Raw genomic sequence first — 53,718 nt, 5'->3', positions numbered from 1 at the left:
CATATTCTTTGAGCTCTTCTGCAGCTTCATCAACGGATTTATCAACATGACCAGCACCTTCTATTTCAGGTGCATTTTCCTTCTTATTTCGGCCGGATAAGAACCATCCACCGATAGCGAGTGTAAGAAGAACACCCCAGAAAGTAAGCTTCCACCCGGTACTGTGCGTGAAGTGCTCATCAAGAATTCCTACCTGGCCTAGTGTGTGTACTCCTAATTTCACCCCGACCCAGAACACAATTGAATATGCGGTAGTTTCGAGTCCCGGACGCTCGTTCAGGAGTTTCACAAATATTCCGGCTGCATAACGGATTAGGATTAACCCGGCAATTGCTGCAAGAATAACAACAATAAACTGTCCACCATCAAGTCCGCCAACCTCAGGAAGCCCTGTTGGTGGCAATGCAACGGCAATTGCTACCGCAGCAAGAATCGAGTCAACCGCAAACGCCACATCGGCAAGCCCAATTTGCAGAACTGTCGCTTTAAACCCACGTTGCTTAGTCTTGGGTGCGTGTTCAGTATCTCCTTTGGAAGAATACCTTTTAACAATATGCTTAACACCCAGATACATTAGGTATAATGCACCAATTGCCTGGATCTGCCATACATTAACGAGAAATGAAACCGTAAATAATGCGGCAAACCTGAAGATAAACGCACCCCATATTCCGTATGAGAGTGCTTTTTTCTGCTGTTCTGCCGGAAGGTGTTTTGCCATAACGGCTAATACAAGCGCGTTATCCGCAGAAAGCAGACCCTCTAGACCAATTAATATTAGTAATGCCCAACCATATTCCAATAATAGTGCTGTGTCCAAACCATATCTCTCCCTCTGTCGTTATAACACGGTTAGCACCAGCCTTCTTGGCAATAACCATAGTTACATTCATGCTTACAGACTGTCCTGTCTGCCATAAAAAAATGAAGGCATGCACATACGCCTCCATGGTAAACTACTTATAAAAATAAATAAGCAAGACCTTTACCATGGCGGCAAAGGTCTTGCTAACAACACGTTAAGGTTGCCAGAGAAGCCGAGCATATTAACCAGATTACTGCACAACCGAAATTGAACAATTTTCCTGCAATACGCTGTAATGACGACTTCCCTGTAAAAGCTACTCCCCTTTGAATTCCTTCTAAGCATACAGAAAATAAGAATATTAGTCAAGCGGCATTCAACTATATAAAACTTCTGTTATTCCTCATACCCATCAATAACCAGGTCCAGTTTTCCTGTTTCCGGACTGATTACGAGTCCATGAACGGGAACATCACTTGGTAATAATGGATGGTTCCTTATAACCGAGGTACTACTCATAACGCTGTCCTCCACATTATCAAAACCCTGAAGAAATTTCCCGAAATCTACACCGGAGTATTCCAGTGTATTCAGCGTTTCCTGACTGACACCTCGTTCCTTCATCTGGTCCAACATAGTATCCGCATCTAACTTAGTCATTCCGCAATCACGATGACCAATTACGCATACTTCATCGGCCTTTAATGCATAAACTGCCACCAGGATGCTTTTCATTATACTCCCAAACGGATGGGCAACAATGGCACCTGCATTTTTAACGATCTTCACGTCACCATTACGAAGGTTCATCGACTTCGGAAGCAATTCAACTAATCGTGTGTCCATGCACGAAAGAATGACAAGCTTCTTATTCGGAAATTTGCTACGTTCGTACTTCTCATATTCCTTGTTTTTCACAAACTGTTCATTGAAAGATAAAATTTCATCCAGTAATCTCATCGAAATTCACCTCTTATATTTACTTAACTCTACTATATTTTTTTTTGAGATCATTTACAACTATGTCGACTTTTGTAACGTTTTGACTTGTTTTGCAAAAACTATTGAAACTTCATAAGAATGTTGTCATAATAGCATTCGTGCGCGTCAGGACTAATGGCCCAGCACAGTTTAATCAGGAAAGGAATTATGAAAATGAATAGGCAAAATTATACAATCCAAAATGATGATTTGCTGATAGCAATAACCATTAAGAAAAAAGAGATGATTGAGTTAGGAATGAAATATGGCCTTACTGACCGACGAACAGTAGCCTGTAGTCAGCAGTTGGACAATCTATTGAATACAGCATGCGAAATTTGTGAACCAACTGATGGAATACTAAATTCCTCGCCTGTTTTGAAAAAAGTTATGTAATAAAATGTTTTTATTATTTTTTTGCCCGCAGTAAAGAGAGATCTAGTTCCTGAACGGATTTTCTGCCGGCGAGCGCCATGGTTAAATCCATGTCAGCAATCATGTTACGCAATACTTCCTTGACTCCTTTAGTGCCGGCTACAGCCAACCCATACATACATGATCTGCCAATCAGAACAGCACATGCTTCAAGAGAGATCGCCTTCAGAATATCCGAACCTCGACGAATTCCACTGTCCATCAGTACGGATTTCACCGTCAATAACTTCAGCAACATGCGGCAGGACCTCAAGGGCTCCAATCTCACCATCAACCTGACGTCCTCCATGATTGGAAACAATAATCCCATCTACTTTGTATTTTAAAGCCAGCCGGGCATCATCAGGATTTAAAATTCCCTTTAATATGACATTACTAACTTTCCCTTATGTATGGTAATGTTGTTATTATATTGTAAATAATCTGTATTTTCAAATGATAACTATATCGAAATGTGAAAACTCTCTACAGGAAGCACTTTCCAATATACTAAAAAGCATTGGCAGATACCAATGCTTCTCCAGATTAATAGAGTATTAAGTTACCTGCTCAATTCAGGAATTCTACGATTTAGCATAGTCCCCTTTAATAACTTTACCGGGATTGAGGATTCCGTCAGGGTCAAGTGCTTCTTTGATTCGCTGCATAACTCCAAGCGCGTCTCCATGTTCTTTTTCCTGGTACTTCTGTTTACCAATACCTACTCCGTGTTCGCCGGTACAGGTGCCGCCTCGCTCCAGTGCATAACCAACAATCCGCTCATTGACCTTGTTGGCGCGTTCGATATCTTGTGGATTATTAACATCGATCATTAACAGAATATGATAATTGCCATCACCGACATGGCCGACAATTCCACCTTCAAGTCCTGATTCTTCCACTGCCTCGCGCGCATCCTTGATGGCTCCAGCCAGTTCGGAAATCGGAACACATACATCTGTAACCATCTGCTTTTTCCCAGGATGCCCATGAATATAAGCATAGGCTGCATTATGGCGTGATTCCCATAGACGGTTACGTGCAGCTGTATCTGTCTCAAACTCTACTTTTTGACAATCTAAATCATCAACGATTTCCTTCATGAACTCTACATCCTGCTGAAGTCCGGCTTCATTTCCGTGAAACTCCAGGAATAATGTGGGAACTTCATTATAGTTCGTGTCGCTGAATAAGTTTATTTGTTTGATAGATTGTTCATCTACCAATTCCACGCGGGCAATTGGAATTCCAGCCTGCAGAATTGCAATAACAGCGTTAACGGCGTCATCCACGTTGGCGAATTCAGCACGACCAGCCATAATGTGTTCTGGAATACCGATTACCTTCAATGTAAGTTCGGTGAAACACCCAAGTGTTCCTTCCGACCCAACAAAAAGTCCATTTAGATGATAGCCAGATGAAGACTTAGCAGCCATATTTCCGGTATGAATTACGGAACCATCAGCTAACACAACTTCGAGGTCACGGACCTGGTCGCGCATAATCCCATAGCGTACAGCAGTGGTTCCACTCGCATTGGTTGCTGCCATCCCGCCCAAAGTTGCATCGGCACCCGGATCAACTGTGAAAAACAAGCCATATTTTTTAAGCTCTTTATCAAGCTGGGATCGTGTGACCCCCGGTTGAACTTTCACGAGAAAATCATTCTCACGTACTTCCAGAACCTTGTTCATCAGTGAAAAATCAATTACGATTCCACCATCATACGGAATAACATTTCCTTCCAGGCTGGAACCGAATCCAAATGGTACTACCACAGTATTATATTGTTTTGCCAGTTTCATAATTTCGCTGACTTCACGGGTGTTTTCTGGATATACTACAATATCTGGGATATGTGGAGTATGATAGGATTCGTCCTTGCTGTGCTGTTCGAGAATAGTCTCGTTCTCAGATACGCGGTCACCACCAAGTAATTGCTGCAAATCTTCCAATAACGTCATAAAAAAACTCCTTTAGGTAAAATTTATTTTGCCTGTGAAACCTGAATCAGATTACCGCATGTATCATCAAATATCGCATAGGTGACCGGCCCTACGTCGGTTGGTTCAACAGTGAATGAAACTCCGCGTTCCTTCAGCCGTGTATATTCCTCTTTGATATCGTCAACCACAAAGGAGATAGCTGGAGTACCCTGTTCATAAATTTCCTTCTGATATTTTTCTGCTGCGGGATTTTCGTTTGGTTCAAGGAGCAGTTCAACCCCTTCCGGCTCTTCAGGTGAGACAACCGTTACCCACTTGAAGTCTCCGGCTGGCATATCGGTCTTTTTTACAAAGCCAAGAACTTCTGTGTAGAAATTAAGCGCTTTATCCTGGTTGTCTACAAACACACTGGTTATATTGATTCTCATATAGATCCTCCAAGTAATAAATTATTATTTTAATTATAACAGTAATTTACTGATATTTTAATTCACTAGGTAAAAAATAGCTGGCTGCCTCTCTTATTGAGAAATTCGTCAGTTGTGATTGCTTTCCCAAGGGAGGTAAAACAGAACCCGGAGAACATGATAAATGATCGCAAAGAGCCGGAGATAACGCAGAATTCTACAGCGAAAGAATAAATACCCATCATTAAAAACAAGACTCCTATCACCACACTCAGTTTTCCAAACAATGTAAGACCTTGCATTTTAACCTCTCCCTGAACAAATAATTCTTACTACTCATTCTACATAAATGCAGAAAACTCCTCTTTCTTCTTTACGATAAAAAAAGTAACCTGGGAGCGTTTAACAGCCCGCGGTTACTTTCTCGTATCCCTTATTTATTTAGATTCACATTTTGAAAGACGTTAACCATGAACAGAACTGCACCTACGACCACCATAATCGACCCAACTATTGTCAGACCAACAATTGTATGGCTAGAAGTCAAAAGCATTATAAACAACGTCCCTTGCATGAGGGGCAATCCCAGATTGTGCAGCCAGAAATGCACAGTTGCCAGCTTAGACTCCCCGGCTACCGGAAAAAGTAGATAAATAACTCCAAACAGCGCCATCGATACCCACCCTAGTAAATTCAGATGGGCATGAACTGAGGTAAAACTGAAATTCTGGGTGATTCCCATCGTAAGTCCCAGCAATACACCGAACACAAAGTAAACCGCCGCTACCTTTAAAAAGCGCACCCCCATGTGTTCACCTCCTTCTGATGTATACTCTATTTCTGAATGCAAGAACAATGCATGATTCCTATTTAAATATATGCTGGGTAAAAAGAGTGATTCTTTATTTTTTTGCTTGTCTGCCCCTTCACTTTCCCTGTTCCCTGTTATACCATAATAAATAATTGATTAATCAATCACTTAAAAAGGAGCTATCATTCATGGCTAAACCTCGTTCCACCGAAAAACGCGAGAGAATATTCCAAGCCGGATTGCGCTTGTTTTCCCACAACGGTTATACCAAAACAACCATCAAGGACATAGCAAATGAAGCGGGTGTCAGCTTTGGAACGGTATTTACCTATTTTCAAAATAAAGAAGAACTCTTCAATTCCTGTGTGACCGAACCGCTCGAAGAATTCAGGGATCACATCCTCACTACGCATGAAACACTCGATAGCATGACGTATGAAATGTTTGTCCAATTAGTCGGTCGTCATGTTGATTTTTTTCTGGAAAAAGAACACTATCTTCGCGTTGTTCAGTATGTGATTGGACAGCCAGAGCGCTTTCCCGAAATGGAAGTACTCGACCAATTTGCTGATGACTTCATGGATTTTATTCAATCAGTAGCAAAGGTTGGGATGAAAAAGGGTTTTTTGCCTGAAGGGAACCCGGAAGAGATTGGTTACGGCTATCTAGCTTTTCTGATGGGTGCACGTCTTACATTTACCGATCATGCAAATGTGCAGCTTACCAATGCGTTCAAGAATCAGGCATTACGCCTCTTTGGGGCAGGAATAACGGAGGGATAAAAATGGCGAGGTTTAATCAGCTTCATCCATCAATCCGAATACGGCTTTATCTGCAGTTTTCTACCCAGATCGCCAGCATGACAATCATGCCCTACATCGCGATTTACTTTACTGGAATGCTTGGTGCAAAAATAACCGGTATGCTGGTTATACTGGTTATTTGCTCTGGAATTGCCGGTGGATTCATCGGCGGGTACTGGTCCGATCAGATAGGGCGGAGAAAGCTCATGATCGCAGGTGAATTGGGTATCGGTATCTCATTCCTGGCGCTTGCTTTCGTGAACTCACCTTGGATGGTTTTACCATATGTAAGTTTTGTTCTGTTCCTCGTAAACATGTTTTGCAATGGTATCTACATTCCTGTCTCTACTTCCATGATCCACGACCTCGTAAAAAAAGATGAGCGGAATTTTGTGTTTACCGCCGTTTACTGGATTGCTAACCTGGCAACTGCTTTAGGAACGATTACAGGTCTTTCCTGTTTGAGAAACACCACTTTTATTTATTCCTGGTTGTCGCCATTGTCACCTTGCTTTCTTCCATTGTTACGTATCTATTTATCGGGAAACATTTCATAAAAGAAGGAACTCTGTCCAAACGACGGAACCTGCACCTTCCATTTGGTCAAATTACCTCATTGTCTTGAAAGACCGGATCTACCTGCTTTTTCTGATTGGTACGCTGTTTGTAGTTTCACTTGAAAGCCACCTGACTAACTATATAGCCGTTTATCTGGAGAAGAATGTGGAAAGTGCTTCCTTATTTGGATTGTTTACCGTAGACGGAGTTAATATGATAGGTATTCTGCATGCGGAAAATACTCTGCTTGTTGTATTAGCAGTCGGGTTGGTGAGCTGGATGGTCAAAAAAATACCAGATAACAGAAGGCTGGTATCCGGCATGACGCTTTACGTTTGTAGTTACTCACTTTTAAGTTTCACGACTGCCCCGGCAGCCCTAGTCATTTTAATGATTTTTATATCAATCGGTGAATTAATGTATATTCCCGTCCGTCAAAGCATGCTCGCTGAAATGGCTAAGGATTCTTACCGGAGCTCGTACCTCGCCTTGAACAGCTTCATGGGGCAAGGCACCATGATTGTTGCCGGCGCCACCATAACGCTTGGAGGAATTCTGCCAAGCTATTTAATCAGCATTGGCCTTTTTGTATTAGGAATCACCGGAGTGTTCCTTATACGGGTGGTCTTAAAGCGTATTGTGCGGGCTATAGAAGCAGATTCCAAAAAAAGTGTTTAGGAAACAGAAGTGATATCAATCCAGGCTTCTTTGCTAAAGTTCACAAGAACTCCAATTTATTTTACTTCCTGATACCACTTTACTGCTGCTTCCTCAAGGGTTAAGACAAGATGATTTTTTCCAATAATGTAAGATTCCATGTCAGATGGATATCTTTTGGCTAACTCTCGCTTCAGGTCACTGTATTCTTTGGCAGCGTTCGGATGTTTACGTAAATAATCGCGGAAAGCCAGATGCCGTTCCACATGCCGAATACCTTCTTCAAAAACATGTACATGATGGGTACGGTTTTCCCCACCCTTTTGGAAATACCGTCTGCCTGGAATGCCGTTTTCCCCCTTCGCCTCATAGCCGATTTCTTCCATTTCACCGTTATAAAAGTCCACCTGCTCGATTACTCTAACCACAGGCATAATATCGATAACGGGTTTGGCAGCAAGACCTATTACAGAAGTACTTCCAATATGGTGAATCGCCACGAGTTCATTTCCAAATACCGCTCGTAATTTCGTTGCTTCTTTTTCAAACATGGCAGGCCACTGATAGTTGTATGATTCAACTTCTACTCTTCGCATTCTATGATATCCTGGTGCCATTTTCTACAGGCTCATCCGGACTTAGCAAAACAACATCTCCTGCTTCCGGTACCCCACCAATTACAAGAACCTCTGATTTGAACCCTGCTACACGCATTGGCGGGAAATTCACAACCCCAACAACCTGCCGTCCAACTAATTGCTCTGGGTCATATCGTTTCGTGATTTGTGCGGATGACTGTTTGATTCCAACCTCCCCAAAGTCTATTTCCATCTTGATTGCTGGCTTCCTTGCCTCCGGGAAGGGTTCTGCCTTCAATATGGTTCCAATTCTGATATCCAGCTCCATAAAATCATTAATAGTTGCCATTCTAATAACCTCCACATTATGTATATCTTAAGTTTAGCCAATCACCTTAATCGCTAACAGCTATAACTTCACCTTTCTTGTTCAGACCGCGGAAGACAAAATTCCCCACTGCGGAATAAGGTAAAGTATCGTAATGTGCAGCATATCCATTGGTTACATCCATTTCTACATGAATAGTTGACTGCTCTTTCACTTCCTCAAGTGATGTTCCTTTATTATTCAGATCAGCATTCGTAACGATAACCGTAACGATATTTTCATTGGTTACTTCGACTGAGAAGACTGTTTTATAATGTTGCTTTTTTTCCTGTTGGGTAGCTGACCAGTTTGTCTTCATACCATCTTCCGCAAAAGGGTTTATCCCATCAATATTTGTAACACGGTGGAGTATTCCCCAATTGTCAATAACCTTTAAAAACTTTTGCTTTCCAGTGTCCCAAATGATAACCTTCTTATCACCAAACTTCTTTTCATATACTACTTCACCTTCCGAATTTGGAGCAGAATACCTGGCCGCAGCATGTTCAGTGAGAGCAAACCCACCATTTATAGTTGGTCCGAAATAAAAAATGCCAACAATAATCAATAAAGCCCCATAACGCTTTCTTATCAATCTTTTCTTTCTTTTTCCAAACATAAATTGTACCCCTCATTAATCTCAGTGATGCTTCATATTTTTTCATTGATTGTTCTTTACTTCAACATCCGGCCTTGGGATTCCTGCCCTGATTTGTAAAAATGGAAATAATGAGCCGTATCTGTGACAGATGCGTTGGCGAGTAGTATACTCTAATTATATAGGTAGTTTTCTAAGGAGATGATTTGTTGTTTAATAATAATACAATGGAAAATATGCCTTCATTTATCGAAAGAGAACTCGAAACGATTACCGAGTTAGTGAAGCCAAGGATAAAGAAAAGTTCCAAATATATGATGATTGCAATACCGCTATTAGGTATTTCCATAGTTAACCTGTTTTTACTGTTTGTCACTACCGGCTGGAGTCTGGATACCATGATTGCACCCGGAATATACGCACTTGTCGGAGCTATTGGAGCCGCATTATTTCGAGAGTCCAAGCTTACCAACAAGGAAATCAGAAAGATAGGCATGAAACATATTATAGAACGAATCAATAAAAGTGAACATGTCGATGACGATGCCAAGAAAAAATATATTAAAAATATTAAATCACAGCCTAAATTCGGGCTGCAAACATTCATTAACTTTTTAACCGAAGAACATCAAAGTCTCATGGACAGCTAATGCTCAATTATAAAAAAAGCTCAAATTAATTTTTGAGCTTTTTTTAATACATTTTAGTTCGGCAAACACAGACAACTAGCTATGGTATTATTCTGTTAAAAATTAATATTGTCGAGAAGGTGCCTCTCCATCGTTTGGTTGCAAAGTCATTTCTTTTATAGCGAGGATCTCCTTTGCTACTTGGGCGGATCCTCATTCCATTATTCTTATATAGTTGAATCTCCCAGAGTAGTTATCTAGTTTATCTTTACTAGCTCTGTTTCCGGCCTTTTAGATTTTTGAAAAAGAACTACGGCAACCGCCAGCATTATAAAGGTCCCAATCATAACAACCGGACGTATTGTGGTCAATTGGGCAGCTACCCCCATTCCGGAAACCATTATAATTACGATTACAGCTTCAACTAACCCGTATATACTTCCAATTCGACCCATTACCTCAACCGGGATATTGTTTTGATAAAAAGTTTGAAACCCTGTATTTGCAAAAGCAAGTGAAAAGGAAAGCACAAAAAAACCAATTGCTGCTCCCTGAAATCCATCCGAAAATGCATATACGATATAGCCTACGGAAACGGCGAATGACCCCCCACTCATTAGGAGTGCAACAGATATCTTTTTGACCAGAACAGAATTACATACAGCACCCACAACAATTCCAGCTCCAGCGATACTTACAAGGAAACCATATTTGGCGTCTGACAGACCAAGGACCTCCTTTGAAAAGGCTGCCTCCAGTGAATCAATCGCAGCTGCCATTACCATCATACAACTGAACAGAAAATAGATTAGCATGACATGACTGTTCTTACGACTGAATTGTTTAACAGCACGCCAGTCTTGCTTTAATAATTCTAATGAAAGCTTTTGCTGCGTGAGTGTATGATTCTTTTCCAAATCAGGCATCAGCAAAGTTACCAGTCCGGAAATGAACATTGCGCTTGCATTTATATAAATAGCCATAACCGGGGTCCCCACGATAAACAGTATACCGGCAATCGCTGGTCCAATTAAAAATCCTCCTGAATCAATCAGGCTTCGGAGTGAATTGAATCGTTTACGCTGCTCCGTCGGGATTAGCCGTGTAATGTAGGACATCGAGGTCGGTTCAAACATAGCATTTGCCATGCTGATAAAAAACACAAGAAGATAAATTGGCCAGATAGACGTGAAAAGTGGTAACATCACGATCAAACCTGCACGGATGATATCAAGTAAGACCATCATCCTCCGCTTATTCATTCGGTCAATCAGACTCCCTGCCCAAAAATTCGTGCAAACTACTGCCAGCGGCTTAATCATATACAGGGCGGCAACCGCAAGCGGGGACCCTGTCATTTTAAGAATCATAAGGTTGAGCGCAATCAGATAAATCCACGCACCCACACTTGAGACTCCCATTCCCAGTAATAAAATCGCCACATACTTCCCTGTTTCTTTTCCCATAAAAAAACCCGCCCCCAAGAAATTAATCTTGAGGGCGAGTTCACGCAGACCGCGGTGCCACCTCAGTTCATTAATATGTCACCATATTAATCTCAGCGGGTACGATGATAACTATACCCCGGCTCTGTAACAGGAGCACCTGTCACACCATCCCTGATAAAAGTTCCGGTGTGAAAGCTCAGAGGTTTGGTTCGATATGCGTCTTCCTGCTCTTTTTCAGCAACCAGAGCTCTCTTTTAGGAATACGGTATATCTACTCTTCTCATCAACGCTTTTTCCGATTTAGTTAAGGAATAGAATAACAGAACCGGCCAAGGCTGTAAAGCTAAAATTTCAGCGCATCAAGCGGCTCACCAGTTTCCAGCAAGGTTTTCAGATTGCTCAGAATGGCAGGCCAGCCATTGTTGAGTCCATAAAATGTGTCTTCCCGCTCAGTTATATCTGTCGGCACCAGACTTTTATGCCACAATGTCAGTTTTACTTCAGACTTGACTTGTTTAAGTTTGAATATTACATAGGTGGGATTCTCACGAGGTGTATCGTCCCCCGGTACAGTCCAGGTATAAGAGAGATGTTCAGGCCGGTTAACTTCAAGAACTTTACCCACTACCGCTGTATCACCATCACCCATCGTGAATGTCACCGTTGACCCTCGCTCCCAGTCAGAGTTTATATTCTGTCCGAAAAAATATTGCTTCGTGAATTCCCTTTGGGTGAGCACATCCCATACCTTTTCTGGTGTCGCTTTTATGTATGTTGTATAAACAAATTCCATTAAAACTACTCCTTTTCATCTTGATATTCCATTTTAACAAACTCGTATGTACTTCCATTAGTAGCCTGTGAAAATGTACTGGTTATTTCGAATCCTGCCCGCTCGTACACTTTGATTGCGCGCTTATTGAATGCCGCAACAGCGAGCGTGATTTTCTGCGGGTTTAGGCTTTCTTTTGCAAATTCTAACCCGGCTTGGACGAATTCCAACCCTGCACCTTTACCGGTCAGGTCCGGGGACATTCCCAGTCCAATATCCAGCGTATGGTCATTAGTTCTTGCAAAGCTGAAAAAGCCAATTAACCTGTTTCCATCGAGAACACTGTAAACCAGATCACCACGTGCCTCGGGGTCCACGAATTCTGCAAGGTCCTCCTCATCCGCTTCCATATCATAAAAAGCATATTCTCCGTCGTAATGCCAGGTGTACGCGATAGTTTCTGCCTGCTTTTGTGTTATTTGCTGAAATGTATAGTTCATCGTTTCACCTCATAATTTTAAAAACAATAAATTTATGTTATCGGGTAAGATAATCAATCGGTATTATCTTAATCCTCAAAAACAACTTACACTTATCACATACACTACATTTAGGATGTGATGATTACAATGTCAATTAATTTTCATGATGACCACCATAAGGAAAGTTACACTAGCCGAACAGCAAGCACGGAATGGAGAATCGAAGTCGACAAGTTCCTAGAAGGAAAAAATATATTTCATGCTGCTGATATTGGCTGTGGCGGTGGAATTTATTCAAAAGCTCTTTCTGACATGGGAATTTCTGTGGTGACAGCCATAGATTTTTCTGAAACAATTATCAATGGTGCTAAAATGAATTGTGATAATTACTCAAGCATCAACTTTCACCTTGGAAACGCCTATCAAACAGGTTTACCTGACAGTACGTTTGATTTAGTATTAGAGCGGGCATTGATCCACCACCTAAACGACTTGGAAGCGAGCTTTTCAGAAGCATTTCGCGTATTAAACCCTGACGGAACCTTCATTATCCAGGATAGAACCCCTGACGATTGTTTCCTGGAAGGGTCCAGCAGTCATATACGAGGATTTATCTTTTCTGCATTTCCTAAACTCAAAGAAGTCGAATTAAAACGACGCTATTCCAGCGAAAAAGTATTTAAAGCATTAAAAATAGCAGGATTTACTGATATAGCAGAAACCAAGCTTTGGGAAACGCGGAAAAAATACATTTCGAAAGAAGCGCTGCTTAATGATCTGAGTTCCAGAAAGGGCCGCTCCATACTGTATGAACTGGATGATTCCCAGTTGGAACGGCTAGTAAAGCATGTTGATATGCAACTGGACCAGGATGAGATTATTGAACAAGATCGCTGGACAATATGGACAGCGACTAAGAAATGATGGTGATATATATGAAAATAGTACCCGAAATCAAATTTACCAAAGTAACTGAGCAACAACAAGACGAAGCCAAAGCACTTATTCTTGAAGGGTTTAAAGAACGGTTTGGTTTTATTGATCCTACGTTAAATCCAGATTTGTCAAATATATATAAACATTTCAACTTGGAAGGCAATGCTTTTTTTGTTGGTTTCCAAATGGGTCAGATAATCTGTACTGGAGCCATTGCAAACGAAACTAATAACACCGCCAGAATTGAGCGCATGTCAGTAAAAAAAGACTTCAGAAGACAAGGAATAGCCCGTGCAATGCTTTACCATCTTGAAGATTACGCAAAAGATATTGGCTACTCTAAGGCAATTCTTGAAACCAACATAAAATGGCCCAGTGCTATCAATCTATACCAAAATAATGGTTATGATGAATATACACGAGATGAACAACGCGTTCACATGGTCAAATACTTATAAAATTTTTCATCACCACATATTAAGACTCTCGTTAATTTCAATCAGGTTCCCGGCCGGATCGCGAAAATGAGCTACCTTTATTCCCCAATCACGCTGCTCGGTCGGTTGGGTTATGAATTCCACCTGATTCTTCATTTCCTGATACGTCTGCTCGACACTCTCCACTCTAAAAATCAGCGCGGCTGTATCCGGGCTTTTTTTCAAAGGTTCAAATGTTTTACCAACCGATTCAACCATCTGTCTCCGGTCAAAAATAGCCAGACTGAAATCCTCAGTTGCTTTAAAATCGGCATAATTTGACGTTTCATCTCCCCATGTCACTTCAAACCCCAGGACATTTCTGTAAAACAAAAAACAGTCCTTATAATTGTCGACCAGTAGTCTTGTATGTGTCAGTTTCATATGTGATTCCTCCCTACTCAAAAAATTCCATGTGTGGTTTGGTCTCTTTATAATATTCGATTCTATCCTGCAGATTTCCTGTATGGAACTCAAAATGTCCATCCGGATCGGTAAAATAAATCGACTTTTTATCCCTTTCATGCCGTGGTCGGCCAGTAAGAATATCAACTCCTAACCGCTCCAGTTTCACATACATCGCATCAAACTCTTTTTTCCTCAATGGTGAATGCCATATGCGTATATGACTGATGGATTTCGTTTCTTGGGATATTTTTCTCTTCATTCAGGGCTAGCCAAAGTCCGTCCAAATCAAAGTATGCAGTTGACCGACCTTTCACAAGCAGTTTTGCCCCAAAGACCTGCTCGTAGAAACGGATCGAGGTATCGAGATTGGAAACCGAAAATAACAAATGATTGATTCTCACTTTTCTTCCCCTTTCTGGTAATAAAGTTGACACCGTGTTCTACTTTCAATCGTATGGTAAGATGGAAGAAATAGAAAGGAGAAACGTTATGAAAAAAATATTGCTTATGATTGTCGCCATTGCAACACTAAGTGGATGCTCCATGTTGGAAGAAGCGAACGACTCACTGAACTATGTTAACGAAGCAACTGAATATATAAATGAATTAAGTACCTTTGCTGAAGAAGCAACCTCTTTAAATGCTGCCGAACTGGAAAGTCGGCTCGTGTCGTTGAAGTCAGAGATTGAAGAATTCATGGCACTAGAAGCGCCCACAGTTGCAGAGGATTTGCATGCTGAACTGGAAAATAAAAGTCAGGTACTGCTGGAAGAAATTAATACTGCAATGGAAAATGGGGAAATAGCGGTTGAGCAGCTGGAACAATCCGAAATATACCAGACAATAAACAACATCACGGACCTGATGAAGCAGGTTGAGAACCTGGGCATCTAATATTATGATGAACACTAAAGGGCCCAATTTCCAGGCTATAGTGAATAGCAACACAAAACAGGTGTCATCCATTTAATGGACGGCACCTGTTTTTTGATAGAAAAACGATTATAATCGAAAAAAATTGTTCTTAATTCAGCAATATTCAATAAGACTGTCACCTTTCCTAACGCTAAACTATTAATTGAGGTGACCATTATGTTTAAAATTACACTGCAAAATAAAAATATCCGATATTATTTAATCGGTGGCGGCGTTTCAAGGTTGGGGGATGTTCTCTCCGCAATGGGCTTTTTGTTTTTGGCCTATGACCTGACCGGTTCTTCGGTCCTCACTACCGGAATGGCGATCGCTGAAACAGCCCCCTACCTACTGTTCGGCCTGATAGGTGGCGTGATAGCCGACTGGCTGCCACGGAAAAGGCTACTAATCATCCTTGATTTAATTCGCATTCCATTGATTCTTTCAGTATTTCTGTTACATCAATTTCACATGTTAAGCTATGTCTATCTTCTTATTATCAGCTTTCTCATCCAGACAGTTGGCTGTTTTTTCAATCCCGCACATCGGGCAATCCTGCCGATTATTACGGATTCGGAAAATCGTTCTGTGACAAACAGCTTAAATGACACGGTCGGTCGTGGTGTTACAGTACTCAGTCCACTTTTATCCGTGTGGCTGCTCTCTTTTGGGGCAATCTATTTTTTTCTTATTGATGCGCTGACATACCTAATTAGCGTTGTTTGTCTGCTGCAGCTTAATTTTCGTGAACAGACCCATGCTATGACCAAATCTATCCGAGGATTATTCCTATCGATTTGGGATTTTTTCATATGGGCCAAACAGCAGGTAACAATACGCCAACTCTTCCTTATCACTTTCCTGATAGTCTTCTTTAATACCTGGGTGTGGGAAGTAGGACTGTTGCTTGCACTCGTTGAAATGAGTGCTAAAAGCGAGGAAATCTATGCGGTACTACAGGGTGTCTTCGGGGGTATTGTAATTCTAACGAACCTTGTAATTCCTTTTTTCCTAAAAAAAATGACAATCACACATTACCTGTGCGGGGCAGTGATCTGGGGAGCGGGGATTACATACTACGGAATATTTTATCAGGTTGAGCACTTCTTCATTGGAGCAATTCTGGTAGGTGTAGGGCTGCCAATTGCAAGCCTGGCAAGGGTGTACCTCATCCAGACTATCGTTCCTGTGAACAAACACGGCAGAGCGTTCAGTTCCAATGCATTCCTGCTCTATCTAGCGAATACTGTCTCACTTATTCTGTATGGCATTCTGGTAAAATTCTTATCAATCCGGTGGCTTATGATTAGCAGTGGCACCGTTATCCTAGTCATCAGTATCATAGGTTTAACTGTTTTTTTGATAAAAAGAACGAAATTCCGTAGGCGTCTTCCCATACACTTTTTTGAATAAGTGATTATACGAGGAGATACTTTTAAATCCTGCGTTAAGGGCAATTGAAAGTACCGAAGCCTTTGTACGCATCAAGAGCTGCTGGCTTTTAATGAGACGGTATAGTTGCAGCCAGGAATACGGGGATAGTCCGGTTTCACCCTTGAACACATGGGCGAACCTGTACTTGCTTAGACCTGCAAGCGAGGCCATTTGTTCCAATGACCAATCTTCCGAATAATTTTCCCGTAAGGCATCTGTCACTCGAACAAGATTTTCAGTTACAACAGAGAGTTCTTCTGAATGAGAACCCGGCCCATTTTCGAGCATCAATATAGCAAGCTGCACAAGGTTATTTTCCATGAACATCTCATTTGGGAAGTCAGCAATATAGTTACGAGTGAAGGACAGCCATTGTACAATATGATGGTTTTTATGTGGCATAAGCACAAATTCAGGTTGCTTAACCTTGATATTCAGCTGTTCCGCTACATCGCTTAAAAGCGACTGCTCTACCTCCACCAGAAATTTTTCTTTAGTAGCTTGTAATTGTCTGTGTTCTTCAAGCGGATTCAAGATAAGAAAATTCCCGGCTGCTATTTCAACATCCTGGCTTTTGGTCTGGTACTTCCCGGTGCCAAGGGGTGAGTAGATCATTTTATAGCAGCCGTCATTCCGCCAGTTTCGCTCCCCTAATAAATCATCCCGCCTTAGAAACAAGCCGTTCTCGTGAGCCAATATCATATCAACTATCCCCTTAAGAATTTAATTCCTCTCTTAATTCAACAATTGCTTTCATTACCTCTTCCATGTTAACCGCGTTATCCATACGCTCTCGGGCATGGACTAACACAGGTCTAAGCGATTCGACCGACCAAATTCATACATCCATCGGATAAGCGATATGGATTTTTCCTCTTCATCTTTCTTCACTATAACACAAAAACCTTAGCGGCCATTGTCCACTAAGGCTTTCATTCGTTCATTATTTTTTTATGAACATTTGTGTCCAGTAGTTCCCGTAGCTTCCACCTTCCGCATAACCGACACCGATATGTGTGACGTTCGCATCGAGAATGTTTCTTCTATGTCCCGAACTGTTCATCCATGCATCCACAACGGCTTTGGCAGTTGGCTGTCCAGCTGCAATGTTCTCCGATGCTCTTGTATAGTGGATGTTGAAGTCACGCATCATCTTAAACGGTGAACCATATGTTGGTGAGTTGTGGGAAAAATACCCTTGATCCCGCATGTCTCTTGACTTGTACCGGGCCACCCTGGAAAGCTGCCAATCAACCTTTACAGGTGCTAGACCATTCTGCTGGCGATATTGGTTCGTATACTTCACAACCTGCCGCTCTATCGATTTAATGTTTCTTTTCAGCGGGATTGTCACCTTATCTCCAGGATAAATGAGATCAGGATTCTCGAACTGCGGATTCGCATTGATGATTTCCGACAGACCAATCTTATACTTTTTGGATATTTTCCATAAAGAATCGCCCCATTTTACGGTGTAAACATCAGTCTGCTGTGCATTCGCAGTCGGAACGAACAGACTCATCATCAGTAAAAACGGAATCAGCAGAACCATAATTTTACGCAATTAAAAATCACTCCTTCCATAATCAGATATAGCTTAACCGGAAAAAGTGATTTTATGAAAATCTCGTTTCTTAAATTTGTTGGTCTTTAACCTCACAATTGATGTAAAATGCTGTGTTGCGAAAATTCGGTCTGCTGATAAGCGAAGATGCGACGATAAGGAGAAATATTTCCCGAAAATGTGTTAGGTAGAACTGGTCGCCGCTTCTGTGGAACGTCATTCCGTTATTCCCTACATTATCGTCATTTTGCTTTCTATATGGAACCTCATTTCGCTATTTTCCTTTTTCATCGTCAAAATCGATGAAGTTTGTCATATAGCGGAACCAGTGGACCTCTTAGTCCTACCAGGAGCCACTTTTATGTCTTTTAACGGATCCACTTTTATGGACGCCCAGAACCTTATTCTATTATCCCGGTCTTTTACACAGCTGTTGCGGAGCAGTTTAAAGTTTTTTGTAAAAAGGCTTATAGTAATGATGGACAAAATTATTGTTGGCTACAAGAGGATTTTTTAAGTTTGGGAGAAGCTTCCGATGAATAAATTATAGTAGGCTAACTGGTGCATAATCGAAGGATGGTTTACGAGCAAAATCCCCCACCATGTGTAGGGTATTTTTAATATCTATAAGCACTTTCGCATGTATTAGCTACTGGTTCATAATAGCAATGTTGTTTATATTGTCCTGTAAGTGGTTGACCGTACCACGTAGGAGGACATGCAGCATACGGATTAAAATACCAAAGAGCATACTTTGAAGGATGTTTTCTCCAATATTTTACGACTTGCCTAGCTAATTTTTTTTCTACGCTTCTTGCTGGACTATAAAATAAATTACCTTTTTGTACTGCTTCAAAAGAATAATTTCCTCCTTGCACTTGAAAAATCACTTCCCGTATTGACCGTAAATCTTTAAAATCTAAACAATCCGCTTTTAGTCGATTTACAATAACATTACCAACCATCAGCATTCCCAGTCGTCCTTCACCCTCGGCTTCTGCCCTCATCATCCTCGCTATTAAGTTAATGTCATTTTCAATATACGCTACTCTTGGCACTATTCATCACCTCTTAAAGAATTGTATGAAAAAATCTTTAAAAAATGTAAGTTTATCCTAATCTTTATCTGATTGGGCGTGTACCACTTTGACAAGATTCATCTCCAAGGTAATATTGGGTATTCAATTGTTTATCCTCATGAAGAAGTTTGGAGTAAGATAATAATACTTGAACGAGGCAGTTTAGTTGAATAACAAGGAACTTTTTTTATCAAAAATCGTAAATAAAGTATTGGGAAATGAATACGGTTTTTAGGAGGTTCAAAGATGGACTACGGATTTTTAATTATAGGTATAGCTCTTTTACTTGTTTCCTACTTGGTGGCTGTGAAAAAGCAAACGTGGTTATTAGCTGGCTTTAACGAAAAAAACAAAAAAAATAAATCCTTATTAGGTAAAATTACAGGGGGGAGCTTTTTTCTTCCGTTAGGGTTTTTAGTAGTTATACATAGTTTTATTGACTACCCTTATGAGGCAACTGTTCTTATAGTTGCTATGTTGGTTTTACTAACTGTCACCTATGTTCTTATCAATAGAAGGCTGCTCGACTAATTATTTTAAAAGGGGCGGTAGAAGAAGCCATTACTATAATTCAATCTAAGTTATTTTTAGTAACGCAATTTGGTATACATCACTATATATACTCTGGTACGTATTTATAAAGTTTTGGATAGGAAGCGGAACCTGTTATCAAAGAAGGCCACCCATTTTATAGGCAGCCCCAGTCATGTCATTTTACCGTGTATATTTTCTCTGTTTGCGTCGATTCATGAACTTCCTAGCAATTGGATAAACGATTGGACCAAATTTAATCAATTTCTTAAACATTGTAATCTCCTCCATTTATCATTTGTTATGCTATTCCTTTTTTCGGAGGAATTAAAACAAGCCCCTCATTTATCCTAGAAGAACAAACGGGAAAAACAGCAAAGCATCATCAACATATGTGATGGCAAGACCACCGATTACCAGCCCCGATACGAGGAATGCCATGTAATGCATCCCGTTTTTTATCCAATTGAAACTGTGTGCGATAGCAAGGATTATAAATACAAATGTAAATCCTACTGTTATCTGGCCGATTCCAAAACCCGCCAGAAAACTGAACAAATAGGTGGCTAAAGCAGTAATCCAATACATTCGATGCTCATTTCTCAATGCAAAGAAAAGGGAAGCAACTATAATGATCAACAAGCCTAAAGCGATGAATGACAGAATAACGAATCACCTCTTTCTATATTAGAAATTGGTTTTACTTTTTGATTTCTTTTCTGCCATATTTCTGTATGTAGTCGAGTAATACCTCTCTGTCTTCCGGAAACGATAGTTCCAGTTCCTGTAACTCTTCAACTGTCTTCCAGCCTATCTCGTAAATGAGATTGTCAGGATCCTGTATGTTGGCAAAACCGCCCAAAATTTCGAGGAGAAAATAATGAACTTCAACCTGAACACCAAACGTACTGCCTTCCTTAACATATAAGGATTTGGCGATTTCTGCCTCATATCCGGTTTCTTCCTTAATCTCTCTAATGCAGCATTCCTCAGGAGACTCACCTTTTTCTATACCGCCCGAAGGAATCGACCAGAGCTTTTTCTCTTCAGGCAGCCCCTGTTTAACCATAAGAAGCCTTTTTCTATCATCTATGCAAACACCCGCTGCTCCATACCATTTTTCCATATTATTCACCCACTTTAAGCAACTTTTTCACGAACGGAGTTATGTAACTCCGGTATTCATATGCCATATCATCCGGCAGATGATTTAGATGGAAATACTGAAGGTCGGAAGCTTCCGTTTTGTTGACAGCGAGATCTCCTTTTACATCCTCGGTCGCATATACCGCTGTAACCGAATAAAATTCATCCCCATTATCTATTTTGAAAAAATATTCCTCGCCTGAAAATATCCCCATAAGTTGGAGTTCTTCGATTTCCAGATTAGTTTCTTCTTTAACCTCTCGGCGTGCGGTTTCCTCAATACTCTCTCCCATTTCCATCAGTCCGCCCGGCAATCCCCATCCGCCATCATTTCTGTTTTGCAATAACAGCTCATTTTTTCCATTCAAAATAATTACAACGGCACCCGGCAAGATTAGCGGACGGTGACCGACCACTTTCCTAAGTTCTTTTACATAATCCATTATTTCGTTCGCTCCTTATAGGCTTTCACAAACTGAATAAACCAGTAGAGGGCAATCCACGGCAAGATGTAAGTCGTCACCCATTCCAAAGTTGTTAAGACTGCCATTACAGAAGTAGATGCTGTAAAAATAAAAATAATAAATAACAAGCCCAATACTATTGATGCCTGAATGTATAGTTGCATAATGTTTCTCCTTTACTCCAGTACCATTTCAAGTCGTACCATATCTATGCATGTAATACCGTTCTCGACAATTTCTTCTTCGTAATTCTTTTTAAAAAAGTTCTTTCTTACCCCTGTGATTCGAAAACCGCATTTCTGATAAAGTGCTAGCTGGCCAATACTCGAATTTCCAGTACCAATCTCCACTACCTTATAACCTTGCAGGCATGCATTCGCGACTGCATGCTTCACCAATTCTTTGCCATTTCCTTTGCCCTGTTCGTTTTCAGCCACCGCAATGTTTTTAATTTCAATTCTCCGTGAATTGATTGGTACAAGAACGTACACTCCTATTATCCTATTAGAAATTTTCGCGATATAACACTGTCCTTTTTTCAAATAGGAATTAACCTGTTCTTCCGATGGATCAGCAAGCAGAAGCAAGTCCATCGGTGCTTTCGTTTCCTGTAGATGTAGTTTTTGAATTTCCATCTCGTACTCCCTCTTTCTTCTCTATATGATGACTATTTCGATTTCTTGTGCTGAAATTCCTTTAAATATGCTAAATTAGGTGTATCAAGGAGGGGGAATTTTTGTGACGAATAAGCTGTTAGACTTTATCAAAACTTCATTACCGAAGTTAGAAATCAATAGTGTTCAGATAAATGACGAGGGCTGGGACAATGACATATTGATTGTGAATCAGCAGCTTGTTTTCCGCTTTCCAAAGACAGAAGCGATTGCTGATAAGATACATGCGGAAGCTGCACTGCTGGAGAGCTTAATAAATAAACACCTATTAATTGGTTTGCCGGTGTATCATAAGCTGAACGACGAAAACGGCAAATTAAAATGTGTTTATTATGATTATATAGATGGTGCTCCACTCAAAAGTTGTCATCCCGATAAAAAAAGCGCAATGATTCTTGGTGATTTTTTGACCAGACTTCATCAAATTAACCCTGCGCAGACAGATCTTAAGATTGAGAGAACATATGCATTCTGGGAAAATCTTTTTCATTCAGTTCAAAAAGAGGTCTTTCCCCTAATTAGTAATTCTGAAAAGGAAAAAATCCAGGCTGTATTTACAGGATTTCTGGATGATTATAAAGCCTGCCAACAGTTGGACACGATTGTTCATGGTGATTTAACTGCATCGAATATCATATGCAAAAACAGAGAGGTAACCGGAGTCATTGATTTTACCGACGCTCAAATTGGAGATTCTGCGATGGACTTCGCGGGATTCTACTGGGGTTGGGGACCTGAGTTCACCCACGATGTACTGGCTTGGTACGAAGGAAAAGAGCCGGCCGCATCCATCCTTAAACGCGTTCAAGGTTTCTACGGTCTGCAGCCGGCGTTTCATGAATTATTGCACGCTGTGCGAAATAATAATAAAGCAGAATGGGACTATGCACTAGCAAGGTTTATGGAGCTTGCGGATTAATGAAATTATGTATACTCCTTTATCCCACTGGTGACTTCCTTATCGTTATTCTCCGCTCCGTGTAAGTCATCCAGCAGAACATCCTTTAGATACCATTTGTATTCATAAGTACAATGCGCCAGCCGTCAGGATCTTCAATGGTAATGCCCTTCTCTTTCCAATAATTATTTTCAGGAGGAACATCAGGATAACCCATACCCAATAACCGGTCCGCCACTCGATCAATCTCTTCCTTATCTGGAATATAGAAAACAAGTAAATTATCTTCAGTAGGTGCTGGGCACGGGCTACCTTTTGCGTGTTTGGTAAATTCCAAATGATACGCCGCATTTGGAATTCCCAGAATTACACCTGTATATCCATTATGATTCTCGAAATCTGTTAAGCGCTCAAGTCCCAAGCCTCTTTCATAAAATTTTATAACTTCCTCAAATTTATCAGTTGGCCGAGCAATTCTAACCTGTGCAGCTGAAAAGCTGTTAAATTGCATTTCGTTCATCCTTCCTCGTTTGAACTTCATTTCACTCTTTTATTTCAGCAACTCCCGAATATCTGTCCATCCATACGCTGTTTCGGTAAATAACTCCCCACCAATCTCAAGTTGAGCATGGCCGAGTTGTTGACCGCCAATGGCTTCATAAAAATGTTTAGAATCATTATCTTCAAGCACCCATATTAGAAGTGCTTTGAACCCTTGCTTGCTTAATTCCTGCGCAACAGCCCGGATTAATCGCCGGCCAATACCCCTCTTCTGATATTCATTTAATATGTAGATGGCGTAAACCTCACTATCATAGCCAGTGTAAAGTTGTTGTCTCTCGTTACCCCCGCTTGCGAAGCCAACAACCATGCCATCATTTTTTTCGGCAATAAAAAGAATATCTTCCGGTATTTTCCGTTTCCATTTCTTTTCCCTTTTATCGTAAGACATACTGTCCAAAAGAGAATCCGGAACGATGCCCCGGTATGTAGTCCGCCAACTGTCAACGTGAACCTTGGCTATTTGTTGGGCATCCTGTTGGGTTGCTTTTCTTATTTTTATAGAATTGGTCATTCAAAATCACTCTCCATAAACTTCAGATACCAAGGATATTGCCGTCTGCCGAATGATGTAAGGAATGGAAGTTTCATGGTTTCCTCCTGGTCATTCCAGCTTAATTGCAATTCTATTGTTTCCATGTTTTCTGCCATTCTTTTCAGGGCTTTGTCGGATGGAATTTCAAAAATGGTTTTATCTCCATTGAGCTGGGCAGTTCCGTTGATAGCTGTGTCTGTAATGGAGTAATCGACTGAATCGGGAAGGTCATCCAATTTAGAGGCAAGTTTTAATCTGGAGACCGGTTCGCGATACATGTTTTCATTGTGATTCAAAACGACATACATATAAACCTCCCAATTTTCGCTCGGCTCTATCGCGTAATGCTCCTCTTCCCCTTTTTCAAATCCATAAGCGGAACCGCTATAGTGCTTCCCGAAATGCAAGGTTACAAACGGCATCGCGACCACCAGGAATGCGGTTGCGCCAACCAGAATAAATAAAGTCCAAACCAGACGTTTTTTCATTCAACCGCTCCTAATCTTTATCCAAATCATCTTTTGGATAAAATTTTTCTTCCTCAATCACATGCTTTTCCTTCACTATTTCTCCAATAACCGAGCTGTTGATCCCATGTCTCACCGCTACCGTGATAACCAGATATGCTATGTATAACGTTATAGCATAAAAAATCAGCATGACAATTGTTCCCATTTAGCTCACCCTCTTTTCCCCTCATCATAACACAAAATATTCGCAATTCAGCATATAATATTGAGAGGAGCTGATTAATATGCTTGACGATATTCCATATATTGATGGTGTGTACGCAAAGTACCGGCGCATGTGGAAAGAAGACAGATGGAAATTCAGCGGAGAACTAGTCAATCTGACAATCAAAAAGAACAAAGAAGGAATGCTGAGTGCTGAGGAGCAGCACATTTTCGATACAATGCACAGGGTTGTCAACGAAAACAGGGGAAATTGGCTGGAAGGGTTCGACAAGTCCTAGCCGCCTGCTTAATAAAATACACTTGCATCCACTGTAATGTGAATCATCATGTAAATCGTATAAATAAGCAGCATTTTCTATCACCCTTCCTGATGGAAAAAGAAGACTGCCATTTTAACTGACAGCCTTCTTTTAAAAGAAATTCCTGGTTGGGTGATATTTTACACGTTCAGTATTTCCAAGTTCCTGTTTTACCACGGTTAAATAGGGATTTCGTTTTTGTGTCCTGAGCCATTTCGATTTCAATTCCCTTATCAAAATTTCGTGCACTTGCCATAGTAAAGATATATCCAGCACCAAGCGAGAAGATAATCATTATGATGATTCCAATAATTAGTACGAGTGTCGGGTAGAGCCCCTTCCAGCTTAACAGGCCAAGGACAACACTCGCTACCCCTTCCCAAAATCCGTCCATATCCATTCTGACTTCAGTCAAAAATTCGATGGCATCTAGTGGAACAATCAGCAGGATGTACGGAATCAAAGCAAGCAGCAGATATACATAAGAAGTAATCATCAGAATAAACCCTGTACTGAATTTCAGCCTGTTCTGCGGGTTAGCCGGATTGTATTTTGCCCCAATAGTACCTAGCCACAGTCCGATTGCACTGATGCCAATCGTAATAAATGCCTTCATGACAATTCCACTGATGAATTGGATGAATGTCCAACTAAAGACAATACCCAGCGCAATTTCAACGGTGGTTAGGATGGTGAATGGAATCAGCCAACTGATCCACAGTTTTCCGAGCGCTATATATTTACCGGAAATCGGCAGGATACGGAGCACCCAGATAGCATTTGCTTCACGCGCCACCGACGAGGCTGCAAGCTGTCCATTGAAAAGTGCATAGATAAACAGGAAAGCCGCCTGAGCAATTGGCCAAGTAATATGATTTGGGCCCCGAAGATCACTGAGACTGGCACCACCGGATATAAAGCCAAATATTCCTGCCACAAAGAAGAATAGAAGCGGCATAAATACTAGCCATTCACGCATATCCCGCTTGATTGCATACCATTCTTTTTTTCCAATCGCGATTACCGGGTGACGTAGACTTCGTTTGGACGCTTTTGCAGACATTTTCTTTTTCTTCTTCCCTCCGCCCTCGCTCAGTTTGATCCAGCCAGTGCGGAAACCTTTTTCTACAAGTGACATGGTCAACATCATCAATAATACTGCAAGCAGTATGACCAGAACGAAAGGCAGCAGGAATTCGGCCGAGCCAGTTGTCGACTTGATAATGGCTTCGCTCGCCCAACTGACCGGTACCCAATCAGGAAATAACGGCAGCCCGGAAAGGAGCACCTCCGTCAAGGGCCGGTCGTTCGTAATGTTTGGAATCATGAACATGAGGTAGATAAACACACCGGAGAGCACACTCATCGCCGTCATAAACTCATTAGCCTTACTTGCGGGCACAACCTGAATCAGAAGCAGGTTGAACAAATACGCGATGGACAGACCAATCACGATAAATGCCACCAAAAGTATAATCGCCACCGGATAGAACAGCAGACTTGCCCCTGTTACGACGCCATAAACAATTAGAGCTGTTATGAAAAAAATAAATACAATAAGTGGCACGCCGAAAAAACTTTGCAGATATTTTACCCAAAATATGTGTCTGGTCGGGATGGGCATGGTAAATAATAGCGCCAAATCGGTTGCCGAATAAAGATGCTTAAAAACCTGTGGCAAACCAAGCAGGACAATCATACCAACAACCATCAAGAATCCGTACGACAGAATCCCTTGGAGAACGGGGCCAGACAGCGAGGGGCCGACCGCCTTGATGGCGCTTGACAGAAGGTAGAGAAGAACCGCCAGAATCCCAATAGAAAAAACATAGCTTATGTAATTTTTGCCGCTCTGTGCGCGGAGGGTGTTAATCAGGATTTTTCGCTGATTATTGAGTAGAACTTTAATCATCTCCGCTCACCTTCATCAGTTATTTCGTTGATCAGCGCCTGCTGATCCTCTCCACCAGTCAGCTCGAGGAAGATATCTTCAAGACTTAGGTTGGAGTCACCGCCACTGCTTTTCAGTTCTGCCATCGTATCAAGCGCGATTATTCTCCCGTCAAGAATAATTCCGACCCGGTCACACATTTGCTCGGCAATTTCAAGGATATGCGTGGACACAAATGCGGTCATTCCGTTGTCGCACAGTTCGCGGAGCAAGTTTTTCAATGTGCGTGCACTTTTCGGATCAAGCCCAACAGTTGGTTCATCCAGGAACAGCACATCCGGCTCATGAACAAGTGCACCGCAGATGGCAATTTTCTGTTTCATACCGTGTGAGTAGCTCTCGATTAAGTCATTCGCCTGCTTGGTAAGATTAAAGAGATGCAGCATTTCTTTTGCCTTCTGTTGGAATTGCTGTTGTGGCACTTGAAATACCGAGGCCACGAACTCCAGATAATCCCACCCGGTCAGCTTAGGATATAAATTCGGCTGGTCCGGCACATAAGCGATACGTTTTTTTGCCTCAAGGGGCTTTTTCCACATATCAATTCCATGGATTTCCGCCGTTCCGCTCGTTGGTTCAAGCAGCCCAGTCAGCATTTTGATTGTTGTCGTTTTCCCTGCACCGTTAGGCCCCAAGAAGCCAAACAGCTCTCCCTTTTTAATTTCCAGATTCAGATTATCTACTGCCTGATGGCGGCCGTATGTTTTTGCTAGATTTGTTATTTTTATGGATTGCATGGTTTTCCCCCTAGAAGAGCATAAGTATGGATGAAAAGATAAAAATGGATAATATGATAGCGATTAGTATTAAGATACCAAAGCCAACTGCGAATGCACTCCAGCCTTCTCTGCGGAAATCATGAGAGCTGGACACCCGGTCAATTTTGCTTGTATGGATGAAGAGAGCGATATTGACCGCGATAGCTAGTATCACGATAGGAATTAGGAAAAACCATCCATTCCCGGAAGGCTCATGCTCGAAGTCAGGTGTTAATTGCGCCTGTATTATAAGTAAAGCGCCCATGAATGGCTGGATGATGCGAGCAGACTTTTGCTGCTTCTCCCATTTGCGGCCCATTGTTTGATATTCGTGCTCTTTTATCTGCTGAATTAACGGAATCGGCGAGGCTGTTAGGTCTTTTTTGAAGAAGCGGTAAATAGAGTAAATTATTATACAGATTCCAGCTATCATCATCACCAATGTCAGGTATTCAAGACTCAGATTCGAAAGCAAGCCAAAAGCTACTATAGTGACAAAAAAAGTTAGATTAATGTAAATGAACTGCTTTTTCCGCATTTGTTTTATTTCATTGGCTGATAATTGGATCGTGACTCACCCCTTTCAGGTAAATTTTAACATAATGGGCAGTAAGCAGATTCATAATTTGTGAATTGATTAGTAATACGAGGTGGGTAGGCTGAAAGTTTCACTCCAATCAAGGCTTTTCCGGCGGTTTTAAGTGAACTTCCGGCGATTTTGCTCATCCTTCCGGCGAAAATGCTCACTCATCCGGCGATATCAAATTGAGGATATACCTTCGATTCCTCATCTCTCCTGAATACTTTAGTTGGGCCTTTTTGAAAAGTCTTTTCATGACATCTTCAGACTCCAACCGCAAAAACTCCCTTGCCTGCTTATTAGTAATTGTATTACCGAACAGTAAATTAAAATCCTTCAGGGCTGGAATGTGGGCGTTCTTTGAGGTAGCCCTACATCCAATGCAATTCCACTTCGCGCGCTTCCATTTCATTGGCAACCCATCGCACTCGGGGCAGAATACACCCCGTAATTTCGAGGGGTTTAGTATTCAATTGGACACTTCCTTTTATATAGATGCTTATATATTCGTCAGCAGGCCGCCTAATCCCTTCTTATCATCAAAAAGCCTCTAATAAACAAACTGTGCTTTTACACTGGCATTAATCACTATCTGTCCAGGTTGGATTGGAGTAGCTGTTTCTACGGCGGAGTATGCCTGAAATACAACGGGCGGCTCCTCTATTTTTTCCGTAATCCTTATTGGATGGGGTGCCAGAACTACCTGCATTCCCTCCGCCAGTGTCTGCGCTTTTGAATATGCATCCTCAAGTGCATCAGTTAGTGCTCGCCGGTAATACACATCCCGTTCCTCTATGGTGAACTGAATATTGGATACGCGGTTAACCCCGTTCTGAACCGCTGTATCGATTACCGCGCCCGTGCGGTTGATGTCTTGAATTTTAACGGTCAAACCATGTGTGACAACGTACCCCCTGAATTCCTGGACGCCATCGACATAATCATATTTAGGTGCGATATCGTAAACGGTTGTCTGGATATCTTCCTGTGGGATGCCTAACTGCATCAGCCCCGCCAGAACACGTTCCACTGTCCTCGCGTTTTCCTGCTGAATCACATTAAGTTCCCATCCCTCCGTTACTACTTCCAATAGAACCTTTGCTATCTCCGGTTGAACTGTCAGGCTGCCAACACCGGTGACAGTTATGATTCTTGATTCTTGATGACGATAATACACACGCATTCCGCCCTTCATGGTATTCTCCTTAATAGTATGCAGACTACCGCGTCCAGTTGACGATATACGTGAAATTAGAAAACTTAGCTTCTCCCCCAAATCTTAGTCGAAGCTGAAATGTAAAAAGCAGTGGAATAAGCTCCACTGCTTTTTTTTACATATCATGCCCCGGGTTATGCTTTTGACGGGAATGGTTTCGCTGTTTGACCTTGTGTGAGCCCTGAAGCGGTTCACCATAAGGCTGCTTCGGGCTTTTTGGCAGGTTAGGCTGTTCCTGCTGTTTCGGTCCTTTAGGTTTTCCACCCATTATAATTCCTCCTTCTCACGTTCACTGATAGTTTTTGATGAGGAATTATATCTATACATTAAAATCAGCCTGCTAAATTCTGCCGTTGCTTGCGTCCACCTGTACGCAAGACCTTTGCATATGGAAGGAAGAAGCTAATTACCAGTCCTGAAATCAATGCATTAATCAATGTGCCAATTCCAATAGCACCATTAAAGATAAATGCCACAACGACTAGGCCTACACTGATTAAGGCTCGTGAATAGGTGACATTCCAGCCGGTAAGATCCGAAATAATTAGCATGGAACGATCCATAGGGTTTGGTGCGATGGAGGATTGCAGATAAAGTGCTATTCCCATTCCTATGAAAATAATCCCTGCCGCCAGGGTGGCCGACTGTCCCATCAAGGTTGATGGCTCGACCCATCCACCAAGTGTAATCAACCATGCATCAATTCCTATCCCAGTTAAAAGGGATGTGATTAATGCTACGTATTCCGGTCTTTTTTTCTCCAAGAGTGCATTACAGAGAATCATTGATAGTCCAACGACTATCTCCCAACTTCCTACCGACAGACCAAACGTCCGGTGCAGACCGACAAGAAGTGCATCAAACGGCGACGCGCCAAGCGCCGACTGGATCGTCAGGGCAATCCCCAGAGTTAAAATAATAATTCCACTGAAATAAAAATGAATTCCAGCTCGAATTAGCCGCATGATAGTCACTCCCCTCGATGTATTCTCAGGATAGTGTACCATATTTAGCGGGTTTGAGTGTAATTCATGAATTCAACCTTGCAACGCCAAGCTGCAAGGTGAAGAATTTAATCAGCCACCGCTCATCCCCAATAATCAGGATCGTTCATACGAATTTCCTCGACTATATCGTCAAGATCAGGCGGGGTTATAAAATAAATCGGATAGTCTTTTATGGCCTCCTTCGCCTCTCCATAAAAAAAACGGTTGCTGCCGGGGGTCTCCTCATCAATAAGAATTAAGCAGCCATCACTCTTGTCGACGAGCCACTTGTTTTTTGCTTTAAATTGATAGGGACCTTTGTAATCGCCCTTATAAAGTGGCTGATAAAAATCAGCTTCCATTGTAAGTTCCTGATAAAGCTCCTGAACCGGTTCCGGCCAGCGGCTCTCCTGATTTTCAAATGGTGGAATGACCGCCAGCTTCAATCCAAACTCTTCCTGCAAATCAAGCGCGACCTCCCCTGCCCAGAGTTCAACACCCATCTGCCCGGATATAAGCACCCACTCGAGTCCCTCTTCAATAAAACCAACAAGCCGTCTGCGGATAGCCGCCTTTATAAATGCAATCCGTTCGTCGTCCGGTTTGAATAGATTCAATTCCATTGGTTTGTAACCTGTAACTGCGAGTACTTTCATAACCTGCCCCACCTGTTTCTCTCTTAAATTCGTTGCATATGTGTATCCTTAAAATCAGTTGGATACTTCAGGCCGTATCCAATCATCCGGTCCATTCCAATATGGGAAATCCAAATCAAACCTACTGCCAGCAAAACTGGAACAGAAAATAGCGTTCCAATCCCAACTACAGCAATTGGCAATATGTACGAATGAAAAATATTATAGAAAATTGCTCCAACCGAAGTATTGTACATATATCCTATCATAGAAATATCCGGGATAAACAGCAGGACAACAAACAATACCCAGCTGAAATCCAGTGAAAAATAGAAGAAAACACTTAAGATTAGAACCGCCAATCCTTCTACGTGTAAAATAAATCTATTCATGGTTTTCATCTCGCTTCCCCTTAATGTGTATACTGACTTTCTTCTTTTTCGACATAACGACCGGTTTGTCCTTCAGGAGGTCACGAATTTCTGTCAAGAGCTCTTCCTTCTTGTCCGGCTTTTTCTCTTTCTTTTCCGCCTCCTCATTTTCCGGATGCAATTTTTTCATCAATCGGATAAAGAAGAATATCGACAAAGCAATCACCAGAAAGTCAAAAATTGACTGGATAAATTCGCCATACAGAATATCCGCATCCCGAACGGTGTACTTCATTTCTGTGAAATCGACTCCACTGCCCAAAATTCCCGCAACCGGCATAATTATATTTTCAACGAGTGAAGAAACAATTTTTCCAAAGGCGGTACCAATCACAACTGCCACAGCCAGTTCAAATACGTTTCCTTTCATCGCGAATTCTTTAAAATCGGACCACACAAGTAATCATTCCTTATAATAGGTTGTACTCATTTTTATGCCCTTGTAAGATCAATTAGCACCCTTTTGAAACCCATCACCCTCCCCGCACGTATTACAGTCAACTAGAGTAAAGGAGGTGAATACAGATGTTGATTGAGCTTTTGTATGAGTTGATAGGTGAAGCCTCACCCATGTCTCTTTATTTGGGCATTGCACTCTCTCTTATAGGTCACCAACAGTTGATGAATATAGGGCAGTTAGAGACAGGACTGAGCCAGTATGATTATATACACGAATTGCATAACCATTATTACAACCTTCAGCCCAGGCATGAATCAACCATACCAGTAAGAGATATTTACAATTGGATCACCCATACAACCAAGCGAATTGATTCTCCGGATGATGATTCGGACAATCATTCCTTCTCGTTTCCATACAACCAACATAAACGAGGAGGACATAACGATTGGAAAAAAACACTGTATTCACTTTCTTTAAATACGGCGCATTAATTGCAATTATTATTTTGACTGGCTGTGGGGCTGACGGGGAATCGGCATCCAGCACATTTGGGTGGTTTGATCATTACTTTGTGGACCCGTTCTTATTCCTGATCAAGCTCACCGCTTCACTCACCGGGGAAAACTACGGGCTTTCGATTATAGTCATTACACTACTGATACGCGTGGCGATCATGCCGTTTATGCTGAAGCAAATGAGAACCAGCCGCGAACTTCAGAAGAAAATGAAGCAAGTTAAGCCTGAAATGGAAGTAATCCAAGAAAAGTATAAGGAAAAGAAAGATACGGATTCCCGTCTGCAAATGCAGCAGGAAATGCAGATGCTCTATAAAAAACACGGGCTTAATCCGCTCGCATCAATGGGCTGTCTGCCGATGATTATCCAGTTTCCTATTCTAATTGGTTTCTATTACGCTATAAAAGATTCACCAGAAATAGCAACCCATACGTTTCTATGGTTTAACCTTGGGCAGCCCGATTGGACCCTTACCGCTATCGCTGTACTGGTTTATTTTATCCAGTTCAAGGTTTCCCAGATTGGAATGGAACCGCAACAGAAAAAACAAATGAGCATGTTCGGGCTTATTTCACCGGTAATGATAGGGTTCGTTTCGTTGACTGCCCCAGCTGCACTGCCACTATACTGGACCACTGGTGGAATGTTCCTTATTCTTCAGACATGGATGTCCAAAAAACCCTAAATGATAAGTTTCCTGGCCTTTACACCGGCCGGGATATTTTTTTTGAACAGTTTTTGAATAATTCTCTATTTTTGTTATTGCAGAAAAAATAGATAAATGGTATTGTACGTATAAGTATAAAGCCTTTACTTCTTTCATTAACCTAAAAAAAGCAAATCCTTCATCAATATGGCAAACTAAAGAGGAGGATTACTATCGAGGATATTTATCAAAGAGTAAAGAAACACCAATCAACCTTCTCGAAGGGCTTTAAAAAGGTCGCTACCTATGTCTATAGTGACCCTGCTATCTTTGCAGTGAACTCGGCAAAGGAGGCTGGCAGGAGGATTGGTGTAAGCGAAACAACTATCATCAGATTTGCCAATACAATTGGTTTTAAAGGATATAGTGAACTTCAGCAGGAACTTCAACAGCACCTCTTTCAAAAAAGTAATTTATCCAGCTACCAGAAAAGAAGGGTACCCAATCAAACCAGCCCAGATTCAATAAAGGAAATAATGTACAACGACATCACTAACATCCAAACCGTCGTGAACCAGATTCCTGATGACGACCTTGAACGGGCAGTAACGAAATTAACAGATTCTGATCAAGTATTTGTCGCAGGGGTCCGTTCGTCATTTGCACTTGCAAGCTGGTTCGCATATGCGCTGGACATCGTAGTTGGAGATGCCCGTCAATATCTGCCAAACGACAATATCCTGATTCGTATCAGTGAGCTTACCAACAAAAGCGTTTTTGTTGCTTTTTCATTTCATCGTTATGGGGTCACAACTATAAACCTAGCAAAAATGGCAAAAAAGCAAGGAGCTACAGTCATTGCCTTTTCGGATACCCCCTACTCACCAATTTCGGAGATTGCGGATATTATTCTGCCTATCCAATTGAAAGATGTCTCCACGCTTGACTTGGTTCCGGTTCTGTTTTCTCTATTAAACAGCATCATTTCAACTATCATTACGAGAAAACCTGAATTATTCGAACAACGTGTGGCCATGTTTGATGCAGTTGAGGCCGAGGATTTTTTTCCATAATACTAAGGAGGTATACATCCTTGAAGGAACTGGTAAATGAATTGAATTCACAGCTGATCGGTATCTTTTCCCATCTTCACAATAATCCTGAAGTCAGCTGGAATGAATATAAAACTACTGATTATATTAAACAGTTATTTGAAGACCACAATTGCAAAATAACTACTTTTGAAGATGTTCCCGGACTAGTCATTGAAATCGGCCATGGGAAGCCCGTTGTTGCTGCCCGGGCAGATATCGATGCTCTCTGGCAGGAGGTCGATGGGAGCTTTACTGCTAATCACTCATGCGGGCATGATGCACACATGACAATTGTGATTGGAACTCTGATGGCATGCCTTAGAAAGGGACTTCCCGAAAAAGGAACTTTCCGGTTTATTTTTCAACCGGCAGAAGAAAAAGGAACTGGGGCACTGGCGTTTGTAGAAAAAGCCATTGTTAATGATGTGGACTTTCTGTACGGTATGCATCTACGTCCCCTCGAGGAACTCCATCACGGGCAATTCACACCCGCAATTCGCCACGGCGCCGCCCGTTTCGTGGAAGGCACGATACAGGGCGATGATGCCCACGGTGCCCGCCCACACCTGAACGCTAATGCTATCCAGATTGGTGCGGAACTGATTCAGCACCTGAATAACATTCATATCAATCCCATGGTTCCCCACTCAGTGAAAATGACTGCGTTTCAGGCCGGTGGTGAAAGCCATAATATCATTCCCGGCAGTGCGAATTTTGCTGTGGATTTACGAGCGCAAACAAATGCTGTAATGCAAGAATTGACAGAGAAAATACATAATATAGCCGACATGCTTGGCAACTATCATGATGTTGAGATCAACCTTAAGACAACCGCTGATATAGCAGCATCGGTGACCAATCAAGAAGCAATTCAACTGATGGAGGAGGCTATTAGAGAAACGACGGGTTCAGACCATCTCGAGCAACCGATTGTTACGACAGGTGGAGACGATTTTCACTTCTATACAATAAAAAAGCCCCACCTTAAGGCAACGATGCTCGGTATCGGCTGTGACTTACAGCCTGGGCTCCATCACCCGAAAATGACGTTCAACCATTCTATAATACCCAAAGCTATTGAAATTTTATTAAGCGCAATGAACAAGACTGCAGAAAGTTATGCATAGACTCTTCCAAGGGGGCCCCTGAGATGGCAGGTGAAATCACAATCCGTCAACTGGAAACGATTGAAGAACTGACCAGGATGCAACAGGTTGAACAAACTGTATGGCAAATGTCTCCTATTCCAGTCCATCAGACATTCACTGCACTCCAGCATGGTGGTGTTATTCTAGGAGCATTTGACGGCCCAAAGATGGTTGGGTTTTTATACAGCTTTGCGGGGTTTGGTAAAAATGCAACATATCTCTGTTCGCATATGCTCGGTATACTTCCTGACTACCGCAAAAGTGGATTAGGCACCCATATGAAACTAAAACAGGCAGATGTTGCCCGAGAACTCGGCTATTCCATGATTACCTGGACTTTTGATCCGTTAGAAAGTCAGAATGCTTACCTGAACCTGCATAAGCTCGGTGCTGTTGGAGCTGCATACAAAGAAAATTATTATGGTTCCATGGATGATCAGCTTAATCAGGGTCTTCCCACTGACCGATTTCAAGTGGAATGGGACGTCCACGCAAAACAACTGGAACCGAGCTCCACATTTGACCAAGATAAAGTTCTCCTTGATACTAATGAGGCTGGAAAGCCATGTCTTCATTTAAGCAGGTTCCACAGTCATACGAACAATTGGTTTGTAGCTATACCGTGGGGCTTTCAGGAAATCAAGAAACATGATATCGAGCTTACTAGGGAATGGCGATCAAAAACCGGAGAAGCATTTCGTTTATTATTTGCCAAGGGGTTTACCGCCGTTGACCTCGTTAATGACCCTACCAGGAAAACAAGCTACTATAAATTCTCAAACGAGGACTATTAATTGATAACCCTTACAAGTCATCCTAAAGACTCGTACCATATTACAGACATTGATTTAAATTAAGGGCAGAAGAACCATTGGAGGTCAAAAATATGCCAGTATCAATCGAAAAAATTAAACTTCGCAGATTGAACATGACGCTGAAGGATTCGTTCACCACCAGCTTCGGCACACTTCAGGAAAAAGACTTTTTTATCCTAGAAGCAGTCGATGTTGAGGGCAACCGAGGATTTGGTGAGTCTGTTGCTTTCAGCAGCCCATGGTACAGTGAGGAAACCGTGGAAACCAATTACCATGTCATCAAAGATTTCCTGATTAACCTGTTAAGAGGAAAACAAATCGACCACCCGGATGATGTCTTTGAAATCTTTCGGTCCATTCGGGGAAACAACATGGCAAAAGCAGCTGTTGAAGGAGCCATCTGGGACCTTTATGCCAAGCAGAATAACCTGTCACTATCAGAGGCGCTGGGTGGTACGAAGAAAAAGATTGATGTTGGGATCAGTATCGGCATTCAGCCAAGTGTAGGCGCGCTCTTAAAAACAGTCGATCACTACGTAAGTGCCGGTTACAAACGGATTAAAATCAAAATTAAACCTGGATGGGATTACGAAGTACTAAGGGAAGTAAAATTAACGTTTCCTTCCATCCCAATTATGGCAGATGCCAACTCAGCTTACACATTAGAGGATATTTCTCAATTGCAAAAGCTTGATGAACTTGACCTCCTCATGATTGAGCAGCCGCTCGCCCATGATGATATTGTCGACCATTCCAAACTGCAGTCGGCCATGCATACACCAATTTGCCTGGATGAAAGCATTCACTCTGTTGCCGACGCGAAGCAGGCTATTGAACTTGGAAGCTGCAAAATTATCAACATTAAAATCGGCAGAGTTGGTGGATTGTCGGAGTCAAAACGTATTCATGATATCTGTCAACAAAACGGAATTGAGGTATGGTGCGGTGGAATGCTCGAAGCAGGTATCGGTCGTGCCCATAATATTGCACTTACAACGCTGCCTCAATTTGTTTTACCCGGTGATACTGCGGGCTCTGAAAGATATTGGAAAAAGGACATCATCACGCCTGAAGTAGTAGTTAAGGATGGACAAATTTCTGTCCCGGAAGGCCCGGGGATAGGGTATGCAATAGATGATGATGCACTTGATTCTTTTACCGTCCATAAGGAAGAATTCCAATTATAAATGATTGCTGAAGTTCCAGCAGGACCTGGCCTTTCCCTTCTTAAAGCGAAAGGCTGGTGCTAGCATATATTCCGAACACCATTTATAGGGGTTTTCGGGGGGATAAAAATTCACTTGGAAAGGGGAGAGTTTCATGAAAAATCTGCTTGAAGGTTCTTTCGGCAGATATGTGTTACCCGCAATTATTTTACAGTCTGTATTAATTGGAGGTGGCTTTGCCACAGGCCGGGAGATTGTTGAGTTTGGTGCCAAGTATGGTGCGCTTGGATGGCTCGGTGGTGTTGGTATCTTTATCGGATTCGTCGTGATGGCTGCACTGATGTTTGAATTCGCCCGAAAGTATAAGGCATACAACTACCGGGCAGTACTCAAAGAACTGATTGGTCCCTTCTGGTTTTTATTTGACATCGTGTATTTGCTTCTGGCAATCCTGATTATCGCAATCATGGCTTCAGCAACAGGGGAAATCCTGAACAGCACTCTTGGGCTTAATTACTGGGTTGGTGTAGGGCTGATTACAGCTATTGTTGGGGTTCTTAACTTCTATGGTAAAGGACTTATCGAACGGTTTAAAACATGGGGAACGCTTGCTTTAATGCTTGGATACCTACTATTTGCTACGATTGTAATCGCTACTACATGGGAGGACGCAATAAACGTCCTTGCCACAGGTGATACAAGTTACATGACGGGTGAAGTTTCCATCCTGGCAGTTATCTGGAGTGGAATTTTGTATGTAGGTTATAACCTAGCTGTATTTCCAGCTGCATTATTTACTGTTAAACGTCAGAAATCACGTAAGGAATCTTTGTTATCCGGTCTTATTGCGGGAGTACTCATGACATTCCCATGGTTCATGACTTACTTTAGCTTACTTGGATTCTATCCATCTGAAGAAGTCTACGGTTCATCAGTTCCTTGGCTTGAAATGCTGAACGGCTTCCCGACAATCGTCGTGGTTATTTTTGGCATTGTTGTTGGCTGGACACTGGTTGAGACGTCTTCCGGAATGATTCACGCCTTTGTTGACCGCACCGACTCCCAAATGCAGGAGCTGGCAAACAAATCATTGACTTCTGGGCAGAAAGGTCTGATTGCTGTCGGCACACTTGTTTTATCTGTGATTTTATCACAGGTCGGGATTATCGATCTTATTTCCACCGGATATACCGCAATGGCATACGCAATGATTGCTGTATTTGCAATTCCGCTGCTTACCATTGGAGTCTATAAAATATTCTTTAAAAAAGATGATGAAGTTGCGGTCGACCACGCCAGCAACGAATAGAACTGATAACAAAAGCCCTGCACGGGATTTCACGTGCAGGGCTTCTATTTTGCCTATTCAGGCATTTTAACAATAGGCTTTACAGTTTTTCCTTCCTTCGATTCATCAAAGGCTTTATTGATCTCACCCAGTTCATAATACTTTACCAGTTTATCAAATGGGAACTGCCCTTTCCTATAATAATCAATCAACTGCGGGATAAACACCTGTGGAACTGAATCCCCTTCAATTGCTCCTACAAGTCCTTTACCTTCAGCCAGAATATCTTCAAAAATATTAAACTCGGTCTCCTGAGTAACGCCTACTACAGCAGAGGTGCCCAACGGTTTCAATGCTTGGACTGACTGCCGCGCCAATGCTGGCACACTGGTTGTTTCAACCGCATAATTGGTTCCCCCATTTGTTATCTTTTTGATTTCTTCAACCGTATCTTGTTCCTTACCGTTGATTACATGCGTAGCCCCAAGCTCTTTTGCCGTGTCCAAACGACTCTGATGTACATCTACCGCGATTATTGTAGGACAACCAACAATCTTCGCAGCCATAACAGCGCTTAATCCAACGGCACCACAGCCATAGACAGCAATTGTTTCCCCTGACTTTGGCTTCAATTTATTTAAAACAGTGCCTGCGCCGGTTTGGATTCCACAACCTAATGGGCCAAGCAATGACAAATCCACGTCTTTATCCACTTTTACCACATTACGCTCATTAGCTACGGCAAACGTACCAAAAGAAGACTGACCAAAGAAACTTGATACATCTTCCCCGTCCTGACTCAGCCGCTTGGTTTCATCATTCATAATTCCGCCGAAATTCAGCTTATTAAACTGGAGACAGTATGCTGGATGTCCTGTAAGACAGTTCTCACAATGTCCACATGAGGAGAATGACAGCACAACGTGGTCTCCTTCCTCAACCGATTTAACATTGGAACCAGCCTTCTCTACAACACCTGCACCTTCATGTCCTAGCACTGCTGGAAGAGGTACAGGAACATCTTGGTCACGGGCCACAGCGTCAGTATGACACACTCCAGTGGCTACAATCTTCACCAGTACCTCATCATTTTTCGGATTGTCCAGCTCTACATTTTCAATCTTAAAGTCTGCAGATTTTTCATGCGTTATTGCAGCCTTAATATCCATATCATCAACTCCTCTTAGAGAATAGTGTCCTCATGAACCCCTTCCCCTGTACGGAAAGAGTTGAAACTAAAGGCCGCTTTATAGAGGTTGGTTGTTTTTTGACACAATAGATATAAACTGCGACATAACTGCGAAGCTTCGCTCCGGAAATACACTACGCTTGTTAGTATTTTGATCACGGATTTGTACAGTCCTTCGTTATATGAATGAGGTTTATTTCATCCTAATTTTGAAAGCTATCCTAAGCTGCGGAAAAATGCGACACTCCAGGGGGAAGAGCAGCTTCCGAAGACCCCACAGCGAGGGAACGAGCGAGGAGGCTGAGGTGCTGCCCCCGGAAAGGGAGTGTTTTTCCGCAGCGTCGGTTAAACTTATCATTAGTCTAATGATGAAAAGCACATTATAAATTATTAATTACTTCGCATTTTATATCAACTGTGAGAGTTAAAGAGCAATAAAAGTTACAAAAAAAGCCATTGCAAAAAACCGGCCTACTGATGTGAGTAGGCCGGTGGTTAAGTGTTCCTTATTTAAATGTACCAGTCAGGTTGGTTACAATCTGTTTCTTACGGGACACCACGCCTTTTAGAAGTGCACGATTGTTATCGTCCAGTTTAACGTCAAATGCCTGTTCAACATTATCCTTTGCCTGTCCGAGAGCAAGTACCTCAGAATCATTGTTCAGGATATCAGTTACTACAAACAGGAACAGATCAAGCTGCTTGTCTTTGATAATCTGGGTGATTTCTGTTTCCAGGTCAGTCTGGAACTGATAGATTTTGCTGGTATCCACTGCATTTACCTGGGCAATTTCCACTTTAGCCTCGCCCATGGAAAACTCTTTCGCATCCATTGTTACCAGGTCAAGAACAGACTTATCACTTAGATCCGCCCCAGCTTCAAGTAGTTCAAGCCCATACTGTTCGAGATTCACACCTGCGATTTCCGCAAGAACATGCGCTGCTTCCACATCAGCTTTCGTGCATGTTGGTGATTTCAACAGCAGTGTGTCGGAAATGATAGCTGAAAGCAACAACCCTGCTGTTTCCATTGTATGTGTCACACTATTTTCCTTGAACATATTATTAAGAATTGTAGCAGTGCATCCTACCGGTTCTGCACGGAAATATAGGGGTTCTTTTGTCTCAAAGTTTGAGATGCGGTGATGGTCAATAACCTCCGCAATCTGTACGTCCCTGATATTGTCCACACTCTGTTGGAACTCGTTATGGTCAACAAGAATTACGTTTTTAACGTCATCCCCAACTTTTTCGATGTATTGCGGTGCTTCTACGTTAAAATAATCCAGTGCATACTGCGTTTCTTTGCTGACAGACCCTAACCGTGCAGGTTCTGCATTGACACCAATCTTTCTCTTAAGATCCGCGTAAACAATCGCGGAGCAGATTGTATCTGTGTCAGGACTTTTATGGCCAAAAATTAATGTTTTCTCCATCCTTCATTTCTCCTTTAATGCATTGTTATCTGAATATGCCCAACTACTAGATTATCATAAATGGCCGGTCTTTGAATACTATTCAGCAACTTTAAGTGTCTCGGTTACATTCCAGATTTGGTCATACGCTTTGTATTCATTAAGGGCAATATCAAGATCATGGAACATTCGGTGCAACAATTTAATATCCGCTTTGTCCTTATTTTCGATAGCTGCATTTGCCAGCCCTCTTATCCGTTCCAAGTCTGCCTTCAAAGGTTTATTTTCAACAGCAGGAATCTGTTTTTCCAGCATGTTCAATATCTCTTCTGCCTTTGCCCGCTGATTTTCCCAATCTAATGATTCAATTGCTCCGTACCCGGTTGTCTCGTTATAGAATTCATGCATTTCTGCAACAAACTGTCCAATATCGGAATGTTCTTTCCCTACTGTGTCCTGTACTTCCTCTACCTTTTCAAGCGTTTCATCAGATGGCTCTTCGACAGTGTCAGCTGCATCATCACCTCCGAAGATAGCTCCAGCATTCAAATCCAGTACAGTAAAAAAGAACAAAGCCGATCCTATAATTGTAACCACGATTACACTTAAAAAAGTCCAACCGAACCAGCCCATCTTTAAACGTTGCTTTTCTTTAGCCAAAAAAGACACTCCTTACTGATTTGTAACCTGTTTCGAGTCTACCAGATAACATGTGCATTTCTTTGCTCTGCCTTAACGATCTAGTTATTCAAATTCATTATACCACTTTATGATGCTGTGTTTTAGTTCAGCGTCCTCTACCTCCTGAACGCCAAATCCATTTATATCCACAACACGGACAAAAAAGCTTTCCTCATACTTAAGCTTTACCAGACAATATCCTTCATACGGTGAAGGAACAATTTCACTTATCTCATGCCCCACATAGAACTGCTTTATTTCGTTTCTGTCTTCCTCTTCCAGTCTCCAGGAGGCCGTTGATCCTCTATTTATGCCCTCTTCGTTCACTCCATGAATTTCAGGACTCACAGCTGCTTTTGTATCGTCTTCTTGCCTGGTTTCGGAATTCCATGGGTCCCTCGGTAATGTTTTTTTATTAATAGCATCCAACAACCTGATGTTTTCTGCGAATCCAATAAACAACATCCCTAATATGAATCCTCCAATTGCCCAGGTAAAGAATACTGACCAGTTCATCAGAGATGCATACTGATTACCAAGAACCAGACCAACCAGGACGCCGATTGCCATTTGTGCGATGCCGATGATAAATAGAATTCTGGCTACGATGTTTTCTCCCATGATTTCCTCCTGCTCCTTCCTCTATACTAGTTCTTCTTAGCATAATCATTTTCCTTTATTTTTTCCATAATTATTCTTATATTGGGAGTGGACGAAGAGAGGATTTTTTTCATGAACAGATATATTGTAATTGGATCAGGAATATTAGGTGCTTCAACAGCATATCGGCTGGCAAAAGCCGGCGCAGAAACCATAATTGTGGATCGTCAGGAACCCGGACAGGCAACTGATGCGGCTGCAGGAATCGTTGCTCCTTGGCTTACCAAACGACGAAACAAGGCATGGTACGCACTCGCTAAAGGCGGGGCTCAAAGTTACGGTCCCCTCGTCGAGGAACTTTCAGACGATGGGGAGACTAATACTGGCTATGCCAAAGTTGGTTCGGTGAATTTGGACACGGACCCTGAAAAGCTTGAATCCATGAAAGAACTAGCATTAACTCGACGCGAGAATGCCCCGGAAATAGGGGACATCAGCTTACTTGACAGTAAAGAGACACGTGAACTCTTCCCCCTTCTGTCTGAAGGTTATGGAGCAGTACATATAAGCGGGGCTGCCCGTGTTGATGGACGAGCACTAAGGAATGCCCTGCTGAATGGAGCAACTAAGCACGGCGCAAAAGTAATTGAAGGAAATGCCCGTCTGCTTGTGGAAGACACTACCGTTAAGGGCGTTTCAGTTAATGGAAGAACGATTGAAGGAGACAAGGTAATCGCAGGTACTGGTGCATGGACAAGAGAACTCTTGGAACCACTCGGTATTTACTTTGATGTACGTCCTCAAAGAGCTCAAATTATCCATTTACAGGTTCCAGGAGTTTCCACTGAAAATTGGCCAGTGGTTAAACCACCATTTAATCAATATATGCTCACATTTAAGGACAGAATCATCGTTGGTGCGACTCACGAAAACAATACCGGGTTTGAACACAGAATTACTGCTGGAGGTATCCATTATATACTTACACATGCGATGAAGGTAGCACCTGCCCTGGAGAATGCTAGCATTATAGAGACAAGAATCGGATTCCGACCAATGACTCCTGAATCCATCCCTGTACTTGGTGAACTTCCAGGATTCGATGGCCTATTACTTGCCAATGGATTAGGTTCCTCAGGCCTTACAATCGGTCCGTTTGCAGGACAGCAGCTTGCTGACTTGGCAATGGGAAAAGAACTAAAAATTGACTTAGCTAAATATGATATGTCCAGATTGATAAAGGAAAAGTAGGCTGGCTCCATATATTTGAAGAAATTGTGTCTTTTTTGGATATTTATTTACAGCAGGCTGGTGTTTTGCTAACTTTAAGTTATGGATAATGAGGGGGAATTGCCGTGAACAGTAAACTGATTGTTCTGCTGGTAGTTATTTTGACATTACTTATTTTGGCTTTTGCCTGGTTCTACTTAAAAGATATAATGCTGGATTATGATGTGGATTCAGACACATCGCAGCCTGCATCAATAGACGAATATCCCTCACAGTTAATATAAGGAGCTCAGGAAGTGATTCCTGGGCTCTCTTTACATCTATCCACTTGCTCTCGAGGATGGTGAAGAACTTTTCAGCTTCATCCTCTCCGCAATACCTTCAATCAGTCGATCAAATCGGTGAAATACATACTGGAAAATTGGGCTTTGAATGAATGTAAATATAAAAGTAAAGATAAAGACGGGTCCACCGAGCAACAGTCCAAGTACTAGAACCGAAGACTCCGTATAAATCCGTACACGACCGATTGGAGCACCCAGCTTATCCGCCATGGAAAGCATAAATCCATCCCGCGGTCCGGACCCCACTCGTGCAGCATTATACAGTCCTCCACCAACCCCCATGATAACAATTCCACAAATCATCATTATACCATCTATCCAAGTTATACCGGGTTTCGGCAAAAAATCCAGCCACAGAAACAAATCAACAAAGACCCCCACCAGAACTGCATTAAGAAAAGTCCCAAGTTTGATATAACTTTTATCTAGAATCCAGGAAACGACTATCAAAATAAACCCTATAATAATGTTCCAAGTTCCAATAGTGAAACCAACCAGTTCGAATAGCCCTACACTCAACACATCCCAAGGATGAATTCCCAGATGTTGTACATTAACAGTAACTGAGATTCCAAAGCTGAAGGTTATAAGTCCAATAACAAAAAAAGCCCAACGGATTGCAGTCAGTTTAATCACCTTTCTCTCTGATGGTCTACTATTATAGTGCACCTCAAACAATTTTAATGCAAGGAAATAAATTTAAAGAAATGTTAAGTACGCTTAACATAAACTGAGGGGGAACCATTAGGCGAAATAGGATTAAAGGGATGAACTACACAGAGGAACAACTTTCACAACTTGTAGGTGTTTCAAGTCAAGCGATGATTGCAATTGAGTCTGGAAAATATAAACCTGGAGCTAGACATGGCTTGCCCTGTCAAAAACTGAACCACGCCTCAATTTTTATGCTTTCTTATATGATTTAAAAACAGCCTCCAGCTACTTTGGAGGCTGTTTTTCTGTATCTGTATTTTTTCCGGAAAGGTTATTTTTTTCGTTATCCTCAATAATCCCAAGGACCACATCCGTAACTTCAGGGAGACGCAATAGTTTGTCACTAATTCTGAACTTAATATCATCTGCATCCGCCAGGGAGAGTCCCTTTTTCAGTTCAACCGTACCTTCCACATGATAAGAGCGACCTTCCTGAACAATTCTTAATTTATAAATATCCACTACTGACTCATCATCCATAATCAACTCGCTGAGCTTCTTCTCCACTTCTTTTGGAGCTGCAACACCAATTAACCCAATCATATTATCATAACCTACCCGGAATGCAACAAACAACATCAGTATACCTATTAAAATGGTGATAATTCCATCGGCTATAAGCCAGCCCAATAACTGGGACAATAGCACACCAATCATTGCTAGGACCGCTCCTGAGGTTGCTACCAAATCTTCATAAAACACAAGCCGCGTAGCAGGTGATGCCTTTCCAGCACTTTTGAACGCAGAAAATACGATAAATCCATCCGGTTTGTCTCCTGTTTCTCGTGTAATTTCCTTCATAGCTTTAAGCAAAATATAACCATCGATTATTAAGGATACCACCAGTACACCGATGTTCAGCCATATGTTCTTTGAATCCTCAGGATGCTGCCACATGTGCCAGCCTTCTTTAATTGTTTCATACGCCATGACCGTTACAACAATAACTGCAACCATACAGAAAATATTGATAACCCTGCCGAATCCAGTTGGAAATCGCTTGGATGGCGGTAGTTCAGCCAGTACACTTCCAAAGAATACAAATCCCTGGTTGACTGCATCAGCCAACGAATGCATCGTTGTCGCAAACATCGCCCCATTACCACTAAAAAATGCCGCTCCACCTTTAATCAGCGCCAGAAATGTATTTCCGAGGGCCGCTATTCCCGAAGAAGTATTACCCTGTTTTATTCGATCAATAAATCCCATAATAAATCCTCCCGAAGTAACTCCAATTATCTTTAGGTTACTTAAATGGGGATAAATATATACATAAACCAGGATTGTGCTTACTCAAGCCATAAAAAAGCCCTACTACATGATGTAATAGAGCTTGTTACCTACTAATATTGAACTCTTCACGTTTTTACCTGGAAATAAAGTTATTACCTTTTATCCAAAACCTCCATGGATAATCTTTTGCTTCCCCGGAATTGTCTATGCCGATTCGTGGGCCGGACAAAATCTCGTCATCCTTCAATATTTTTCCCTGGGCAATCCATAGCGGATGCTTATCAAGTGGATGTCCATAATCGTCCATTGTAATTCCAAGTGCTTTTGCTAACTTACCAGGCCCGTTTGTCCATTGAATTTTCTTCTTTGCTTTGGGGCGTCTTTTTCCCATTAGATCCTGTCCCTGGTGAGGCTCAATACCACGTATCAATACTGCTTCCGGTCTGTTTACATTTCCACTAACCACATTAAAGAGGCAATGTGTATGCATAGTGTAAGTATACGCATTACCGGGCTCACCGAACATAACTTCTGTTCGTTTCGTTCTCCTGTTATTAAAACTGTGCGCAGCACGGTCATCAGGACCAATGTATGCCTCTGTTTCTACAATGAATCCGGAAGCAATTCCATCATCAGTTTCCTTCAATAGCAATTGACCAAGCAATGATTGTGCCAGTTGAAGCGTACCCTGGTTATAAAAGGATTTATCCAGTGGTTTTGGTGAGATGTCCATAGTTGTTCTCCTATTATTTATGATTTCCCGGCGGTTAATTTAAATGCCAATCACGTTTATCATCAATGTGCCAAATGTTCATAAACTCATTTCATCTTGTGAGTCTTTCTTTTTTTAAAAACCGCATACTTAATCATGAAGAAACTTGCCAGAAAAGATAAAAGCATCGCCAGTCCTTTCGCGATATTGTACCGAAGCCACCTTGCTACTCCCAGATTTTCCATCAATGCAGTGGAGCCAATGAATACAAGGTTATTGATGCCAAGGCTTATGAGTGCCTGAATAAAGAAGATGAAACGCTGACGATTGTTTCCTACCGCTTTTCTTTTAAACGTAATTTTTGCATTCCAGTAATAGCTGTTCGCAACCGCTAACGAATAAGCAATTGTATTAAAAACAGCAAGCAATACTTTATCTTCTGTCGGAAATAATAGCAATAATAAGTTAAGGGTTCCAATATCAATACCTGCATTGGCAGCACCTATTACACTGAACTGCAGGAATTCAAATGGATTCTTCTTTGTTTTTTGATTTCCCATGGTACTCCTCTATATCAGTTGACCGTCAATTATTATATTAGTCCGGTCGCTTCATTGTTGCCTTCCTCAGCATAAAGAACTTCTTTGTATAAATCCAACACCTGCCTGGACTGTGCATTCCAACCCATGTCCGCAATTTCTTTCCGGGCCGCTTTAGCTAGACGTTCACGGAGCGTCTCATCCTTGAACTTAAGCAACGTTTCAGTAAAGTCATCTGCCTTGGAAGGATCGTATAATAACCCATTATGGTTGTGCTCAATCTGTTCGCATGTAGGTCCACTTTCTGCCGCGATAAGTGGAAGCCCCGATGCCATCGCTTCCGTGATAACCAGGCCAAGTGTCTCGGTTGTTGATGGAAAAACGAAAACATCCGAGGAGGCATATGCCCTAGCAAGCTCCTCACCATGCAAAAGTCCGGTAAATACGGTATTTGTTCCTGCAAAGTGCTTTTCAAGCTCCTGTCTGTGGGGCCCGTCACCGACAACTGCAAGAACAAATTCATCCGATCTCTCAAGGACGGATTTTATTTTCTCAATTTCTTTTTCTGCAGCGAGCCTGCCGACAAACAGTAAAAGTTTCTTTTCCGGCTGACCGTTTGATAGTCTGGCCCTCATGTCCGTATCAAACTTGTCCGGATGAAATAAATCTGTATCTACTCCACGCTTCCACACATGGACATTACGAAAACCGCGTTCATCCAATTCCTTTTTTACGGTCTGGGATGTACAGAGATTCAATTCCGCATGATTATGTAACTTACGGAAGTACCACCAGATTAAAAATTTGAACGGCGACAGATTATAGTAATCAAGATACTGTGCAACATTAGTGTGGTAGGAAGCGATCATTGGGTAGCCAAGCTTCTTGGTGTAATAAACACCAGATAATCCAAGGATCGCAGGGTTTACAACGTGAACAATATCCGGATCATAATTATGCAATATATCTTTCACTAACGGGTTTGGCAGGGCGAATTTCTTGGAGCGGTAAAAAGGAAGGGTCCTGGCGGGGACACCTTCTATCTTCACTCCCTCAAACTCATAAACGCCAAGATCAGGAGCAATCACCCTTACCTCGTGTCCTTCTTTAACAAAATGCCTGACGCATGCTTTCAGTCTTGTAACCACTCCATCGGTTGATGGTAGAAATGTTTCTGTGACAATTGCAATTTTCAATGGTGACACTTCCTTGTTTAATTACTTCCACGATACTTGCGGTAATACGTTCTCCTTAATAACACGATCTTTATGCTTAACAACAGTTTTTAAAATTCCTCGAATAACTTCATCAGTTAGTAGGTTAGGTTCAAGTCCAAGGTCACGAAGCTTGGTGTTTTCGGCATGAAAGAAATGCTCTTCCAATTCCACCCGCGGATTATCCAGATGCGCTATATTCGTCTCTAATCCCTCTTCACGGGCAACTTTTTGTACCATATTGGCGAGATCAAGCACCGAGAACTCCTCAGTGAATTGGTTAAATACGCGGAATTCACCTTTATCTGCCGGATTCTCAGCAGCAATCTCTATACAGCGTACAGTATCATTGATATTCAGGAAACCACGTGTCTGTCCGCCCTTACCATAAACCGTTAAATCATGTCCAATTGAGGACTGAATAATAAAGCGGTTTAAGGCAGTACCAAACACACCATCATAGTCAAGACGATTGGACAAAACAGGGTCCATTTGTGTTTCTTCTGTATCCAAGCCATAAACAACACCCTGATTCAAGTCAGTTGCACGTATACCCCAGATTTTGCAGGCGAACATGATATTATGACTGTCATGTACTTTAGATAAATGATAAAAGGAACCAGGTTGTTTCGGAAATGGAAGGACATCCTTCCTTCCTTTATGCTCAATCTCAATGTACCCTTCTTCGATTTCTATGTTTGGTGTTCCATATTCACCCATTGTTCCCAATTTGATTAAGTGACAATCAGGGACGATCTCTTTTATACCGTAAAGAACATTAAGTGTACCAGTGACATTGTTATTTTGGGTAAACACAGCATGTTCCCTATCAATCATGGAATATGGTGCAGATCGCTGCTCAGCGAAGTGGGCAAAAGCATCTGGCTTTTCTCTTTTTAGTACCTCACGCAAAAAGTCATAATGAGTTAGATCGCCATCATACACACGAATTTCTTTACCTGTTAGCTCTTTCCACTTAGCCACCCGTTCTTCAAGAGTCGCGATTGGTGTAATTGAATTCGAGTGAAGCTCATTATCCCACTTTCTTCTTACCATATTATCAATAATCGCTACATCATGTCCCTTGTTGGACAAATACAGGGCAGTCGGCCAACCACAAAAGCCGTCGCCTCCAGCTACAATAATCTTCACATCAGTTCCCCCATTTTAGTATTTATATTTGTAAAATTTATTACGCATAAGACAAAATAATTCTATCTTTACACAAACGTATACCAATCTTCCACCTTTAAAAATTATCATTTTATATTCAATTTGACAAATGATGTCCTGTGAAGTAAAAGAAAATTTAAAAATTGATAACTAACCGGAAAATTTCTACTATTATTGTAACATACCAGGAGAACCGGGAAGAAACGGCCACAAAAAAAGCATTAATCCTTAAGAAGGACCAATGCAGCGAGCAGGTAATTATGTATGTGTAACTCTTAGGTAAAGTAAGCAACAATTGTGAACCCTGACAGACCAACACCAATGAATAGAGCAACGGCAGTACCGCACCCCTGGCGTTCCCGCATATCTTCAGCATATTCCTTGGCACAATGTTTGCAAAGCGTAAGCCCCATTGCCTTCGCTTCTTCTTTTTTTACCTTTCGGGCTTCTTTCTTGCCCTTCATAATACTCGATGAAGTTGGACAATCGTCATCTAAATAATCTTTTGGGCCCAATTTTGTCAGAGAGCCATCCACTTGGAAATTGCATGACGGTATATCCTATGAAGAACATACTCATCAATAGTCCTGATTGGCTAGCATTTAAGCTCAACTCCGCTTCCAATGGGATGATTGCTGTGGCAATCATATTTTTGTCCATATAGGTCAATGTATATCCAAGCATAATAGAAATAATTAGCATGACGTTATTTTGGGGCTTCTTTTGATTCATCTATCTAATCCACCTCTAACGTTTTCTGTTTATTCTGGCTGTAGGACCCTTAACGAAAAATTCGAGCGTAATAAGAATGGTAAGTAAGACAGCACGTCCGAGTCGTTTAAGGGGCTGCGTGTTTCTTCTTGTGGCGCTTACAATTAGTGAGGGATGAAGAATCCTCCACTGATTAAAGTTTCACTATATCTATTTATTAATGCCCTAAAACATTTATTTTTAATAATAAGGAAGAAGAAATCTCCTATCTCTTGTGCATTAATTTTTTAATAGTATTTAATAACGAGCACAATGAGGGCATAGATGATAAATAGAATCCCCTTAATCCAGCTATAGCATCAGCAAATTCCATATTCCTGCTCGTTGTATTTCAATCGCAAATACGAGAACAATCATCCCAGTAATATTGTACCGAACTACATAAAAAAATAAGCCAGACTAATAAAATCGGCTTATTTTTACGATAATAATATTTAATAGCTGTTGTGTACAAATATGATACCGGTGGACCATTCTCTACGTAATACACACAATTAATAGACATTCTTCTGTGATAACAGCGAACAATGAACTTCAAATCATTGTTTTGTCATCTCTATAAAATAGTAGTATATAATAAACGTTACAAACATTCTTAAGGGAGTACGAATACATGCAAACATTAGAAAAATTTTCTGATCGGCTCTTCTACCTGCCTCCTTGTCAAAAAACAGATCGGCCGATATTAGCTGCTGTTGTAGGGGACAATTATACAATGTTGATTGATGCTGGGAATTCTTCTAATCACGCTAAACTATTTAAAGAACAATTAGCTTCCTATCATGTCTTCGGCGATATGCTGGCTCTTACACATTGGCATTGGGATCATGTATTTGGCTTGTGTGGAATAGACATGCCTTCCATGGCCAATTTCATGACCTACGACAAAGTAAAAGAACTACAGGAGTTATCATGGGAAGACAAGGAGCTGGATAAACGTGTCGAAGCAGGGATAGAAATTCCATTTTGTGCAGACGCGATAAAGCTAGAACTTGGAAGTGATCGAGAAGTTATCATACCAGATCCCACTATCATTTTTGAAAAGCGAATCAAAGTGAATCTAGGCGGAGTTACCTGTATCATTGAACATGTTGGTGGAGATCATTCATCTGATTCAAATCTCCTCTATATACCACAGGAAAAAACGCTATTTCTTGGTGACTGTCTCTATGCAAATATGTACGCAGAAAAATGGCATTATACCATTGAAAAAATGTCTAAGCTTTTGGAGAAGATTGAAGGGTATGATGCCAAAAATTTCTTTCTATCTCATCATCCAGCACCTTTGACAAAGGATGAATTTTATTCCTTTATTTTATTATTGAAGACAAGTGCTGAATTAACAAAGAAACATAAAGGGGAACTTGAGGCAATTACAGCAGAAATGTCCTCGCATTTCCGACGTGAGTTAACTGAAGACGATTTAGAAATTATCAGGTACTTTGTAATTGGGTATGCGTAACATGGTATCGATGTTTAAACATTACAGGTATCCCAAACGAGAAAGCTTACTTTTTAAAGTGAAGGATAAAAGTGAGGTGCACTGTCTGAGGATGAGTAATAAAATATCCTTTCCTTGCACGTCAGCGATACCAGAAATTGACTTAACCTTTCTAGCAAGAATCCCAAAAAAGTAAGTTTCATGAAACAATCTTCAATCGTGAAACGGAAAAAAGTAAGAACCATGCATTCCTGTTCTTACTTTTTACAATAATAATATTTTGTTAGTTTCGTGTATAACGTTGATACCGGTGGTCGGGGTCGAACCGACACTCCCGAAGGAACACGATTTTGAGTCGTGCGCGTCTGCCAATTCCGCCACACCGGCATAGTTGGAGGCGGTAACCGGATTTGAACCGGTGATAAAGGTTTTGCAGACCTCTGCCTTACCACTTGGCTATACCGCCAATATATAGTAATGGAGCGGAAGACGGGATTCGAACCCGCGACCCCCACCTTGGCAAGGTGGTGTTCTACCACTGAACTACTTCCGCACTCTGGCTGGGCTACCAGGATTCGAACCTGGGAATCACGGGACCAAAACCCGTTGCCTTACCGCTTGGCTATAGCCCAAAATTATTTAATTAATGGGGCGACCGGTGGGGATCGAACCCACGAATGCCGGAGCCACAATCCGGTGCGTTAACCACTTCGCCACGACCGCCATAACGAAAATAATGGCAGGGGTAGTAGGAATCGAACCCACATCAAAGGTTTTGGAGACCTTCGTTTTACCATTAAACTATACCCCTACTTGCTTATATAATATGGTGGAGGGGGGCAGATTCGAACTGCCGAACCCTGAGGGAGCGGATTTACAGTCCGCCGCGTTTAGCCACTTCGCTACCCCTCCGTATTAATATATGAATATGCAAAAATGGTGGCTCGGGACGGAATCGAACCGCCGACACAAGGATTTTCAGTCCTTTGCTCTACCGACTGAGCTACCGAGCCATATTGCTTTTTAAATGAAAAAATAAAGTGGCGGTCCGGACGGGACTCGAACCCGCGACCTCCTGCGTGACAGGCAGGCATTCTAACCAACTGAACTACCGGACCAATAATTGTACTCCAAAGTACTACTGTGCATAATTAGCAAAAATGTAATTCGATGTAGTAAGTTGAAATAATTTGGTTGCGGGGGCAAGATTTGAACTTGCGACCTTCGGGTTATGAGCCCGACGAGCTACCAGACTGCTCCACCCCGCGATATGGGAGAATAATATATTTTCTGCTCATGAACTGAGCGATAATGGTGGAGGATGCAGGGCTCGAACCTGCGACCCCCTGCTTGTAAGGCAGGTGCTCTCCCAGCTGAGCTAATCCTCCATATAAGTGGTGACCCGTACGGGATTCGAACCCGTGTTACCGCCGTGAAAGGGCGGTGTCTTAACCACTTGACCAACGGGCCAAAGATAATAAATACTGGCGGAGAGCGAGGGATTCGAACCCTCGAGGCCGCGTTGGCGGCCTACACGATTTCCAATCGTGCTCCTTCGGCCACTCGGACAGCTCTCCATGGCTCCACAGGTAGGAATCGAACCTACGACCGATCGGTTAACAGCCGATTGCTCTACCGCTGAGCTACTGTGGAATCGAATTGCCTGGCGGCGTCCTACTCTTGCAGGGGCAAAGCTCCAACTACCATCGGCGCTGGAGAGCTTAACTTCTGTGTTCGGCATGGGAACAGGTGTGACCTCTCCGCTATTGCCACCAGACTAAATATGCGACTTGTAACTTGGTGATTTTTAGTGACAACAAATATTATAATTGTTTCTCAGAAAAAATCAAGCATATTCTATAAATTCATGTTGAAATTTGTACCTTGAAGACTAAATAAGAGCCTCGCATGACATCAGGTAAAGATTTAGTTAAGTCCTCGATCTATTAGTATCCGTC

General features: G+C 41.8%; 68 protein-coding genes, 14 tRNA genes, 1 rRNA gene, 2 pseudogenes and 1 other annotated feature (1 of these 86 only partly in view). Of the genes and pseudogenes, 23 read left to right on the top strand and 62 right to left on the bottom strand.

The features are described from left to right. Together ACFO3D_RS12590 and ACFO3D_RS12585 are read right to left on the bottom strand one after the other, a co-directional pair. Positions 1-820, bottom strand: the 5' portion of a protein-coding gene (locus ACFO3D_RS12590; protein WP_390296474.1) for a TerC family protein. It extends 92 nt beyond the left edge of the window; only the first 820 of its 912 coding nucleotides appear in the window; the start codon lies at positions 818-820; its stop codon lies beyond the left edge, outside the window. A gap of 381 nt (positions 821-1,201) precedes the next feature. Beyond that, positions 1,202-1,765, bottom strand: a complete 564-nt coding sequence (locus ACFO3D_RS12585) for a beta-class carbonic anhydrase (RefSeq protein ID WP_390296472.1) — start codon at positions 1,763-1,765, stop codon at positions 1,202-1,204. Between the two features lie 195 nt (positions 1,766-1,960). Between ACFO3D_RS12585 and ACFO3D_RS12580 the strand changes: the two genes are divergently transcribed. Next, entirely contained in the window at positions 1,961-2,182 is a 222-nt protein-coding gene (locus tag ACFO3D_RS12580; protein WP_390296470.1) for a Spo0E family sporulation regulatory protein-aspartic acid phosphatase, read from the top strand. A 13-nt stretch (positions 2,183-2,195) separates the two neighbouring features. Here ACFO3D_RS12580 and ACFO3D_RS12575 read toward each other — a convergent pair. From ACFO3D_RS12575 to ACFO3D_RS12560, 4 genes and pseudogenes are all read right to left on the bottom strand, one after another. Then, positions 2,196-2,553 (bottom strand): annotated as a pseudogene (locus ACFO3D_RS12575) (alpha-hydroxy acid oxidase). A gap of 231 nt (positions 2,554-2,784) precedes the next feature. After that, a complete protein-coding gene (locus tag ACFO3D_RS12570) occupies positions 2,785-4,164 on the bottom strand; it encodes an FAD-binding oxidoreductase (protein WP_390296468.1) in 1,380 nt (459 codons plus the stop codon). Between the two features lie 23 nt (positions 4,165-4,187). Continuing rightward, positions 4,188-4,574, bottom strand: a complete 387-nt coding sequence (locus ACFO3D_RS12565) for a VOC family protein (protein WP_390296466.1) — start codon at positions 4,572-4,574, stop codon at positions 4,188-4,190. 412 nt (positions 4,575-4,986) lie between these two features. After that, a complete protein-coding gene (locus tag ACFO3D_RS12560; protein ID WP_390296464.1) occupies positions 4,987-5,361 on the bottom strand; it encodes a cytochrome-c oxidase in 375 nt (124 codons plus the stop codon). Positions 5,362-5,552: 191 nt separating this feature from the next. Here ACFO3D_RS12560 and ACFO3D_RS12555 point away from each other — a divergent pair, with 191 nt between their 5' ends. The 3 genes from ACFO3D_RS12555 to ACFO3D_RS12545 all read left to right on the top strand — a co-directional run bounded on the left by ACFO3D_RS12555 (position 5,553) and on the right by ACFO3D_RS12545 (position 7,403). After that, positions 5,553-6,146 (top strand): TetR/AcrR family transcriptional regulator, encoded by a 594-nt coding sequence (locus ACFO3D_RS12555; protein WP_390296462.1) that lies wholly within the window; start codon positions 5,553-5,555, stop codon positions 6,144-6,146. A gap of 2 nt (positions 6,147-6,148) precedes the next feature. Further along, complete coding sequence (locus ACFO3D_RS12550) at positions 6,149-6,724, top strand: MFS transporter (protein ID WP_390296460.1); 576 nt, start codon at positions 6,149-6,151, stop codon at positions 6,722-6,724. A 64-nt stretch (positions 6,725-6,788) separates the two neighbouring features. Continuing rightward, the gene (locus tag ACFO3D_RS12545) at positions 6,789-7,403 is read left to right on the top strand and encodes an MFS transporter (RefSeq protein ID WP_390296458.1); all 615 of its coding nucleotides are present in this window, start codon (positions 6,789-6,791) and stop codon (positions 7,401-7,403) included. Positions 7,404-7,459: 56 nt separating this feature from the next. Here the strand turns inward: ACFO3D_RS12545 and ACFO3D_RS12540 are convergent, their stop codons facing one another. Genes ACFO3D_RS12540 through ACFO3D_RS12530 form a run of 3 tightly spaced genes read right to left on the bottom strand, consistent with a single transcriptional unit; the run spans position 7,460 to position 8,946 of the window. After that, positions 7,460-7,978, bottom strand: a complete 519-nt coding sequence (locus tag ACFO3D_RS12540) for a GrpB family protein (RefSeq protein ID WP_390296456.1) — start codon at positions 7,976-7,978, stop codon at positions 7,460-7,462. 1 nt (position 7,979) lies between these two features. Further along, complete coding sequence (gene csaA, locus ACFO3D_RS12535) at positions 7,980-8,309, bottom strand: chaperone CsaA (protein WP_390296454.1); 330 nt, start codon at positions 8,307-8,309, stop codon at positions 7,980-7,982. A 46-nt stretch (positions 8,310-8,355) separates the two neighbouring features. Beyond that, positions 8,356-8,946: a hypothetical protein gene (locus ACFO3D_RS12530; RefSeq protein ID WP_390296452.1), complete on the bottom strand. Its 591-nt coding sequence runs from the start codon at positions 8,944-8,946 to the stop codon at positions 8,356-8,358. A 188-nt stretch (positions 8,947-9,134) separates the two neighbouring features. Here ACFO3D_RS12530 and ACFO3D_RS12525 point away from each other — a divergent pair, with 188 nt between their 5' ends. Further along, positions 9,135-9,575 (top strand): DUF5392 family protein, encoded by a 441-nt coding sequence (locus ACFO3D_RS12525; protein ID WP_390296450.1) that lies wholly within the window; start codon positions 9,135-9,137, stop codon positions 9,573-9,575. Between the two features lie 236 nt (positions 9,576-9,811). Here the strand turns inward: ACFO3D_RS12525 and ACFO3D_RS12520 are convergent, their stop codons facing one another. The 3 genes from ACFO3D_RS12520 to ACFO3D_RS12510 form a co-directional block, all read right to left on the bottom strand. Further along, positions 9,812-11,020: an MFS transporter gene (locus tag ACFO3D_RS12520; protein ID WP_390296448.1), complete on the bottom strand. Its 1,209-nt coding sequence runs from the start codon at positions 11,018-11,020 to the stop codon at positions 9,812-9,814. A gap of 27 nt (positions 11,021-11,047) precedes the next feature. Next, positions 11,048-11,298: a binding site (T-box leader), on the bottom strand. 47 nt (positions 11,299-11,345) lie between these two features. After that, on the bottom strand, positions 11,346-11,795 hold the full coding sequence (locus tag ACFO3D_RS12515) for an SRPBCC family protein (RefSeq protein ID WP_390296446.1): 450 nt from the start codon (positions 11,793-11,795) through the stop codon (positions 11,346-11,348). 5 nt (positions 11,796-11,800) lie between these two features. Next, complete coding sequence (locus tag ACFO3D_RS12510; RefSeq protein WP_390296444.1) at positions 11,801-12,274, bottom strand: GNAT family N-acetyltransferase; 474 nt, start codon at positions 12,272-12,274, stop codon at positions 11,801-11,803. Between the two features lie 129 nt (positions 12,275-12,403). Here ACFO3D_RS12510 and ACFO3D_RS12505 point away from each other — a divergent pair, with 129 nt between their 5' ends. Both ACFO3D_RS12505 and ACFO3D_RS12500 read left to right on the top strand, forming a co-directional pair. Continuing rightward, positions 12,404-13,180: a class I SAM-dependent methyltransferase gene (locus ACFO3D_RS12505; RefSeq protein ID WP_390296442.1), complete on the top strand. Its 777-nt coding sequence runs from the start codon at positions 12,404-12,406 to the stop codon at positions 13,178-13,180. Positions 13,181-13,191: 11 nt separating this feature from the next. Continuing rightward, on the top strand, positions 13,192-13,650 hold the full coding sequence (locus ACFO3D_RS12500; RefSeq protein ID WP_390296440.1) for a GNAT family N-acetyltransferase: 459 nt from the start codon (positions 13,192-13,194) through the stop codon (positions 13,648-13,650). 9 nt (positions 13,651-13,659) lie between these two features. Here the strand turns inward: ACFO3D_RS12500 and ACFO3D_RS12495 are convergent, their stop codons facing one another. Further along, positions 13,660-14,052, bottom strand: coding sequence for a VOC family protein (locus ACFO3D_RS12495; RefSeq protein WP_390296438.1), 393 nt, complete (start codon positions 14,050-14,052; stop codon positions 13,660-13,662). Between the two features lie 13 nt (positions 14,053-14,065). Beyond that, a pseudogene (gene fosB, locus ACFO3D_RS12490) lies at positions 14,066-14,477 on the bottom strand (metallothiol transferase FosB). A gap of 88 nt (positions 14,478-14,565) precedes the next feature. Between fosB and ACFO3D_RS12485 the strand changes: the two are divergent. Further along, positions 14,566-14,970, top strand: coding sequence for a DUF6376 family protein (locus ACFO3D_RS12485; protein ID WP_390296436.1), 405 nt, complete (start codon positions 14,566-14,568; stop codon positions 14,968-14,970). 198 nt (positions 14,971-15,168) lie between these two features. Further along, positions 15,169-16,404, top strand: coding sequence for an MFS transporter (locus ACFO3D_RS12480; RefSeq protein ID WP_390296434.1), 1,236 nt, complete (start codon positions 15,169-15,171; stop codon positions 16,402-16,404). On the opposite strand, the gene ACFO3D_RS12475 is transcribed toward ACFO3D_RS12480, so the two are convergent. The 3 genes from ACFO3D_RS12475 to ACFO3D_RS12465 form a co-directional block, all read right to left on the bottom strand. After that, positions 16,339-17,127 (bottom strand): helix-turn-helix transcriptional regulator, encoded by a 789-nt coding sequence (locus ACFO3D_RS12475; RefSeq protein ID WP_390296432.1) that lies wholly within the window; start codon positions 17,125-17,127, stop codon positions 16,339-16,341. The two genes, ACFO3D_RS12480 and ACFO3D_RS12475, sit on opposite strands and share 66 nt — an antisense overlap. Before the next feature lie 241 nt (positions 17,128-17,368). Beyond that, positions 17,369-17,950, bottom strand: a complete 582-nt coding sequence (gene safA / locus ACFO3D_RS12470; RefSeq protein ID WP_390297336.1) for a SafA/ExsA family spore coat assembly protein — start codon at positions 17,948-17,950, stop codon at positions 17,369-17,371. A 656-nt stretch (positions 17,951-18,606) separates the two neighbouring features. Further along, on the bottom strand, positions 18,607-19,047 hold the full coding sequence (locus tag ACFO3D_RS12465; protein ID WP_390296430.1) for a cell wall hydrolase: 441 nt from the start codon (positions 19,045-19,047) through the stop codon (positions 18,607-18,609). 267 nt (positions 19,048-19,314) lie between these two features. Here ACFO3D_RS12465 and ACFO3D_RS12460 point away from each other — a divergent pair, with 267 nt between their 5' ends. After that, complete coding sequence (locus tag ACFO3D_RS12460) at positions 19,315-19,599, top strand: DUF3784 domain-containing protein (RefSeq protein WP_390296428.1); 285 nt, start codon at positions 19,315-19,317, stop codon at positions 19,597-19,599. A gap of 345 nt (positions 19,600-19,944) precedes the next feature. On the opposite strand, the gene ACFO3D_RS12455 is transcribed toward ACFO3D_RS12460, so the two are convergent. The 5 genes from ACFO3D_RS12455 to ACFO3D_RS12435 all read right to left on the bottom strand — a co-directional run bounded on the left by ACFO3D_RS12455 (position 19,945) and on the right by ACFO3D_RS12435 (position 21,844). Continuing rightward, the gene (locus tag ACFO3D_RS12455) at positions 19,945-20,187 is read right to left on the bottom strand and encodes a hypothetical protein (protein WP_390296426.1); all 243 of its coding nucleotides are present in this window, start codon (positions 20,185-20,187) and stop codon (positions 19,945-19,947) included. 112 nt (positions 20,188-20,299) lie between these two features. Then, positions 20,300-20,725 (bottom strand): NUDIX hydrolase, encoded by a 426-nt coding sequence (locus tag ACFO3D_RS12450; RefSeq protein WP_390296424.1) that lies wholly within the window; start codon positions 20,723-20,725, stop codon positions 20,300-20,302. A gap of 1 nt (position 20,726) precedes the next feature. After that, the gene (locus ACFO3D_RS12445; RefSeq protein ID WP_390296422.1) at positions 20,727-21,188 is read right to left on the bottom strand and encodes an NUDIX hydrolase; all 462 of its coding nucleotides are present in this window, start codon (positions 21,186-21,188) and stop codon (positions 20,727-20,729) included. Next, positions 21,188-21,373 (bottom strand): hypothetical protein, encoded by a 186-nt coding sequence (locus ACFO3D_RS12440; RefSeq protein WP_390296420.1) that lies wholly within the window; start codon positions 21,371-21,373, stop codon positions 21,188-21,190. The genes ACFO3D_RS12445 and ACFO3D_RS12440 overlap by 1 nt, the downstream gene beginning before the upstream one ends. Positions 21,374-21,385: 12 nt before the next feature. Beyond that, positions 21,386-21,844 (bottom strand): GNAT family N-acetyltransferase, encoded by a 459-nt coding sequence (locus ACFO3D_RS12435; RefSeq protein ID WP_390296418.1) that lies wholly within the window; start codon positions 21,842-21,844, stop codon positions 21,386-21,388. A gap of 103 nt (positions 21,845-21,947) precedes the next feature. Between ACFO3D_RS12435 and ACFO3D_RS12430 the strand changes: the two genes are divergently transcribed. Beyond that, a complete protein-coding gene (locus tag ACFO3D_RS12430) occupies positions 21,948-22,802 on the top strand; it encodes a phosphotransferase family protein (protein ID WP_390296416.1) in 855 nt (284 codons plus the stop codon). A gap of 85 nt (positions 22,803-22,887) precedes the next feature. Here ACFO3D_RS12430 and ACFO3D_RS12425 read toward each other — a convergent pair whose 3' ends face one another. From ACFO3D_RS12425 to ACFO3D_RS12410, 4 genes are read right to left on the bottom strand one after another with little or no spacing between them, the layout of a single operon-like run. Then, positions 22,888-23,292: a VOC family protein gene (locus tag ACFO3D_RS12425; protein WP_390297333.1), complete on the bottom strand. Its 405-nt coding sequence runs from the start codon at positions 23,290-23,292 to the stop codon at positions 22,888-22,890. 39 nt (positions 23,293-23,331) lie between these two features. Beyond that, positions 23,332-23,856, bottom strand: coding sequence for a GNAT family N-acetyltransferase (locus ACFO3D_RS12420; RefSeq protein WP_390296414.1), 525 nt, complete (start codon positions 23,854-23,856; stop codon positions 23,332-23,334). Next, positions 23,853-24,365 (bottom strand): hypothetical protein, encoded by a 513-nt coding sequence (locus tag ACFO3D_RS12415; protein WP_390296412.1) that lies wholly within the window; start codon positions 24,363-24,365, stop codon positions 23,853-23,855. Before ACFO3D_RS12415 ends, ACFO3D_RS12420 begins: the two co-directional genes overlap by 4 nt. A gap of 10 nt (positions 24,366-24,375) precedes the next feature. Continuing rightward, positions 24,376-24,552, bottom strand: coding sequence for a hypothetical protein (locus ACFO3D_RS12410; protein WP_390296410.1), 177 nt, complete (start codon positions 24,550-24,552; stop codon positions 24,376-24,378). 79 nt (positions 24,553-24,631) lie between these two features. On the opposite strand from ACFO3D_RS12410, the gene ACFO3D_RS12405 reads away from it, so the two are divergent. After that, positions 24,632-24,850 (top strand): hypothetical protein, encoded by a 219-nt coding sequence (locus tag ACFO3D_RS12405; protein WP_390296408.1) that lies wholly within the window; start codon positions 24,632-24,634, stop codon positions 24,848-24,850. Between the two features lie 169 nt (positions 24,851-25,019). Here the strand turns inward: ACFO3D_RS12405 and ACFO3D_RS12400 are convergent, their stop codons facing one another. The 9 genes from ACFO3D_RS12400 to mscL all read right to left on the bottom strand — a co-directional run bounded on the left by ACFO3D_RS12400 (position 25,020) and on the right by mscL (position 31,825). Continuing rightward, positions 25,020-26,783 (bottom strand): putative ABC transporter permease subunit, encoded by a 1,764-nt coding sequence (locus ACFO3D_RS12400; RefSeq protein ID WP_390296406.1) that lies wholly within the window; start codon positions 26,781-26,783, stop codon positions 25,020-25,022. Further along, positions 26,780-27,559 carry an ABC transporter ATP-binding protein gene (locus ACFO3D_RS12395; protein ID WP_390296404.1) on the bottom strand — a complete coding sequence of 260 codons (780 nt, stop codon included), beginning with the start codon at positions 27,557-27,559 and terminating at the stop codon, positions 26,780-26,782. The genes ACFO3D_RS12400 and ACFO3D_RS12395 overlap by 4 nt, the downstream gene beginning before the upstream one ends. 10 nt (positions 27,560-27,569) lie before the next feature. Then, the gene (locus ACFO3D_RS12390) at positions 27,570-28,118 is read right to left on the bottom strand and encodes a hypothetical protein (RefSeq protein ID WP_390296402.1); all 549 of its coding nucleotides are present in this window, start codon (positions 28,116-28,118) and stop codon (positions 27,570-27,572) included. A gap of 592 nt (positions 28,119-28,710) precedes the next feature. Beyond that, positions 28,711-29,355, bottom strand: a complete 645-nt coding sequence (locus tag ACFO3D_RS12385; RefSeq protein ID WP_390296400.1) for an SIMPL domain-containing protein — start codon at positions 29,353-29,355, stop codon at positions 28,711-28,713. A 136-nt stretch (positions 29,356-29,491) separates the two neighbouring features. Further along, positions 29,492-29,644: a small acid-soluble spore protein P gene (locus tag ACFO3D_RS12380; protein ID WP_390296398.1), complete on the bottom strand. Its 153-nt coding sequence runs from the start codon at positions 29,642-29,644 to the stop codon at positions 29,492-29,494. A 64-nt stretch (positions 29,645-29,708) separates the two neighbouring features. Then, entirely contained in the window at positions 29,709-30,341 is a 633-nt protein-coding gene (locus tag ACFO3D_RS12375; protein WP_390296396.1) for a YczE/YyaS/YitT family protein, read from the bottom strand. A gap of 122 nt (positions 30,342-30,463) precedes the next feature. Continuing rightward, a complete protein-coding gene (locus tag ACFO3D_RS12370) occupies positions 30,464-31,018 on the bottom strand; it encodes an SLOG family protein (protein WP_390296394.1) in 555 nt (184 codons plus the stop codon). Positions 31,019-31,041: 23 nt separating this feature from the next. Then, positions 31,042-31,398, bottom strand: coding sequence for a DUF4260 domain-containing protein (locus tag ACFO3D_RS12365; RefSeq protein WP_390296392.1), 357 nt, complete (start codon positions 31,396-31,398; stop codon positions 31,042-31,044). Further along, complete coding sequence (gene mscL / locus ACFO3D_RS12360) at positions 31,382-31,825, bottom strand: large-conductance mechanosensitive channel protein MscL (protein ID WP_390296390.1); 444 nt, start codon at positions 31,823-31,825, stop codon at positions 31,382-31,384. The genes ACFO3D_RS12365 and mscL overlap by 17 nt, the downstream gene beginning before the upstream one ends. A 128-nt stretch (positions 31,826-31,953) precedes the next feature. On the opposite strand from mscL, the gene ACFO3D_RS12355 reads away from it, so the two are divergent. The 7 genes from ACFO3D_RS12355 to ACFO3D_RS12325 all read left to right on the top strand — a co-directional run bounded on the left by ACFO3D_RS12355 (position 31,954) and on the right by ACFO3D_RS12325 (position 38,525). Then, the gene (locus ACFO3D_RS12355; protein ID WP_390296388.1) at positions 31,954-32,322 is read left to right on the top strand and encodes a forkhead box protein; all 369 of its coding nucleotides are present in this window, start codon (positions 31,954-31,956) and stop codon (positions 32,320-32,322) included. Then, positions 32,277-33,032, top strand: coding sequence for a membrane protein insertase YidC (gene yidC, locus ACFO3D_RS12350; protein WP_390296386.1), 756 nt, complete (start codon positions 32,277-32,279; stop codon positions 33,030-33,032). Before ACFO3D_RS12355 ends, yidC begins: the two co-directional genes overlap by 46 nt. Before the next feature lie 155 nt (positions 33,033-33,187). Further along, the gene (locus ACFO3D_RS12345; RefSeq protein ID WP_390297330.1) at positions 33,188-34,066 is read left to right on the top strand and encodes a MurR/RpiR family transcriptional regulator; all 879 of its coding nucleotides are present in this window, start codon (positions 33,188-33,190) and stop codon (positions 34,064-34,066) included. Positions 34,067-34,086: 20 nt separating this feature from the next. After that, on the top strand, positions 34,087-35,214 hold the full coding sequence (locus tag ACFO3D_RS12340; protein ID WP_390296384.1) for a M20 peptidase aminoacylase family protein: 1,128 nt from the start codon (positions 34,087-34,089) through the stop codon (positions 35,212-35,214). A gap of 23 nt (positions 35,215-35,237) precedes the next feature. After that, positions 35,238-36,029 (top strand): GNAT family N-acetyltransferase, encoded by a 792-nt coding sequence (locus tag ACFO3D_RS12335; RefSeq protein ID WP_390296382.1) that lies wholly within the window; start codon positions 35,238-35,240, stop codon positions 36,027-36,029. A 92-nt stretch (positions 36,030-36,121) separates the two neighbouring features. Continuing rightward, a complete protein-coding gene (gene menC / locus ACFO3D_RS12330) occupies positions 36,122-37,237 on the top strand; it encodes an o-succinylbenzoate synthase (RefSeq protein WP_390296380.1) in 1,116 nt (371 codons plus the stop codon). A gap of 133 nt (positions 37,238-37,370) precedes the next feature. Continuing rightward, entirely contained in the window at positions 37,371-38,525 is a 1,155-nt protein-coding gene (locus ACFO3D_RS12325; RefSeq protein ID WP_390296378.1) for a YkvI family membrane protein, read from the top strand. 53 nt (positions 38,526-38,578) lie between these two features. On the opposite strand, the gene ACFO3D_RS12320 is transcribed toward ACFO3D_RS12325, so the two are convergent. From ACFO3D_RS12320 to ACFO3D_RS12305, 4 genes are all read right to left on the bottom strand, one after another. Next, positions 38,579-39,673: an NAD(P)-dependent alcohol dehydrogenase gene (locus ACFO3D_RS12320; RefSeq protein WP_390296376.1), complete on the bottom strand. Its 1,095-nt coding sequence runs from the start codon at positions 39,671-39,673 to the stop codon at positions 38,579-38,581. A gap of 526 nt (positions 39,674-40,199) precedes the next feature. Further along, entirely contained in the window at positions 40,200-41,129 is a 930-nt protein-coding gene (locus ACFO3D_RS12315; RefSeq protein ID WP_390296374.1) for a manganese-dependent inorganic pyrophosphatase, read from the bottom strand. 78 nt (positions 41,130-41,207) lie between these two features. Then, a complete protein-coding gene (locus tag ACFO3D_RS12310) occupies positions 41,208-41,768 on the bottom strand; it encodes a hypothetical protein (protein WP_390296372.1) in 561 nt (186 codons plus the stop codon). A gap of 84 nt (positions 41,769-41,852) precedes the next feature. Then, a complete protein-coding gene (locus ACFO3D_RS12305; RefSeq protein ID WP_390296370.1) occupies positions 41,853-42,410 on the bottom strand; it encodes a hypothetical protein in 558 nt (185 codons plus the stop codon). Positions 42,411-42,512: 102 nt separating this feature from the next. Between ACFO3D_RS12305 and ACFO3D_RS12300 the strand changes: the two genes are divergently transcribed. Next, positions 42,513-43,640, top strand: coding sequence for an NAD(P)/FAD-dependent oxidoreductase (locus ACFO3D_RS12300; protein WP_390297327.1), 1,128 nt, complete (start codon positions 42,513-42,515; stop codon positions 43,638-43,640). A gap of 104 nt (positions 43,641-43,744) precedes the next feature. Then, positions 43,745-43,903 carry a hypothetical protein gene (locus tag ACFO3D_RS12295; RefSeq protein WP_390296368.1) on the top strand — a complete coding sequence of 53 codons (159 nt, stop codon included), beginning with the start codon at positions 43,745-43,747 and terminating at the stop codon, positions 43,901-43,903. Between the two features lie 36 nt (positions 43,904-43,939). On the opposite strand, the gene ACFO3D_RS12290 is transcribed toward ACFO3D_RS12295, so the two are convergent. Further along, on the bottom strand, positions 43,940-44,599 hold the full coding sequence (locus tag ACFO3D_RS12290) for a YczE/YyaS/YitT family protein (protein WP_390296366.1): 660 nt from the start codon (positions 44,597-44,599) through the stop codon (positions 43,940-43,942). A gap of 131 nt (positions 44,600-44,730) precedes the next feature. Here ACFO3D_RS12290 and ACFO3D_RS12285 point away from each other — a divergent pair, with 131 nt between their 5' ends. After that, positions 44,731-44,889: a hypothetical protein gene (locus ACFO3D_RS12285; RefSeq protein WP_390296364.1), complete on the top strand. Its 159-nt coding sequence runs from the start codon at positions 44,731-44,733 to the stop codon at positions 44,887-44,889. A gap of 13 nt (positions 44,890-44,902) precedes the next feature. Here ACFO3D_RS12285 and ACFO3D_RS12280 read toward each other — a convergent pair whose 3' ends face one another. The 7 genes from ACFO3D_RS12280 to ACFO3D_RS12250 form a co-directional block, all read right to left on the bottom strand. Next, a complete protein-coding gene (locus tag ACFO3D_RS12280; RefSeq protein ID WP_390296362.1) occupies positions 44,903-45,886 on the bottom strand; it encodes a cation diffusion facilitator family transporter in 984 nt (327 codons plus the stop codon). A gap of 157 nt (positions 45,887-46,043) precedes the next feature. Further along, positions 46,044-46,643: a DNA-3-methyladenine glycosylase gene (locus ACFO3D_RS12275; protein WP_390296360.1), complete on the bottom strand. Its 600-nt coding sequence runs from the start codon at positions 46,641-46,643 to the stop codon at positions 46,044-46,046. An 86-nt stretch (positions 46,644-46,729) separates the two neighbouring features. Continuing rightward, on the bottom strand, positions 46,730-47,182 hold the full coding sequence (locus ACFO3D_RS12270) for a GtrA family protein (RefSeq protein WP_390296358.1): 453 nt from the start codon (positions 47,180-47,182) through the stop codon (positions 46,730-46,732). 32 nt (positions 47,183-47,214) lie between these two features. Continuing rightward, the gene (locus tag ACFO3D_RS12265; protein WP_390296355.1) at positions 47,215-48,357 is read right to left on the bottom strand and encodes a glycosyltransferase family 4 protein; all 1,143 of its coding nucleotides are present in this window, start codon (positions 48,355-48,357) and stop codon (positions 47,215-47,217) included. 21 nt (positions 48,358-48,378) lie between these two features. After that, complete coding sequence (locus ACFO3D_RS12260) at positions 48,379-49,527, bottom strand: NAD-dependent epimerase/dehydratase family protein (protein WP_390296353.1); 1,149 nt, start codon at positions 49,525-49,527, stop codon at positions 48,379-48,381. Positions 49,528-49,823: 296 nt separating this feature from the next. Next, a complete protein-coding gene (locus tag ACFO3D_RS12255) occupies positions 49,824-50,012 on the bottom strand; it encodes a hypothetical protein (RefSeq protein WP_390296351.1) in 189 nt (62 codons plus the stop codon). A gap of 25 nt (positions 50,013-50,037) precedes the next feature. Next, positions 50,038-50,280, bottom strand: coding sequence for an MFS transporter (locus ACFO3D_RS12250; protein WP_390296349.1), 243 nt, complete (start codon positions 50,278-50,280; stop codon positions 50,038-50,040). Positions 50,281-50,932: 652 nt separating this feature from the next. Here ACFO3D_RS12250 and ACFO3D_RS12245 point away from each other — a divergent pair. Beyond that, positions 50,933-51,781, top strand: coding sequence for an MBL fold metallo-hydrolase (locus ACFO3D_RS12245; RefSeq protein WP_390296347.1), 849 nt, complete (start codon positions 50,933-50,935; stop codon positions 51,779-51,781). Positions 51,782-52,065: 284 nt separating this feature from the next. Here the strand turns inward: ACFO3D_RS12245 and ACFO3D_RS12240 are convergent. The 15 genes from ACFO3D_RS12240 to rrf form a co-directional block, all read right to left on the bottom strand. Beyond that, positions 52,066-52,147: transfer RNA gene (locus ACFO3D_RS12240), tRNA-Leu, on the bottom strand. Positions 52,148-52,152: 5 nt separating this feature from the next. Further along, positions 52,153-52,226 (bottom strand) — tRNA-Cys (locus ACFO3D_RS12235). 12 nt (positions 52,227-52,238) lie between these two features. Next, positions 52,239-52,313: transfer RNA gene (locus tag ACFO3D_RS12230), tRNA-Gly, on the bottom strand. Positions 52,314-52,317: 4 nt separating this feature from the next. Next, positions 52,318-52,392, bottom strand: a tRNA-Gln gene (locus tag ACFO3D_RS12225). A 15-nt stretch (positions 52,393-52,407) separates the two neighbouring features. Further along, positions 52,408-52,483 (bottom strand) — tRNA-His (locus tag ACFO3D_RS12220). Between the two features lie 14 nt (positions 52,484-52,497). Next, positions 52,498-52,571: transfer RNA gene (locus ACFO3D_RS12215), tRNA-Trp, on the bottom strand. Positions 52,572-52,587: 16 nt separating this feature from the next. After that, a tRNA-Tyr gene (locus tag ACFO3D_RS12210) sits at positions 52,588-52,672 on the bottom strand. 25 nt (positions 52,673-52,697) lie between these two features. Then, a tRNA-Phe gene (locus ACFO3D_RS12205) sits at positions 52,698-52,773 on the bottom strand. A 28-nt stretch (positions 52,774-52,801) separates the two neighbouring features. Next, positions 52,802-52,878: transfer RNA gene (locus ACFO3D_RS12200), tRNA-Asp, on the bottom strand. A gap of 73 nt (positions 52,879-52,951) precedes the next feature. Next, a tRNA-Met gene (locus ACFO3D_RS12195) sits at positions 52,952-53,028 on the bottom strand. A gap of 44 nt (positions 53,029-53,072) precedes the next feature. Further along, positions 53,073-53,148: transfer RNA gene (locus tag ACFO3D_RS12190), tRNA-Val, on the bottom strand. A 7-nt stretch (positions 53,149-53,155) separates the two neighbouring features. Then, positions 53,156-53,230: transfer RNA gene (locus tag ACFO3D_RS12185), tRNA-Glu, on the bottom strand. 15 nt (positions 53,231-53,245) lie between these two features. Further along, positions 53,246-53,337: transfer RNA gene (locus ACFO3D_RS12180), tRNA-Ser, on the bottom strand. A 1-nt stretch (position 53,338) separates the two neighbouring features. After that, positions 53,339-53,413, bottom strand: a tRNA-Asn gene (locus tag ACFO3D_RS12175). An 8-nt stretch (positions 53,414-53,421) separates the two neighbouring features. After that, a 5S ribosomal RNA gene (gene rrf, locus ACFO3D_RS12170) occupies positions 53,422-53,537 on the bottom strand. Between the last annotated feature and the right edge of the window lie 181 nt (positions 53,538-53,718).

The organism is Virgibacillus kekensis (assembly GCF_042654125.1).
Taxonomy (GTDB): Bacteria; Bacillota; Bacilli; order Bacillales; family Amphibacillaceae; genus Lentibacillus; species Lentibacillus kekensis.
The sequence above is the reverse complement of the archived record's forward strand: the minus strand, read 5'-3'. Positions and strand labels throughout refer to the sequence as shown.

What these genes read in the sequence shown, in the direction of transcription:
- ACFO3D_RS12585 (WP_390296472.1), bottom strand. Translation starts at nt 1,765, where the DNA reads ATGAGATTACTGGATGAAATTTTATCTTTCAATGAACAGTTTGTGAAA.
- ACFO3D_RS12580 (WP_390296470.1), top strand. Translation starts at nt 1,961, where the DNA reads ATGAATAGGCAAAATTATACAATCCAAAATGATGATTTGCTGATAGCA.
- ACFO3D_RS12570 (WP_390296468.1), bottom strand. Translation starts at nt 4,164, where the DNA reads ATGACGTTATTGGAAGATTTGCAGCAATTACTTGGTGGTGACCGCGTA.
- ACFO3D_RS12565 (WP_390296466.1), bottom strand. Translation starts at nt 4,574, where the DNA reads ATGAGAATCAATATAACCAGTGTGTTTGTAGACAACCAGGATAAAGCG.
- ACFO3D_RS12560 (WP_390296464.1), bottom strand. Translation starts at nt 5,361, where the DNA reads ATGGGGGTGCGCTTTTTAAAGGTAGCGGCGGTTTACTTTGTGTTCGGT.
- ACFO3D_RS12555 (WP_390296462.1), top strand. Translation starts at nt 5,553, where the DNA reads ATGGCTAAACCTCGTTCCACCGAAAAACGCGAGAGAATATTCCAAGCC.
- ACFO3D_RS12550 (WP_390296460.1), top strand. Translation starts at nt 6,149, where the DNA reads ATGGCGAGGTTTAATCAGCTTCATCCATCAATCCGAATACGGCTTTAT.
- ACFO3D_RS12540 (WP_390296456.1), bottom strand. Translation starts at nt 7,978, where the DNA reads ATGCGAAGAGTAGAAGTTGAATCATACAACTATCAGTGGCCTGCCATG.
- csaA (WP_390296454.1), bottom strand. Translation starts at nt 8,309, where the DNA reads ATGGCAACTATTAATGATTTTATGGAGCTGGATATCAGAATTGGAACC.
- ACFO3D_RS12530 (WP_390296452.1), bottom strand. Translation starts at nt 8,946, where the DNA reads ATGTTTGGAAAAAGAAAGAAAAGATTGATAAGAAAGCGTTATGGGGCT.
- ACFO3D_RS12520 (WP_390296448.1), bottom strand. Translation starts at nt 11,020, where the DNA reads ATGGGAAAAGAAACAGGGAAGTATGTGGCGATTTTATTACTGGGAATG.
- ACFO3D_RS12515 (WP_390296446.1), bottom strand. Translation starts at nt 11,795, where the DNA reads ATGGAATTTGTTTATACAACATACATAAAAGCGACACCAGAAAAGGTA.
- ACFO3D_RS12510 (WP_390296444.1), bottom strand. Translation starts at nt 12,274, where the DNA reads ATGAACTATACATTTCAGCAAATAACACAAAAGCAGGCAGAAACTATC.
- ACFO3D_RS12505 (WP_390296442.1), top strand. Translation starts at nt 12,404, where the DNA reads ATGTCAATTAATTTTCATGATGACCACCATAAGGAAAGTTACACTAGC.
- ACFO3D_RS12500 (WP_390296440.1), top strand. Translation starts at nt 13,192, where the DNA reads ATGAAAATAGTACCCGAAATCAAATTTACCAAAGTAACTGAGCAACAA.
- ACFO3D_RS12495 (WP_390296438.1), bottom strand. Translation starts at nt 14,052, where the DNA reads ATGAAACTGACACATACAAGACTACTGGTCGACAATTATAAGGACTGT.
- ACFO3D_RS12485 (WP_390296436.1), top strand. Translation starts at nt 14,566, where the DNA reads ATGAAAAAAATATTGCTTATGATTGTCGCCATTGCAACACTAAGTGGA.
- ACFO3D_RS12480 (WP_390296434.1), top strand. Translation starts at nt 15,169, where the DNA reads ATGTTTAAAATTACACTGCAAAATAAAAATATCCGATATTATTTAATC.
- ACFO3D_RS12475 (WP_390296432.1), bottom strand. Translation starts at nt 17,127, where the DNA reads ATGATATTGGCTCACGAGAACGGCTTGTTTCTAAGGCGGGATGATTTA.
- safA (WP_390297336.1), bottom strand. Translation starts at nt 17,950, where the DNA reads ATGATGAGTCTGTTCGTTCCGACTGCGAATGCACAGCAGACTGATGTT.
- ACFO3D_RS12460 (WP_390296428.1), top strand. Translation starts at nt 19,315, where the DNA reads ATGGACTACGGATTTTTAATTATAGGTATAGCTCTTTTACTTGTTTCC.
- ACFO3D_RS12455 (WP_390296426.1), bottom strand. Translation starts at nt 20,187, where the DNA reads ATGTATTGGATTACTGCTTTAGCCACCTATTTGTTCAGTTTTCTGGCG.
- ACFO3D_RS12450 (WP_390296424.1), bottom strand. Translation starts at nt 20,725, where the DNA reads ATGGAAAAATGGTATGGAGCAGCGGGTGTTTGCATAGATGATAGAAAA.
- ACFO3D_RS12445 (WP_390296422.1), bottom strand. Translation starts at nt 21,188, where the DNA reads ATGGATTATGTAAAAGAACTTAGGAAAGTGGTCGGTCACCGTCCGCTA.
- ACFO3D_RS12440 (WP_390296420.1), bottom strand. Translation starts at nt 21,373, where the DNA reads ATGCAACTATACATTCAGGCATCAATAGTATTGGGCTTGTTATTTATT.
- ACFO3D_RS12435 (WP_390296418.1), bottom strand. Translation starts at nt 21,844, where the DNA reads ATGGAAATTCAAAAACTACATCTACAGGAAACGAAAGCACCGATGGAC.
- ACFO3D_RS12425 (WP_390297333.1), bottom strand. Translation starts at nt 23,292, where the DNA reads ATGCAATTTAACAGCTTTTCAGCTGCACAGGTTAGAATTGCTCGGCCA.
- ACFO3D_RS12420 (WP_390296414.1), bottom strand. Translation starts at nt 23,856, where the DNA reads ATGACCAATTCTATAAAAATAAGAAAAGCAACCCAACAGGATGCCCAA.
- ACFO3D_RS12415 (WP_390296412.1), bottom strand. Translation starts at nt 24,365, where the DNA reads ATGAAAAAACGTCTGGTTTGGACTTTATTTATTCTGGTTGGCGCAACC.
- ACFO3D_RS12410 (WP_390296410.1), bottom strand. Translation starts at nt 24,552, where the DNA reads ATGGGAACAATTGTCATGCTGATTTTTTATGCTATAACGTTATACATA.
- ACFO3D_RS12405 (WP_390296408.1), top strand. Translation starts at nt 24,632, where the DNA reads ATGCTTGACGATATTCCATATATTGATGGTGTGTACGCAAAGTACCGG.
- ACFO3D_RS12400 (WP_390296406.1), bottom strand. Translation starts at nt 26,783, where the DNA reads ATGATTAAAGTTCTACTCAATAATCAGCGAAAAATCCTGATTAACACC.
- ACFO3D_RS12395 (WP_390296404.1), bottom strand. Translation starts at nt 27,559, where the DNA reads ATGCAATCCATAAAAATAACAAATCTAGCAAAAACATACGGCCGCCAT.
- ACFO3D_RS12390 (WP_390296402.1), bottom strand. Translation starts at nt 28,118, where the DNA reads ATGCGGAAAAAGCAGTTCATTTACATTAATCTAACTTTTTTTGTCACT.
- ACFO3D_RS12385 (WP_390296400.1), bottom strand. Translation starts at nt 29,355, where the DNA reads ATGAAGGGCGGAATGCGTGTGTATTATCGTCATCAAGAATCAAGAATC.
- ACFO3D_RS12380 (WP_390296398.1), bottom strand. Translation starts at nt 29,644, where the DNA reads ATGGGTGGAAAACCTAAAGGACCGAAACAGCAGGAACAGCCTAACCTG.
- ACFO3D_RS12375 (WP_390296396.1), bottom strand. Translation starts at nt 30,341, where the DNA reads ATGCGGCTAATTCGAGCTGGAATTCATTTTTATTTCAGTGGAATTATT.
- ACFO3D_RS12370 (WP_390296394.1), bottom strand. Translation starts at nt 31,018, where the DNA reads ATGAAAGTACTCGCAGTTACAGGTTACAAACCAATGGAATTGAATCTA.
- ACFO3D_RS12365 (WP_390296392.1), bottom strand. Translation starts at nt 31,398, where the DNA reads ATGAAAACCATGAATAGATTTATTTTACACGTAGAAGGATTGGCGGTT.
- ACFO3D_RS12355 (WP_390296388.1), top strand. Translation starts at nt 31,954, where the DNA reads ATGTTGATTGAGCTTTTGTATGAGTTGATAGGTGAAGCCTCACCCATG.
- ACFO3D_RS12335 (WP_390296382.1), top strand. Translation starts at nt 35,238, where the DNA reads ATGGCAGGTGAAATCACAATCCGTCAACTGGAAACGATTGAAGAACTG.
- menC (WP_390296380.1), top strand. Translation starts at nt 36,122, where the DNA reads ATGCCAGTATCAATCGAAAAAATTAAACTTCGCAGATTGAACATGACG.
- ACFO3D_RS12325 (WP_390296378.1), top strand. Translation starts at nt 37,371, where the DNA reads ATGAAAAATCTGCTTGAAGGTTCTTTCGGCAGATATGTGTTACCCGCA.
- ACFO3D_RS12320 (WP_390296376.1), bottom strand. Translation starts at nt 39,673, where the DNA reads ATGGATATTAAGGCTGCAATAACGCATGAAAAATCTGCAGACTTTAAG.
- ACFO3D_RS12315 (WP_390296374.1), bottom strand. Translation starts at nt 41,129, where the DNA reads ATGGAGAAAACATTAATTTTTGGCCATAAAAGTCCTGACACAGATACA.
- ACFO3D_RS12305 (WP_390296370.1), bottom strand. Translation starts at nt 42,410, where the DNA reads ATGGGAGAAAACATCGTAGCCAGAATTCTATTTATCATCGGCATCGCA.
- ACFO3D_RS12285 (WP_390296364.1), top strand. Translation starts at nt 44,731, where the DNA reads ATGAACTACACAGAGGAACAACTTTCACAACTTGTAGGTGTTTCAAGT.
- ACFO3D_RS12280 (WP_390296362.1), bottom strand. Translation starts at nt 45,886, where the DNA reads ATGGGATTTATTGATCGAATAAAACAGGGTAATACTTCTTCGGGAATA.
- ACFO3D_RS12275 (WP_390296360.1), bottom strand. Translation starts at nt 46,643, where the DNA reads ATGGACATCTCACCAAAACCACTGGATAAATCCTTTTATAACCAGGGT.
- ACFO3D_RS12270 (WP_390296358.1), bottom strand. Translation starts at nt 47,182, where the DNA reads ATGGGAAATCAAAAAACAAAGAAGAATCCATTTGAATTCCTGCAGTTC.
- ACFO3D_RS12255 (WP_390296351.1), bottom strand. Translation starts at nt 50,012, where the DNA reads ATGAAGGGCAAGAAAGAAGCCCGAAAGGTAAAAAAAGAAGAAGCGAAG.
- ACFO3D_RS12250 (WP_390296349.1), bottom strand. Translation starts at nt 50,280, where the DNA reads ATGAATCAAAAGAAGCCCCAAAATAACGTCATGCTAATTATTTCTATT.
- ACFO3D_RS12245 (WP_390296347.1), top strand. Translation starts at nt 50,933, where the DNA reads ATGCAAACATTAGAAAAATTTTCTGATCGGCTCTTCTACCTGCCTCCT.